The organism is Rhodoligotrophos defluvii, assembly GCF_005281615.1.
Taxonomy (GTDB): domain Bacteria; phylum Pseudomonadota; class Alphaproteobacteria; order Rhizobiales; family Im1; genus Rhodoligotrophos; species Rhodoligotrophos defluvii.
The window spans coordinates 340,371-398,041 of sequence record NZ_SZZM01000003.1 but is presented as its reverse complement, the minus strand read 5'-3'; the positions used below and the strand labels follow the sequence as shown (position 1 = coordinate 398,041).

50 protein-coding genes and 2 tRNA genes (2 of these 52 cut by a window edge) are annotated in these 57,671 nt (G+C 64.9%); 36 read left to right on the top strand and 16 right to left on the bottom strand.

Features of this window, described 5'->3' with window-relative positions:
- From E4P09_RS16170 to E4P09_RS16115, 12 genes are all read left to right on the top strand, one after another.
- On the top strand, window positions 1-705 hold the final stretch of the coding sequence (locus E4P09_RS16170) for a response regulator (RefSeq protein ID WP_137390635.1). The gene continues 1,077 nt to the left of window position 1, outside the view; only the last 705 of its 1,782 coding nucleotides appear in the window; its start codon lies off the left edge, out of view; its stop codon occupies window positions 703-705.
- Window positions 702-2,579: a response regulator gene (locus E4P09_RS16165; RefSeq protein ID WP_137390634.1), complete on the top strand. Its 1,878-nt coding sequence runs from the start codon at window positions 702-704 to the stop codon at window positions 2,577-2,579. Before E4P09_RS16170 ends, E4P09_RS16165 begins: the two co-directional genes overlap by 4 nt.
- Window positions 2,580-2,751: 172 nt before the next feature.
- Entirely contained in the window at window positions 2,752-3,588 is an 837-nt protein-coding gene (locus E4P09_RS16160; protein WP_137390633.1) for an IclR family transcriptional regulator, read from the top strand.
- Window positions 3,585-5,648 carry a hydantoinase/oxoprolinase family protein gene (locus E4P09_RS16155; RefSeq protein ID WP_137390632.1) on the top strand — a complete coding sequence of 688 codons (2,064 nt, stop codon included), beginning with the start codon at window positions 3,585-3,587 and terminating at the stop codon, window positions 5,646-5,648. The genes E4P09_RS16160 and E4P09_RS16155 overlap by 4 nt, the downstream gene beginning before the upstream one ends.
- Window positions 5,649-5,651: 3 nt before the next feature.
- The gene (locus tag E4P09_RS16150) at window positions 5,652-7,205 is read left to right on the top strand and encodes a hydantoinase B/oxoprolinase family protein (protein ID WP_137390631.1); all 1,554 of its coding nucleotides are present in this window, start codon (window positions 5,652-5,654) and stop codon (window positions 7,203-7,205) included.
- 25 nt (window positions 7,206-7,230) lie between these two features.
- Window positions 7,231-8,376 carry an ABC transporter substrate-binding protein gene (locus E4P09_RS16145; protein WP_170984466.1) on the top strand — a complete coding sequence of 382 codons (1,146 nt, stop codon included), beginning with the start codon at window positions 7,231-7,233 and terminating at the stop codon, window positions 8,374-8,376.
- Window position 8,377: 1 nt separating this feature from the next.
- On the top strand, window positions 8,378-9,103 hold the full coding sequence (locus E4P09_RS16140; RefSeq protein WP_137390629.1) for an ABC transporter ATP-binding protein: 726 nt from the start codon (window positions 8,378-8,380) through the stop codon (window positions 9,101-9,103).
- Window positions 9,072-10,094 (top strand): branched-chain amino acid ABC transporter permease, encoded by a 1,023-nt coding sequence (locus E4P09_RS16135; protein ID WP_137390628.1) that lies wholly within the window; start codon window positions 9,072-9,074, stop codon window positions 10,092-10,094. The genes E4P09_RS16140 and E4P09_RS16135 overlap by 32 nt, the downstream gene beginning before the upstream one ends.
- A complete protein-coding gene (locus tag E4P09_RS16130; protein WP_137390627.1) occupies window positions 10,091-10,864 on the top strand; it encodes an ABC transporter ATP-binding protein in 774 nt (257 codons plus the stop codon). Before E4P09_RS16135 ends, E4P09_RS16130 begins: the two co-directional genes overlap by 4 nt.
- On the top strand, window positions 10,857-11,735 hold the full coding sequence (locus E4P09_RS16125; RefSeq protein WP_137390626.1) for a branched-chain amino acid ABC transporter permease: 879 nt from the start codon (window positions 10,857-10,859) through the stop codon (window positions 11,733-11,735). Before E4P09_RS16130 ends, E4P09_RS16125 begins: the two co-directional genes overlap by 8 nt.
- Window positions 11,736-11,749: 14 nt before the next feature.
- Window positions 11,750-12,082 (top strand): cupin domain-containing protein, encoded by a 333-nt coding sequence (locus E4P09_RS16120; protein WP_137390625.1) that lies wholly within the window; start codon window positions 11,750-11,752, stop codon window positions 12,080-12,082.
- A 35-nt stretch (window positions 12,083-12,117) separates the two neighbouring features.
- Window positions 12,118-13,641, top strand: coding sequence for an AMP-binding protein (locus E4P09_RS16115; protein ID WP_137390624.1), 1,524 nt, complete (start codon window positions 12,118-12,120; stop codon window positions 13,639-13,641).
- A gap of 21 nt (window positions 13,642-13,662) precedes the next feature.
- Here E4P09_RS16115 and E4P09_RS16110 read toward each other — a convergent pair whose 3' ends face one another.
- From E4P09_RS16110 to E4P09_RS16090, 5 genes are all read right to left on the bottom strand, one after another.
- Complete coding sequence (locus E4P09_RS16110; protein WP_170984465.1) at window positions 13,663-14,724, bottom strand: alcohol dehydrogenase; 1,062 nt, start codon at window positions 14,722-14,724, stop codon at window positions 13,663-13,665.
- A gap of 66 nt (window positions 14,725-14,790) precedes the next feature.
- Window positions 14,791-15,654, bottom strand: a complete 864-nt coding sequence (gene rsmA, locus E4P09_RS16105) for a 16S rRNA (adenine(1518)-N(6)/adenine(1519)-N(6))-dimethyltransferase RsmA (protein ID WP_137390622.1) — start codon at window positions 15,652-15,654, stop codon at window positions 14,791-14,793.
- Window positions 15,651-16,742 (bottom strand): 4-hydroxythreonine-4-phosphate dehydrogenase PdxA, encoded by a 1,092-nt coding sequence (gene pdxA, locus E4P09_RS16100; RefSeq protein ID WP_137390621.1) that lies wholly within the window; start codon window positions 16,740-16,742, stop codon window positions 15,651-15,653. Before pdxA ends, rsmA begins: the two co-directional genes overlap by 4 nt.
- Window positions 16,739-17,737 carry a SurA N-terminal domain-containing protein gene (locus E4P09_RS16095; protein WP_170984464.1) on the bottom strand — a complete coding sequence of 333 codons (999 nt, stop codon included), beginning with the start codon at window positions 17,735-17,737 and terminating at the stop codon, window positions 16,739-16,741. The genes pdxA and E4P09_RS16095 overlap by 4 nt, the downstream gene beginning before the upstream one ends.
- A 54-nt stretch (window positions 17,738-17,791) precedes the next feature.
- Complete coding sequence (locus E4P09_RS16090; RefSeq protein ID WP_137390619.1) at window positions 17,792-20,227, bottom strand: LPS-assembly protein LptD; 2,436 nt, start codon at window positions 20,225-20,227, stop codon at window positions 17,792-17,794.
- 430 nt (window positions 20,228-20,657) lie between these two features.
- Between E4P09_RS16090 and E4P09_RS16085 the strand changes: the two genes are divergently transcribed.
- The 10 genes from E4P09_RS16085 to E4P09_RS16040 all read left to right on the top strand — a co-directional run bounded on the left by E4P09_RS16085 (window position 20,658) and on the right by E4P09_RS16040 (window position 30,311).
- Complete coding sequence (locus E4P09_RS16085; RefSeq protein WP_137390618.1) at window positions 20,658-21,752, top strand: ABC transporter ATP-binding protein; 1,095 nt, start codon at window positions 20,658-20,660, stop codon at window positions 21,750-21,752.
- A 69-nt stretch (window positions 21,753-21,821) separates the two neighbouring features.
- Window positions 21,822-22,934, top strand: coding sequence for an ABC transporter substrate-binding protein (locus E4P09_RS16080; protein ID WP_137390617.1), 1,113 nt, complete (start codon window positions 21,822-21,824; stop codon window positions 22,932-22,934).
- Between the two features lie 136 nt (window positions 22,935-23,070).
- A complete protein-coding gene (locus E4P09_RS16075; protein ID WP_239025230.1) occupies window positions 23,071-23,901 on the top strand; it encodes an ABC transporter permease in 831 nt (276 codons plus the stop codon).
- Between the two features lie 2 nt (window positions 23,902-23,903).
- Entirely contained in the window at window positions 23,904-24,707 is an 804-nt protein-coding gene (locus E4P09_RS16070; RefSeq protein ID WP_137390615.1) for an ABC transporter permease, read from the top strand.
- Window positions 24,704-25,948, top strand: coding sequence for a Zn-dependent hydrolase (locus E4P09_RS16065; RefSeq protein ID WP_137390614.1), 1,245 nt, complete (start codon window positions 24,704-24,706; stop codon window positions 25,946-25,948). The genes E4P09_RS16070 and E4P09_RS16065 overlap by 4 nt, the downstream gene beginning before the upstream one ends.
- Entirely contained in the window at window positions 25,945-27,363 is a 1,419-nt protein-coding gene (locus tag E4P09_RS16060; protein ID WP_137390613.1) for an FAD-binding oxidoreductase, read from the top strand. Before E4P09_RS16065 ends, E4P09_RS16060 begins: the two co-directional genes overlap by 4 nt.
- 74 nt (window positions 27,364-27,437) lie before the next feature.
- A complete protein-coding gene (locus E4P09_RS16055) occupies window positions 27,438-28,937 on the top strand; it encodes a leucyl aminopeptidase (protein ID WP_137390612.1) in 1,500 nt (499 codons plus the stop codon).
- A 14-nt stretch (window positions 28,938-28,951) separates the two neighbouring features.
- A complete protein-coding gene (locus E4P09_RS16050; RefSeq protein ID WP_137390611.1) occupies window positions 28,952-29,401 on the top strand; it encodes a DNA polymerase III subunit chi in 450 nt (149 codons plus the stop codon).
- 27 nt (window positions 29,402-29,428) lie between these two features.
- Window positions 29,429-29,614, top strand: a complete 186-nt coding sequence (locus E4P09_RS16045) for a DUF1737 domain-containing protein (RefSeq protein ID WP_137390610.1) — start codon at window positions 29,429-29,431, stop codon at window positions 29,612-29,614.
- A 4-nt stretch (window positions 29,615-29,618) separates the two neighbouring features.
- Complete coding sequence (locus E4P09_RS16040; protein ID WP_137390609.1) at window positions 29,619-30,311, top strand: glutathione S-transferase N-terminal domain-containing protein; 693 nt, start codon at window positions 29,619-29,621, stop codon at window positions 30,309-30,311.
- 11 nt (window positions 30,312-30,322) lie between these two features.
- Here E4P09_RS16040 and E4P09_RS16035 read toward each other — a convergent pair whose 3' ends face one another.
- Window positions 30,323-31,501, bottom strand: a complete 1,179-nt coding sequence (locus E4P09_RS16035; RefSeq protein ID WP_137390608.1) for a hypothetical protein — start codon at window positions 31,499-31,501, stop codon at window positions 30,323-30,325.
- A 241-nt stretch (window positions 31,502-31,742) separates the two neighbouring features.
- Window positions 31,743-33,737, bottom strand: a complete 1,995-nt coding sequence (locus E4P09_RS16030) for an ABC-F family ATP-binding cassette domain-containing protein (protein WP_137390607.1) — start codon at window positions 33,735-33,737, stop codon at window positions 31,743-31,745.
- A 347-nt stretch (window positions 33,738-34,084) separates the two neighbouring features.
- Between E4P09_RS16030 and speD the strand changes: the two genes are divergently transcribed.
- From speD to E4P09_RS16010, 4 genes are all read left to right on the top strand, one after another.
- Window positions 34,085-34,471: an adenosylmethionine decarboxylase gene (gene speD, locus E4P09_RS16025; RefSeq protein ID WP_338049007.1), complete on the top strand. Its 387-nt coding sequence runs from the start codon at window positions 34,085-34,087 to the stop codon at window positions 34,469-34,471.
- Between the two features lie 139 nt (window positions 34,472-34,610).
- Complete coding sequence (speE, locus tag E4P09_RS16020; RefSeq protein ID WP_137390605.1) at window positions 34,611-35,510, top strand: polyamine aminopropyltransferase; 900 nt, start codon at window positions 34,611-34,613, stop codon at window positions 35,508-35,510.
- A gap of 377 nt (window positions 35,511-35,887) precedes the next feature.
- Window positions 35,888-36,454 carry a L,D-transpeptidase family protein gene (locus E4P09_RS16015; protein ID WP_170984463.1) on the top strand — a complete coding sequence of 189 codons (567 nt, stop codon included), beginning with the start codon at window positions 35,888-35,890 and terminating at the stop codon, window positions 36,452-36,454.
- Window positions 36,455-36,473: 19 nt separating this feature from the next.
- Window positions 36,474-37,142 carry a hypothetical protein gene (locus E4P09_RS16010; protein WP_137390604.1) on the top strand — a complete coding sequence of 223 codons (669 nt, stop codon included), beginning with the start codon at window positions 36,474-36,476 and terminating at the stop codon, window positions 37,140-37,142.
- A 49-nt stretch (window positions 37,143-37,191) separates the two neighbouring features.
- Here E4P09_RS16010 and E4P09_RS16005 read toward each other — a convergent pair whose 3' ends face one another.
- Window positions 37,192-40,914, bottom strand: a complete 3,723-nt coding sequence (locus E4P09_RS16005; RefSeq protein ID WP_137390603.1) for a vitamin B12-dependent ribonucleotide reductase — start codon at window positions 40,912-40,914, stop codon at window positions 37,192-37,194.
- A 563-nt stretch (window positions 40,915-41,477) separates the two neighbouring features.
- On the opposite strand from E4P09_RS16005, the gene E4P09_RS16000 reads away from it, so the two are divergent.
- The 5 genes from E4P09_RS16000 (at window position 41,478) to parE (ending at window position 45,940) form a co-directional block, all read left to right on the top strand.
- Complete coding sequence (locus E4P09_RS16000; protein WP_137390602.1) at window positions 41,478-41,867, top strand: NADH:ubiquinone oxidoreductase subunit NDUFA12; 390 nt, start codon at window positions 41,478-41,480, stop codon at window positions 41,865-41,867.
- Window positions 41,868-41,972: 105 nt separating this feature from the next.
- Window positions 41,973-42,518 (top strand): outer membrane lipid asymmetry maintenance protein MlaD, encoded by a 546-nt coding sequence (gene mlaD, locus E4P09_RS15995; RefSeq protein ID WP_137390601.1) that lies wholly within the window; start codon window positions 41,973-41,975, stop codon window positions 42,516-42,518.
- Window positions 42,515-43,279 carry a class I SAM-dependent methyltransferase gene (locus E4P09_RS15990; RefSeq protein ID WP_137390600.1) on the top strand — a complete coding sequence of 255 codons (765 nt, stop codon included), beginning with the start codon at window positions 42,515-42,517 and terminating at the stop codon, window positions 43,277-43,279. The genes mlaD and E4P09_RS15990 overlap by 4 nt, the downstream gene beginning before the upstream one ends.
- Window positions 43,279-43,758, top strand: coding sequence for a DUF2155 domain-containing protein (locus E4P09_RS15985; protein WP_137390821.1), 480 nt, complete (start codon window positions 43,279-43,281; stop codon window positions 43,756-43,758). Before E4P09_RS15990 ends, E4P09_RS15985 begins: the two co-directional genes overlap by 1 nt.
- A gap of 40 nt (window positions 43,759-43,798) precedes the next feature.
- On the top strand, window positions 43,799-45,940 hold the full coding sequence (gene parE / locus E4P09_RS15980; protein WP_137390599.1) for a DNA topoisomerase IV subunit B: 2,142 nt from the start codon (window positions 43,799-43,801) through the stop codon (window positions 45,938-45,940).
- A 51-nt stretch (window positions 45,941-45,991) separates the two neighbouring features.
- On the opposite strand, the gene E4P09_RS15975 is transcribed toward parE, so the two are convergent.
- From E4P09_RS15975 to E4P09_RS15965, 3 genes are all read right to left on the bottom strand, one after another.
- Window positions 45,992-47,371, bottom strand: coding sequence for a PepSY-associated TM helix domain-containing protein (locus E4P09_RS15975; RefSeq protein WP_137390598.1), 1,380 nt, complete (start codon window positions 47,369-47,371; stop codon window positions 45,992-45,994).
- A 55-nt stretch (window positions 47,372-47,426) separates the two neighbouring features.
- Window positions 47,427-47,813: a hypothetical protein gene (locus E4P09_RS15970; RefSeq protein WP_137390597.1), complete on the bottom strand. Its 387-nt coding sequence runs from the start codon at window positions 47,811-47,813 to the stop codon at window positions 47,427-47,429.
- Between the two features lie 113 nt (window positions 47,814-47,926).
- Window positions 47,927-48,151 carry a DUF3606 domain-containing protein gene (locus tag E4P09_RS15965; RefSeq protein ID WP_137390596.1) on the bottom strand — a complete coding sequence of 75 codons (225 nt, stop codon included), beginning with the start codon at window positions 48,149-48,151 and terminating at the stop codon, window positions 47,927-47,929.
- A gap of 211 nt (window positions 48,152-48,362) precedes the next feature.
- On the opposite strand from E4P09_RS15965, the gene E4P09_RS15960 reads away from it, so the two are divergent.
- Window positions 48,363-48,839 carry a GNAT family N-acetyltransferase gene (locus E4P09_RS15960; protein ID WP_137390595.1) on the top strand — a complete coding sequence of 159 codons (477 nt, stop codon included), beginning with the start codon at window positions 48,363-48,365 and terminating at the stop codon, window positions 48,837-48,839.
- Between the two features lie 32 nt (window positions 48,840-48,871).
- On the opposite strand, the gene E4P09_RS15955 is transcribed toward E4P09_RS15960, so the two are convergent.
- The 3 genes from E4P09_RS15955 to E4P09_RS15945 form a co-directional block, all read right to left on the bottom strand.
- Entirely contained in the window at window positions 48,872-50,596 is a 1,725-nt protein-coding gene (locus tag E4P09_RS15955) for a catalase (RefSeq protein WP_137390594.1), read from the bottom strand.
- A gap of 299 nt (window positions 50,597-50,895) precedes the next feature.
- A complete protein-coding gene (locus E4P09_RS15950; RefSeq protein WP_137390593.1) occupies window positions 50,896-51,528 on the bottom strand; it encodes an exopolysaccharide biosynthesis protein in 633 nt (210 codons plus the stop codon).
- A gap of 89 nt (window positions 51,529-51,617) precedes the next feature.
- Window positions 51,618-53,855, bottom strand: a complete 2,238-nt coding sequence (locus E4P09_RS15945; RefSeq protein ID WP_170984461.1) for a putative bifunctional diguanylate cyclase/phosphodiesterase — start codon at window positions 53,853-53,855, stop codon at window positions 51,618-51,620.
- 375 nt (window positions 53,856-54,230) lie between these two features.
- Here E4P09_RS15945 and E4P09_RS15940 point away from each other — a divergent pair.
- From E4P09_RS15940 to E4P09_RS15930, 3 genes are all read left to right on the top strand, one after another.
- A tRNA-Pro gene (locus tag E4P09_RS15940) sits at window positions 54,231-54,307 on the top strand.
- A gap of 96 nt (window positions 54,308-54,403) precedes the next feature.
- Window positions 54,404-54,709 (top strand): ETC complex I subunit, encoded by a 306-nt coding sequence (locus E4P09_RS15935; RefSeq protein ID WP_137390591.1) that lies wholly within the window; start codon window positions 54,404-54,406, stop codon window positions 54,707-54,709.
- Window positions 54,710-54,736: 27 nt separating this feature from the next.
- A tRNA-Arg gene (locus E4P09_RS15930) sits at window positions 54,737-54,813 on the top strand.
- A 59-nt stretch (window positions 54,814-54,872) separates the two neighbouring features.
- Here E4P09_RS15930 and E4P09_RS15925 read toward each other — a convergent pair.
- The gene (locus E4P09_RS15925; protein ID WP_137390590.1) at window positions 54,873-56,027 is read right to left on the bottom strand and encodes an AAA family ATPase; all 1,155 of its coding nucleotides are present in this window, start codon (window positions 56,025-56,027) and stop codon (window positions 54,873-54,875) included.
- Window positions 56,028-56,219: 192 nt separating this feature from the next.
- On the opposite strand from E4P09_RS15925, the gene E4P09_RS15920 reads away from it, so the two are divergent.
- On the top strand, window positions 56,220-57,008 hold the full coding sequence (locus E4P09_RS15920) for an IclR family transcriptional regulator (protein ID WP_170984460.1): 789 nt from the start codon (window positions 56,220-56,222) through the stop codon (window positions 57,006-57,008).
- Window positions 57,009-57,054: 46 nt separating this feature from the next.
- Here the strand turns inward: E4P09_RS15920 and E4P09_RS15915 are convergent, their stop codons facing one another.
- Window positions 57,055-57,671: the end of an aspartate aminotransferase family protein gene (locus E4P09_RS15915; RefSeq protein WP_137390588.1), read on the bottom strand. Its footprint extends 724 nt past the window's final position; 617 of the gene's 1,341 nt are visible here — the last part of the coding sequence; the start codon falls outside the window, past its right edge; the stop codon is at window positions 57,055-57,057.

Genomic DNA, 57,671 nt, shown 5'->3' with positions numbered 1-57,671 from the left:
GAGATCAACAATCCCCTCGCGTTCATCCTCGCCCATCAGGACACGATCGAGCGCCTCTGCGGCGAAATCGAGGTCGGGCTGCAGGCGAACCGGAGCGAGGGCCTGGAGCACAAAGCCGTCAAGGTGAAGGAGCGGCTTGGCGCCGTGCGCGAGGGGCTGCGCCGCATCCAGGAGCTGGTGCTCAATCTGCGCAAGTTCTCTCGCCTGGAGGAAGGCAGCTTCGAACGGGTGAACGTGCGCGAAGCGATCGAGACGGTACTGTCGCTGCTGGCACCGAAATTCGGCACCCGCATTACGGTCGAGCGCCGGTTCGCCGCGCCGGACATGCTCTATTGCGCGCCTTCGCTGCTCAATCAGGCAGTGATGAATATCGTCAGCAATGCGGCGGACGCGATTGATGGGACCGGCACCATCACCATAACCAGCTCGTGCGATCAGAACACCTATCGCCTCGAGATCAAAGATACCGGTCCGGGCGTGCCTGCCGAGCTGCGCGACCGCATTTTCGAGCCATTCTTCACCACGAAGCCGGTCGGAAACGGCACGGGGCTCGGGCTTGCCATCGCCTATCGTGTCGCTCAGGCGCACGGCGGCGCGATCGAGGTGCTGCCAAATCCCGGCGGCGGCGCATGTTTCGTGCTCACGGTGCCGTGGCATGCGGACGAACGACCCGACCGGGAAGCAAAGATCAACAGCGTGCAATGACAACAGCAGAAGAAAAGAGCACGATCCTTATCCTCGACGACGAGGCGGAGATCCTGACCGCCCTGGAAGACCTGTTCGAGGACGCCTACCACGTGCTGTCGACGACGTCGGCCGAGCATGCGCTGGAACTCCTGGCGCGCGTGCCCGACGTGGCGGTGATCATCTCCGACCAGCGGATGCCCGATCTCACCGGCGACCAATTTCTCGCGCGTGCCCGGGCGCTGAGCGATGCCCAGGCGGTGCTGCTCACCGGCTATGCCGACATCAACGCGGTGATCGCGGCCATCAATACCGGCCGGGTCTCCGGCTATGTCCACAAGCCGTGGGACCCGGAGATGCTGCGCGCCATGGTGGCCAATGCGCGCGAACGCTTCCTCCTGGGGCGCGAGCTGGCGTTGGAGCGGGCCCTGCTGGCCGGCTTGCTGGACAATTCCGGTATTGCGGTTTCCTTCAAGGATCGGGATGGACGCTTCGTCCGGGTGAACGAGTTCAAGGCCCGCAAGCTCGGCGCCGCGCCCGACACCTGTATCGGCCGGCTGGAGCAGGACTTCGTCGAGCCGGCCCGCGCCAAGGAGCTGGCGGAGCTCGAAGCCTATGTCATCGAGCGCAAGCGCGCCCGCGAGACGATCGAGGAGCGGCCGCAGCCCGAGGGACCGTCGCGCTGGTATTCGGTCAGCCGGTTTCCGATTCTCGATCATGCCGGCAATGTCACCCATATCGGCACCATCCAGCGGGACATAACCGAGCAGCGGCAGATGGAGGAGCGGCTGCGCCAAGCCGACAAGATGCAGGCGCTCGGGACTTTGGCCGGCGGCGTCGCTCACGACTTCAACAATCTGCTCATGGCCATGCTCGGCAATCTCGAGCTCGCCGCCAAGCGGGTGCCGGACGAGAGGGTCGGGCGCTATCTCCGCAACGCCATCGCTGCCGGCAAGCGCGGCGCCGCCTTGACCGAGCGCCTCCTGAGCTTCAGCCGCCGCAAGGACATGCGGGTGAGCTCGCTCGATCTCAACGATCTCATACGGAACATGGACAACATGCTCGAGCGCACGCTGGGCGGGCTGATCGAAATCGAGGCGCAGCTGGCCCCGGACCTGTGGCCGACGCGCGCCGATCCCGAGCAGATCGAGCTTGCCATTCTCAATCTTTGCATCAATGCGCGTGATGCCATGCCCGACGGCGGCACCATCGTGATCCGCACCGCAAACGAGGTGGTGGTGGAGGCCGCGCCGGATCTCAAGCCCGGCGCCTATATCCGCCTGGCGGTCTCGGATGCGGGGGTTGGCATGTCCGCCGAGGTGCAGCGACGTGCCCTGGAGCCGTTCTTCACCACGAAGGCGGGGAAGGGCACCGGGCTTGGGCTGTCGATGGTCTACGGCATGGCTATGCAGCTCGGCGGCGCCGTTCGTATCGTCAGCCGGGAAGGGCAGGGTACCACCGTCGACCTCTATCTGCCCAGCGGTGGCCCGGCCCAGCGTAGGGTCTTGCCGGAAGCGGCGGAGGTCAGGGCGCCACGGATCGATCCGGTTCGGGTTCTGCTGGTCGACGACGATGACGATGTGCGCGAGGTCACAGCGGCTCATCTCGCGGAATTGGGCCATGCACTCGTCTCCGCCAGAGATGGCGCAGCCGCTCTCGACATTATCGCTGGCGGCGGGAGTTTCGATCTGATGATCGCCGATTTTGCCATGCCCGGAATGACCGGGCTTGAGCTCGCGCTGAGAGCCCGCAAGTTCTGTCCGGACCTGCCGGTGCTGCTGGTGACAGGGCACGCGGACGTCGCGGAGACGCCGGAAAACATGCGGCTGCTGGTGAAGCCGTTCCAGCAGGACGAGCTGGGCCTGCACATCGCCGAGCTGCTGAACAAGGGCTAGGCTGTCCGCCGAGCTGGGCAATCCGGGCCACACGGCGGATGTTGCCGGTCCAGGCCCCCGCATTCTCACTCCGCTCGTTCCGTACCTGCCGTCTTGACAGGGCGGGGTTGCCCCTCTATCGTTTTTAATATTGAAATACTGTTTTGAATAACAAAACAAACTCGGAAACGCCGTGCAGGACGACCCCGCAATCGATATTCGAGCGCTTGAGACGCCTGCTGCCGATGAGGTCCGCAGCGATCCCGGCACCGGCACGCTCGACCTCGCGTTGCGCATCGTCGAATTCCTCGCGCAGCAGCCACAGCCTACGCCGCTGACCGTCATTGCCCGCCACTTCGCGGCCTCGAAGGCGACGGTCTACCGGCATCTGCACACGCTGGTGCGGCACGGGTTTGCCCGGCGCGACCCGGATACCGGCCGCTACGAGGTGGGAGTGAAGCTGATGGTGCTGGGCGAATCCGCCCGCAACCGGCTCGACCTGGTGAAGGCCTCGCGCGATGAACTGATCCGGCTGCGCGACGTCTCGCGGCAGGCGGTGACCATCTGCAAGGCCATCGATGACGAGGTGGTTGTGCTGGAGCTGATCCAGGGCCAGACGGTCATCGAGTTCGGCACCCGGCCGGGCACCCGCCTCAGGCCCCATGCCAGCGCCCATGGCAAGATATGGCTCGCCTTCGGGCCGAAATCGCTCATGGACAATACGCTCAACGCCCGGCGCGAGGCGTTCACGCCGCAGACCTTGGTTGACCCGGCGGCGCTCATGGCGGAGATCGACCTCGTGCGCGAGCGCGGCTGGTCCACCGCGCCGGACGAGGTGGTGACCGGCGTCAATGCGCTGGCCGCGCCGATTTTCGACCATCGCGGCGAGCTGGCCGGCTCCGTGGCCATGGTCGGCTTTACGCAATTCATTCCCGCACAACCCGACCCGCGCCAGGTGGAGCAGGTGGTGGAGACCGCCCGTCGCATCTCGCGCAGCCTGGGCTGCACGCTCGGCTGGAGACCACAATGACCTATTCCCTTGCCGTCGATATCGGCGGCACCTTCACCGATATCGTGTTGCGCCATTCCGACGGGCGGCTGGTGGTGGACAAGACACTCACCACCCATGGCGACCTCCTGGAAGGTTTCTTTCGCGGTATCGGCGCGGTGCTTGGCAAGGCGGGCCTCGACCCCAATGCCGTGAATGGCGTGGTCGTCCATGCGACCACGGTGGTCACCAACGCGCTGATCGAGCGCAAGGGCCTGCCGACCGCGCTGGTGACCACGGAAGGCTTTCGCGACGTGCTCTTCATCCGCAACGAGCACCGTTACGAAATGTATGATCCACAGATCGAGTTTCCGGACCCGTTGGTGCCGCGGGCGCTGACCTTCACGCTTGCCGAGCGCATCGCCGCCGACGGCCGCGTACTGAAGGCGCCGGATGAGGCCGCGATCAAGGCTCTGGGCGATGCGCTGGAGCAGGCCGGGGCGGCGGCGGTGGCGATCTGCTTTCTCAACAGCTTCGCCAACCCTGAGAACGAGCAGAAAGTGGCCGAGGCCCTGAGCCGGCGCTTCCCAGCCATGTTCATCTGCACCTCGTCGGACGTGGCGCCGCAGATCCGCGAATATCACCGGGCATCCACCGCGGCGGTGAACGCCTATGCCATGCCGATCTCCCAGCCCTACCTGCAGCGGTTGAGCGCGCGGCTGAAGAGCGAGGGCTTCGGCAATTCACCGCTGATCATGCTGTCGTCCGGCGGCGTGGTCGGGGCCGAGACCGCCGGCCGCAACCCGGTGCGCATGATCGAGAGCGGCCCTGCGGCCGGAGCGCTCGCCGCCTGCCATTATGCTGACATGCTGGGCATCGACCGGCTCATGTCCTTCGACATGGGCGGCACCACCGCCAAGGCCTGCCTGATCGAGAACCGGCAACCGCTGGTGACCGGCCTGTTCGAGGTCGACCGGCGCTATCGCTTCAAGGAGGGTTCAGGTCTGCCGGTGATCGTGCCGTCGATCGACATGATCGAGATCGGCGCCGGCGGCGGCTCGATTGCCCATGTGGACAGCCTCGGCCTGCTCAAGGTGGGGCCGGAAAGTGCCGGCTCCGACCCCGGGCCCGCCTGCTACGGCCGCGGCGGCTTGAGCCCCACGGTGACGGATGCGGACCTGCTGCTCGGCCTGCTCGATCCCGACAACTTCCTGGGTGGCGACATGGCGCTGGATCTTGCCGCCGCCAGATCCGCCGTGGAGGACTTAGCCCGCAAGCTCGGCCTATCGCAGACCGAAGCGGCCCGCGGCATCTTCCGGGTGGTGACCGAGGCCATGGCGGCGGCCACGCGCACCCACGCTACGGACCGCGGAGTCGATTATCGCGGGCTGCCGCTGTTCGCCTTTGGCGGTGCCGGGCCCGTACATGCCTGCGAGGTGGCGAGCCTGTTGCAAAGCACCTCCGTCATCGTGCCGCCGCAGTCGAGCGTGCTCTCCGCCTTCGGGACGCTGGTGACGCCGGTGCGGCTGGATCTGGTGCGCAGCGACGTGTGCAAGCTCGACGACATGGACTGGGCGCGCGCCGACCGGGTGCTGAGCGAGATGATGGAGGAAGCGGCTGCCGCCTTGGCCGAGGCCGGCTGCAAGCGCGAGGATATCACCGCCGTATTCGGCGCGGACCTGCGCTATTTCGGCCAGCAGAACGAAGTGACGGTGAGCTTTGCCGATGACCCGCGGACCGCCCGCGATGCGAGGGCGATCGCCCGGGCGTTCGAGGCGGCCTATTACGGGCTTTATGGCGTCAATCCCAGCCACGTGCCGATCGAGCTGGTGACGTGGCGGCTTACCGCTCGCGGGCCCGTGGTGCCGTTCCACCCAGCCAGCCAGCTGCCGGCAAGCGAGGGCAGGCCGAAGGGTGAACGGCTGGTGGAGGCGTGGAGCGACGGGGCGCGCGCCCCGGTTTACGACCGGGCAGGCCTTGGCGCCGGTCAGACCATTGCCGGCCCCGCGATCATCGAAGAGCGCGAGACCACCACCGTCATTCCCCCGAACTGGACCGCGACCATCGACAGCTATGGCTGCATCGTCGCGAGGAGAGCGTAAGCCATGGACGGCGTCGAGCTGGAAATCCTCTGGTCGAACCTGATCGGCATCGTCACCGAGCGGGCCAAGGCGCTGCAACGCATCGCCTTCAGCCCGATCGTGCGTGAGGCGGGCGACCTGGCCTGCGCGCTGTTCGACCGGCGCGGCCGGATGGTGGCCCAGGCCAATACCGGCACCCCCGGCCATATCAATTCGCTGGCCTTTGCGGGGGCGCATCTCGCCCGCATCTTCGGCAACAATATCGCGCCGGGCGACGTGCTGATCACCAACGACCCCTGGCTGTCGGCCGGCCATTTCTTCGACATCACCACGCTCACCCCGATCTTCGAGGGCGACCGGCTGCTCGCCTATATCGGCTCGACCATCCACCATACCGATATCGGCGGCTATGGCATCGGCGCCGGGGCGCGGGACGTGCACGAGGAAGGCCTGTGGATCCCGCCGCTCAAGCTCTATGAGGGCGGCAAGCCCAACGACGTGCTGCATGCCATGATCCGGCGCAATGTGCGCACGCCCGATGCGGTGTTCGGCGACTTGTCGGCGCAGGTCTCGTCCGGCCAGTCCGCGGCCGAGCATCTCAGCGCCATGTGCGCGCGCTACGGTCTCACCGATATCGAGGCGCTGGCGGACGAGATCATCCGCCGCTCGGAAGAGGCAACCCGCGATGCCATCCGCAAGCTCAAGCCCGGCACCTATCACGGCGAGAGCCAGTTCGACGTGCCGGGCGGCGAGATCATCACCCTCAAGACGGCGGTGACGGTGGATGCAGACCAGGGCGAGATCACCGTGGACTTCACGGGGTCCTCGCCCCAGACCACCACCGGCATCAACGTGGTGCTCAACTATACCCATGCCTATTCCACCTTCGCGGTGCGCAGCTGCCTCAACCCGGACCTGCCCAACAACACCGGCTCGCTTGCGCCGATCAAAGTGGTGGCGCCGGAAGGCTCGATCGTGAACTGCAAATATCCCGCGCCGGTGAATGCCCGGCACGTGGTCGGGATGTATGTGCCGATGCCGATCCTGAAGGCGCTCTATCACGTCATGCCGGATCGCGTGCTGGCGGAGGGCTCGGGTGCGGTGTGGACCATGCAGATCCAAGGCAAGCGGGCCGATGGCGAGGCTTTCACCTCGTCCATGTTCAACTATTCCGGCGGCATGGGCGCCCGGGCGAACAAGCCCGGCCCGAGCGCCACGTGCTACCCGACGGGCGTTGCCGCGGTGCCGGTCGAGATTCTGGAGGCAGCGATGCCGATCCTGTTCGACCGCAAGGAACTGCGCGACGGCTCCGGCGGGGCGGGCCGCTCGCGCGGGGGCGACGGGCAGGTCATTCAGTTCCGTATGATGACCAGGGACCAGTGGCTGCTGAACGCGGTGCCGAGCCGGCTCAATGCCGGACCGGATGGCATCGGCGGCGGCAAGCCCGGCGCGCCGGGCCGGTTCCGGGTGAACGGCAAGGACGTGAGCGCGGCGCGCAAGCTCACCATGAATCCGGACGACGTGGTGGTGCTGGAGACGCCCGGTGGCGGCGGCTATGGCGCGGCACCCACGGGCTGATGACAAAAAAGGGAGGAAAATGGACATGAAGACGCGACTTTCGAGCCTGGTGGTGGCTGCCGGCCTCATTGCGGGTGGCCTCGGCGGCGCGCCCGTCCAGGCGCAGGAGACATACAAGATCGGCATCTCGGCGGGCCTTACCGGCTATGCGGCAACCGTGGACCGCGCCTGGTCCGACGGCGTGAAGGTTGCCGCCGACGTGGTCAACGCCAATGGCGGCGTGCTCGGCCGCAAGATCGAGGTGATCGTCGAGGACAACCGCTCGGAGCCGCAGGATGCGGTCACCGTCTACCGAAAGATGATCAGCTCGGACGAGGTGAATGTCTTTAACTCCGGCTGTGTCTCGGCCGGGAACATGGCGGCGGCACCGCTCGTGGTGCGAGCGCAGATCCCCATGGTCTTGTGCTCGATTCTGCCCAAGACCGAGAGCGACGTGAAATGGGCGTTCTCCACCCTGCCGCCGGCGCGGTTCGAGATCGAGACGCGCCTGCAGTATCTGAAGGACAAGACCGACATCCGTAAAGTGGGCGTGATGCACGACCCCTCGCCCTACGCCAACCTGCAGAAGGACGTGGCGGTGAAGATTGCCAAGGATTATGGCATCGAGCTGGTCGGGGTCGAGCAGTACAAGACCGATGACGCCGACCTCAGCGTTATCATTTCGAAGATGGCATCCGCCGGCGCCGGCGCGATCCTCAAGATCGGGCTGGGCGGCACCACGCTCACCGCCGCCAAGAACATCAAGCAGCTGGGCCTCGACATGCTGCTGCTCACCAGCCTGGAGGACCTCGAGGTGTTCCGGCCGGTGGCGGAGGTTTTGGGTGACAAGTTCTTCTTCGTGGCCTCGCCCGCACAGGTCTATGACGCCCTACCGGATGGTCCGCTGAAGAGCGAGATCAACGAGTTCCTCGGTCCTTGGAAGAAGCAATATGGCGACCGCGATCCGAACTGGGCCGGACGGGGCTGGGATGCGGTGATGCTGACGGTCGCGGCGATCGAGAAGGGCAACTCGATCGAAGGGCCGGACGTGCGCGACAACCTGGAGAAGATCACCGGCTATCAGGGCACCACCGGCATCTACAACTTCTCGCCGGACAATCACCAGGGCATCACCGAGAACCCGTTCGTGCTTGGCCAGATCATCGATGGCCAGGTCAAGATCGTGAACTGAAATGACGCCCGAGCTCGCCCGCGACCGGATCATCGAGACCGAGGCGCTTGCGGCCCGCTACGGTCACGTGCAGGCGCTGCAGCCCACCGACATGCATGTCGGCGAAGGTGAGCTGGTGGCGGTGCTCGGCCCCAATGGCGCGGGGAAGTCCACGCTGCTGCGCGCCCTGGTCGGGCTGACCGTCAGCACCGGCATGGTGCGGTTCCGGGGCGCGCCTCTGCCCCGCGGCAACGCGGTCGCGGTGGCGGCGCGGGGCGTCGTGCTGGTCCCGGAGGGGCGCGGCGTGTTCGGCCCCATGACGGTGGCGGAAAACCTGGAGCTCGGCGCCTATCGGTTGAACGACAGAAGCGAATTCGAGCGGCGGCTCGACAGGGTGCTTGGCCTGTTTCCCCGTCTCAAGGAGCGCATGAGCCAGACGGCCGGCTCCCTTTCCGGCGGTGAGCAGCAGATGCTGGCGGTTGGGCGCGCTCTGATGGCCGAGCCGAAGGTTCTGCTGCTGGACGAGCCGTCGCTCGGCCTTGCGCCGCGGGTGGTATCGGGAATTCTGGAAACCCTGGGGTCGCTCAACCGCGCCGGCCTTTCGGTTCTGCTGGTGGAGCAGAAGGCGCCCCTGGCGCTCGAGCTTGCGAACCGCGCCTATCTCTTGTCCACTGGCCGGGTCGTGGCGGAAGTCGATCCCCGAGAGATCAAGTCCCATGACGACCTCGCCCAGTACTACTTCGCGTGAGAGCTGGCGCAAGGCGGCCGGCGGCGTGCCCTTGAGCACGCGGATCTTGGCCATCGTGCCTTGGGTGATCGGGCTGGCGCTGCTCGCCTATGCCTATAACGCGGGCGGCTATGTCATCTCGATCGTGAATTTCGCGCTGATTTACGCGATCTTCGTCACCGGCCTCAATTTGTTCATGGGCTATGCGGGCCAGGTCTCGTTCGGCCAGAACGCCTTTGCCGGGATCAGCGGCTATACCTCGGCGATCCTCACGGCCACCTATGGCTGGCCGCCCCTGGCGGCGCTCGTGGCCGGGGTGGTTGGCGCGCTCGTCGCGGCGGCGGTGATCGGCTATCCGACCCTACGTCTCAAGGGGCATTACCTCGCCATGGCAACGCTGGCCGTCGGCCTGATCGTCTATGAGGTGGCGGTCGAATGGGATTCGGTCACGGCCGGCTATATGGGCATTTCGGGCATTCCGCCCATGGGGATCGGCGGCTTCGAGGCCTATTCCGACCAAGCGATGCTGATCATGCTGGCGGTGGTGGCGGTGCTTGCCGTGCTGGCCGCCGCCGGCATCCGCCATTCCCGGCTCGGCCGCGCGCTGGTGGCGATTGCCGGCAGCGAGGAGGCGGCCCGGGCGCTCGGCATCAATGTCGCGCGCTACAAGCTCATCGCTTTCCTGATCTCTGCGGCTTACGCGGCGATCGCCGGATCGCTGTTCGTGCATGTGGTTGGCTTCGTCAGCCCCGAGGTGTTCGGGCTGCACATGGTGATCCTGGCCTTCACCATGCTCTATATCGGCGGCATCGGCACGATTCTCGGGCCACTCATCGGTGCGGTCATCATCAACGTGCTGCCGGAGACGTTCCGCGAATTCAAGGACTACCAGGATCTCGCCTATGGTGCTGCGCTGATCCTCATCCTGATCTACATGCCGCGCGGCATTGCGGGTCTTGCCGAATCGTGGCGCGAGCGCCGGCAGGCAGCGCTTGAGGAGCAGCACTCATGATCCGCCTGCGCCTCGAAAACGTGTCGCGCGCCTTCGGCGGGCTCCGCGCCGTGGATGAGGTGAGCCTCGCGGTGCCGAGCGATGGGGTCACCGCCATCATAGGTCCCAATGGCGCGGGCAAGACCACCCTGTTCAACCTGATCTCCGGGGTGCTCGAGCCCACGGAGGGCCGGATCTACTTCGATGACGCGGAGATCACCGGGCTTGCCCCGGAGAAGATCGCGGCGCGCGGGCTGGTGCGCACCTTTCAACTGGTGCAGCTGTTCAAGGACCTGACCGTGCTGGAGAATGTGAAGGTGGGCCGGCATCTCCACACGAAGGGCGGGCTGATCGCCGCCCTGTTCCGCACGCCAGGCGCGCGGCGCGAGGAGCGGGAGGTGGAGGCGCAGGCACGTGCGCTGCTCGAGTTCGTGGGCCTGTCCGGCCAAGCCGAGATGCGGGCCTCGGTCTTGCCCTATGGCCAGCAGCGGCTGCTCGAAATCGCGCGTGCCTTGGCCGCCGAGCCCAAGCTCATCGCGCTGGACGAGCCGGCGGCGGGGCTCAACACCGACGAGAGCAAGCGGCTGAGCCAGATGATCCGGCGCATCGCCGATCAGGGCACCACTGTGCTGCTCATCGAGCACGACATGAACCTGGTGATGAACACGGCGGACCGCATCGCAGTGCTCGACTTCGGGCGGCTTATCGCGCAAGGCGTGCCGGAAGAGATCCGCACCGATCCGGCGGTGCTCAGGGCCTATCTCGGCGAGAAGGAGCCCGCCCATGCCTGACTGGACCTTCCTTGCCCAGGCGCTGGTCAGCGGCGTTTCCACCGGCTGCATCTATGGGCTCGTCGGCATCGGCTTCTGCGTCATCTACAACGCCAGCGGCATCGTGAACTTCGCCCAGGGCGCCTTCGTGATGCTAGGCGGCATCGTCACCTACACGCTATTTGCCTCGGCGGGGGTGCCGATGCTGCTCGCCGCCATTCTCGCCACCCTGTCTGTCGCGGCGGCCGGCGTGGTTTTGGAGCGGGTGGTGGTGCGGCCGCTCTGGGACCGCAACGCCACCATTTTCGTCATGATCCTGGCGACGCTCGCGGCGCAGATCGTGGTCGAGCGCGCAACCCTGATCCTGGTGGGCGATCAGCCGAAGACGCTGCCGGTGTTCACCGACCTGGCCCCCCTGCGCATCGGGACGGTGGCGATCGGCTACCAGATCCTCTGGATCGTGGGGGCCTCGCTGGTGATCATCGCCCTGCTCGGCGCCTTCTTCAAATCGACCAAGGTGGGCAAGGCCATGCGCGCCTGCGCCATCAATCGGGAGGCGGCCATGCTGCAGGGCATTCCGGTGTCGCGCATGCTGGCCCTGTCCTTTGCACTGAGCGCGGCGCTCGGTGCCATTGCCGGCATCCTGATCACGCCGACCCAATACACCGCCTTCAACGTGGGCGTGCCCTTCGCTATTTCCGGCTTCATCGCCGCGATCGTCGGCGGTTTCGGCCGTCCGTTCGGCGCCTTTCTCGGCGGCATCATGCTGGGGCTGGCGCAGGCCATAGCCGTGGTGTTCCTGGATGCGGGGCTCAAGAATGTGGCGGCGCTGACGGTGCTGCTGCTGTTCCTGTTCGTCCGGCCCAGCGGGCTCTTGGGCGCCGCCAAATAAAGGAGCTTTGTCCCATGGATCTCCACACGATCGACTGGAATGCCATTCCCTGGACGCCGGTTCGCGATGGGGTGGAGCGCAAGGTGTTCCACGGGGAGGGCGCAACGGTGACCCTGCACAAGCTGATGCCGGGGCACGAGCCGAAGCCGCACAGCCATCCCAACGAGCAGATCGCTTATATCCTGCAGGGCCGCATCAAGTTCTTCGTGGGCGAGAAGGCGCATGTGATGGGGCCGGGCTGCCTCCTGGTCGTTCCGCCGAATGTGACCCATTGGGGCGAGGTGATCGGCGACGAGCCGGTGTTGAACCTCGATGTCTTTACGCCGAAGCGCCCGGAATATACTTGATCTTCCGGACAGAAGATCAGGACGAGGGAACGCTCATGAATATCGCGCTGTGGCTTGAACGCATGGGCCGGGCCGATCCGAACCGCACCGCAGTCGGCTTCGGCACGCGGGCGCATTTCACCTATGGCGAGTTGGCCGGGCGCGCAGCAGGGATCGCCGGAGCGCTGCGGAAGGACTGCGGCTTCGCCGAGGGCGACCGGGTGGCGGTGGTCGCCAAGAACTGTCCGGAATATGTCGAAATCCTCTATGGCATCTGGGCGGCCGGGCTCGTCGCGGTTCCTTGCAATGCCAAGCTTCATGGCAGCGAATTCGGCTATATCCTGGAACAGTCAGGCGCCCGCTCGGCTTTCGTGTCCGATGGCTTACGCGACACGGTAGCGCCTTACGCGCCGGCGGGCATCGAGCGGCTGGTGACGATCGGCGGCGCCGATTACGCGAAGCTGCTCAGTGCCGAGCCGATCAGCACCATCTACCGCCGCGATAATGACCTCGCCTGGCTGTTCTACACCTCCGGTACCACCGGGCGGCCGAAGGGCGCGATGCTGACCCATGGCAATCTTTCGATCATGGCCCATTCCTATCTTGCGGAGGTGGATCCGACCGCGCCGGGCGATACCATTCTCCATGCAGCGCCCATGAGCCATGGCTCGGGCATGTATATCCTGCCCCATGTCATGCGCGGCGGGGTGAATGTGGTGCCGGAAAGCGGCGCGTTCGAGCCGGACGAGATCTTCGCCCTGGCGCAGCACTGGCGGCGCATGTCGATGTTCGCCGCCCCCACCATGGTGAAGCGCCTGGTGGCGCACAAGGCCGATTGCGATGCGGCCGCGCTGCGCACCATAACCTATGGTGGCGGGCCGATGTATGTGGCCGATGCCAAAGCCGCCTTCGAGCGGTTCGGTCCGCGCCTTGCCCAGATCTTCGGCCAGGGCGAATGCCCGATGACCATCACCACCTTGTCGAAGCAGGTGATCGCTGACAGCGCGCATCCGCGCTGGCTCGAGCGCCTGGCCTCGGTGGGCGTGCCCTTCGCCTGCCTGGAGGTGCGCACAGTCGACGGGGACGGGCGCCCTTGCGTGGTGGGCGAGACCGGCGAGATCGCCTGCCGCGGGGCGATCGTCATGGCCGGCTACTGGGACAACCCGGAAGCGACCGCCAAAACGATCCGTGACGGCTGGCTGATGACCGGCGATATGGGCTCTTACGACGCGGACGGCTATCTCACGCTCAAGGACCGCTCCAAGGACCTGATCATCTCCGGCGGCACCAATATCTATCCGCGCGAGGTGGAGGAGGTGCTGCTCCGACATCCGGCCGTGCGCGAGGTATCCGTCATCGGCCGGCCGGACACGGAATGGGGCGAGGTCGTGGTGGCCTATGTGGTGGGGGACGCCGCGCCAGAGGCGCTCGATGCGTTCTGCATCGCGCACATGGCGCGGTTCAAGCGGCCCAAGCACTATGTGTTCGTGGACGCGCTGCCGAAGAACAACTACGGCAAGATCCTCAAGACCGAGCTGCGCGAGCAGGACCGCCGGGTGCTCTCCACGGCGGCGCAATAGGCTGGCGCTGCGTGGGTCCGGTCAAGGGGTGAGCACCACGCGTCCGGTGACGCGGCCGTCGCGCAGGTCCTCCAGAGCCTGATTGGCTGCCGCAAGCGGCCGCGGGTCTACCGGGATCTTGGCGATGCGGCCGTTGCGGACCATCTCAATCATGTCCCGCGCCTCGGTCAGCGAGCCCGCATAGGTGCCCATCAGGCTCATGGCCTTGATGCCGAACATGGCCGATGACATGGAGAACCGCCCGCCCATCAGCCCGGCCACCACGATCACCGAGCCGCGCGTCACCACGCTCTGGGCGAAATTGATGGTCTCGGGCGTGCCCACATAATCGGTCACCGCCGAGATCTTGCCCACTTGCGCGAAAATGGCCTTGCGCGCTTCCTTGTCGGTGGGGTCGACCGCCATCGTCGCCCCGAGGTCGAGCGCCGCCTGCCGCTTCTGCGGCGAGATATCCGCAGCCACGATGGGCTGGTCCGTCATGGCGCGGGCGAATTGCAGGCCCATCATGCCGAGCCCGCCCATGCCGAGGATGAGCAGGGGCCCGTCATTGAGATAGGCGCCCGTCTTTTTTAGCGCCGAATAGGTGGTGAGGCCCGAGCACATGTAGCTGCCCGCCAGCATCGGATCGATGCCGGTGATGTCGATGAGGTAGCGCGGGTGCGGCACCATCACATGGGTGGCATAGCCGCCATCCACATAGATGCCGATATGCCGCTGCACCTCGCACAAATGCTCGTCGCCACGGTGGCAGCGGCTGCAATTGCCGCAGCCGATCCACGGATAGACCGCATAGCGCGAGCCGATCTCGACGCCGGTCGCCGCCTCCGGCCCGGCCTCGGGGCCAAGCGCCACCACCTCGCCGGCAATTTCGTGCCCGAAGGTGAAGGGCAGGCTGCGCGTTGCCCGTACATCCAGCTGCTTGCCGTCGCCCAGGTCGAAATAACCCTCGTGCAGGTGCAGGTCGCTGTGACAGACGCCACAATGGGTGACCCGCACCAGCACCTCGGTTCCGGTCGGCTCGGGGGTTTCGATCTCGGTTGATTGCAACGGTTCGCCATAGGCGACGAGCGACTGCCGCTTCATAGGGTCCTCCATGGTTTCCGCCTATTCCTATACGGCCAGCCCGCCGCGGCGAAGCCCCAAATGCAGTCATGCCCGATCGTCGGTGAGGGTCCGCGCCAAGGCGCAGAACTGCGCGACCGAAAGCTGCTCCGCCCGGCGTGTCGGCTCGATCCCGACCGCCGCGAGCAGGGGCAGGGGGTCGAGCGAAAGCGCCTGAAGGCTCGACCGCAGCATCTTCCGGCGTTGGCCGAAGGCTGCGGCCACCACTTGCTCCAGCAGATGCACATCACAGGGATCGGGCCGAGCCCGCGGCGTAAACTGCACCACGCTGGAGGTGACCTTGGGCGGCGGCGTGAAAGCGCGCGGCGAGATGTCGAACAGGATGCGCGGCTCCGTGCGCCACTGGGCCAGCACCGCCAGGCGGCCGTAAGCCTTGGTGGCAGGCCGGGCCACGATCCGCTCGGCCACCTCGCGCTGGAACATCAGAGTCATGGATGAATACCAGGGCGGCCACGGGTCCGCCTGCAGCCAGCCCACCAGCAGGGGTGTTGCCACATTATAGGGCAGGTTGGCCACGATCTTGGCGGGCCGGCCCGCTAGATAAGCGGTCAAGTCGACCGCCAGCGCATCGCCGTGAACGATGACGAGCCGGCCGCCGGCCGCGGATGCGATCTCTTCGAGGGCGGGCAGGCAGCGCTCGTCCCGCTCGATCGCGATCACCTCGTCCGCCCCCTCCAGCAGCAGCGCGCGGGTAAGCCCGCCAGGGCCGGGGCCCACCTCGATGATCACATGCCCGGGAAGCGGGCCCGCCGCCCGGGCGATCCGCCGTGTCAGGTTGAGGTCGAGCAGGAAGTTCTGTCCGAGGCTCTTGCGTGCCGCAAGCCCATAGCGGGCGATCACCTCGCGCAAAGGCGGCAACCGGTCGAGCGAAGTTGCGCCGGCGAGGGTCACGCGGTTGCAGAGCTCTTGTCGTGACCCGCCGCATCGGGCCGAGCATCCTGGCTTGCCATCTGCGTGGCCAGCGACAGCGCCGCAATCAGGCTCGCCGGATTGGCCCGGCCGCTGCCGGCCAAGGAGAAGGCGGTGCCATGGTCGGGCGACGTGCGGATGAAAGGCAGGCCGAACGTGCAGTTCACGCCTTCATGGAAGCCCAGCATCTTCACCGGGATCAGCGCCTGATCGTGATACATGCCGAGCACCACGTCATATCCCGCCCGCGCCTCCTCGTGAAACAGGGTGTCGGCGGAAAGCGGACCCTTCACGTCCAGCCCCTCGCTACGCAGCGCTTCGACAGCCGGTGCGATGGTTTCCATCTCTTCCGACCCGATGGTGCCGTGCTCGCCCGCATGGGGATTGAGCCCGCAGACCGCGATGCGCGGATGCTCGAGCCCGAACCAGCGCTGGAGATCCCGGGCGACGATCCGCGCCTGTTCGACGATCAGGCTCTGCGACAGGCGCTGCGGCACGTCCCTCAGCGGAATGTGAATGGTCAGCGGAACCGTGCGCAGGCTGCCCGCCGTGAGCATCATCACGCTGCGCGCCTCATAGCCATGCTCGCGGGCAAGCGCCTCCAGAAACTCCGTGTGTCCGGGATGGGCGAAACCCGCTTCATAGAGCACATGTTTGGCGATCGGGTTGGTCACCACCGCGGCGGTCTCGCCGGCAAGCGTCAGGTCCACCGCCTGACGGATGGCCGCGATGACCAAGTCGGCCGCACTGGCCGCGGGCTGGCCGGGAATGACGCCGACCTCCGTCCCCACCGGCAGCACGGGCAGCGCTTCCGCGAAAATCTCGGCAGCATCGCCCGGGTTTGCCACCTCCTGCAGCGGCACGTCGATGCCCAGCGCCGCAGCGCGATCGGCAAGAATGGCGCTCTGGCCCAACAGGACGAATGGTGCGAAACGGCCGAGCACGCGCCGCTGCCACGCCATGAGGGCAATGTCCGGACCAATGCCAGCCGGCTCGCCGATGGTCAGTGCCAGAACGGAAGGGCGTAGGGACCTGATTGCGCTTGCCGTCTCGTCCGTGCTCGCGTTCATTGACTATAGGCTGGGTCCTTGTAGTCGATGAAGGCGGTCCGCCTCAGCTCGCGAATATACCGCTCGGTGTAGAGGCCGACGCGCTCGCTGAGCAGCATGTTCTCGACCTGCTCGCGGGTGACCTCGGGCGGCGCGACCGTCTGCTTTCCGCAGAAGCCGATCAGCTGGATGCCTTCCTTCGCGCGGCTCGGGCCGAGGATCTTGTTCACGCCCACTTTGTCCAACGCTTCCTTGAGCTGGGGCGGCAGACTCTCAGGCGGCACCGGCACGGTGGGGCGGACCTGGACGTTGAACACGCCGCGCGTCGCTTCCCGCACGCTGTCGCACCCCTTGTATCGCTGGACCACCTGCTGGGCCTCAAGGAAACGGGCATAGAGCAGCTGCTCCTCACCTGCACCACCCATGGCGTCGATGGGCATCCGGATCTCCTGCAGGAGATAGATGGTGCGCGGCTTGCGGGCCGGGTCCGACCTGATTGCCTTCAGCCGCTGCTCGACCAGGGCGGATTCGATATTGGTGTTGATGTTGTAACGGGCTGCGATGAGCCGGTTCCAGGCCAGATTGGCCTCGATCCGCCGCTTCAGGGTGCTGAGATCGATGCGGTGCTTCTTGAGCTGAGCGGCCCACGCGTCGACCGATGACCCCGCGCGGCTCGCCATGCCCTTGAGCGTCTCTTCCACGTCCTGCGGGCTAACATTGACCTTGAGGCGCTTGGCCTCCTGCACCTTCAGCACTTCGTCGATCAGCTCTTCCAGAACCTCCCGGCGCGCGGTCTGCCCGGACGCCTTCGACTGGAAGCCGATGATCTCGTTCATGCGCATCCGCTGCTCGATATCATAGTTGGTGATCGGGCGATCATTCACCGTCACCACCACCGCCTGCTGCGCGTATCCGTCAACGGACAGCAGGGCGAGGCTGAACAGAACCATCAGAATCGCCGCGGCAGCCCGGAGGGCTCGGGCAATCACCCGGGTGCTGAAAATGCGATCGTGCATACCACTCTTCATTACTGATCCAGACTGGCCTTCGCCTGCAATTCGGGGACGGCCCTAGTCAACCCCAAAGCTCGCTCTCGCCGCCCCCAGGGTGCGGAACGATACCGACAAGATGATCGATCGCTCCTGATCGACATCGCGGTCGCGGGTGAAGTCTTCCGCATAAGCGAGGCTCACCGACATGCAATCGCAATCCCACCCGATGCCGATGACGTTGCGAATCTGCCGGTCCACGGCAAGATCATAGCGGAAACCGCCGAAAATGCGCCAGTTTTCCCACAGCCTCAGCGATCCTGCCGTCCAGATCTGCTCCACATCGTCCGGCCGGCCATAGATAGGGGCTGCGGCAACATCGGAATAGTTTACGGCGGCAGTGAGGCGATCGATGGTTGCGGCGATACCGATCTCCTGCGCGTTCAGTTCCATGCTCTCGTCGTCGAACCGTGCCAGATAGGTACCGGTGAGATACTGGTTGGGCTGAACCTGCAGGGCGGCGATCACGTCGGAGGACGAGCCTTCGAGCCCCGAGCCATGCTGAAAACTGTTGCGGCCGGCGAGATGAAAGCTCTGGCCGAGCGTCGCCTTCACAAAGCCGCCAGTGGGGAACAGCAGCGAATAGGTGAAGCCGACATTGGCGCGGGTGCCACCCTCGAACCGGTCATAGCCGGTGAAGCGGTCGCTCAGGAAGATGTTGGTCTGGTCGAGATTGAGCGTGATGGCATCTTCGTTGGAAATCTCGTCCACGTCCGTCTCGTTCGGCGCGGTGATGATCTGCGCGATGGGCGTGAACACGTGCTGAACCCAGCGGTCCGTCCGCACGAAGGGCATGCGCAGATCCAATCCCGCGGTCGGCAACAGGCGCGCGGTGGTGTCGTCCTTGATCAGGCCGGACGGTACCGCGGGGCTCGGTAAGTCGCGCACCCGGAAGACATCGGCGCGCATCGTTGCGAAGGGGGTGGTCACCAGACCGAAATTGGAGACCATCCGCCGCTTCCATTCCAGCTCGCTCACCAGGCGGGTGGCGTCCTCCGCCTGGTCCACCGTCGGGAACGGGATGGTCGGATCCTTCCGGTGCAGGCTGTAGAAATTGTTGTCGAGGCTGAGCTGACCGCCGAATACCGGTCGATCAAACGTGTAGTCGTGCAGGATCTGCGGCACGAGATAGGGCGTGAACCGCTTCTTGTCGGTCTTGAGCAGCCCCTGGAAGTTGTAGGTGGTGGCCCGGAAGAAGTTGCGGTCGTCCAGCCCCTCTATGTAGATCTGGCTGATGAGGTCCGTCCGGTTGTCGATGTCGTAGCGCCGCATGAAGGTCTGGTCGCTGACGGCGGTGCCATCCCAGCCCCAGTGCCAGTTGCGGTTCAGCTGAAAGCGCCCGGCCGAGCGGATGAAGCCACGGAAATGGCGGTCGCCGGGGGAGGGTATGTCGGTGTCCAGCTGATAGATGCCGGCGCCATCGATATAATACTCGCCATTGGCCAGCCGGTGGCGCCACTGGGCGCGGGCGAGTGGCCCCTGCTTGGTGGTGAGAACCGGCAGGAAGGTGACGTCGTAATTCGGCGCCAGCGCCCAATAATAGGGAATCTCGATGCCGATGCCGACGTCGGACGACGAAACGAACCGCGGCGTGAGGAACCCCGACTTGCGGTCGAGCGTCGGGTCGGCCATGGAGATGTCGAAGGGCAGGGGTCCGATCTCGAAGCCGAACAGCTCGAAGGACGCGCCCTTGTGGGTAATCGTCCGCTCTTCCTGGTCGTGGATCGATTCGGCCGCCTTGATCTGCCACACCGGCTTGCCGTCGCGCATCACACAGGTCTGGCACGCGGTGTAGGTGGTGCGCTCGTAGATGGTGATGTTGCCTTCGCGGCGGGTGGCATATTCCGCCGTGATTGTTGCGTTGTTGGTTAACAGGAGCTTGAGATAGCGGGCAAAGCCCTCGCGGAGCCGGTTGCGCAGCTCGATCGTGTCGGCGATCAGCACGTTCCCGCCGGGCTCGCGGAACACCACGTTGCCATTGGCCTCCAGCCGGTCGCGGCGGGGGTCGTAGACGACGCGTGAAGCGTTCAGCACATAGGGGCCGTAAACCAGGCGCACATTGCCCAGGGCGGTCGCGATGCCCGTTCTGCTGTCATAGAGGATACGGTCCGGAAACACTTCCACCGGCGTGCCCTCGGGCAGCGCATGCAGTTGGGGGCGCACCGGGCGGCCCACGCGGCGCGACATTGTGCCAAGGAAAATCTGATTCTCGCGCCCGAACAGGTTGCGCACATCGGTGACGTCGTTGGACAGGATCGGAGGCTCGCCGACGACCTGGCCATTGAGGGACACATCCGTGGCATCACTGGAGAGAACCGAGGACTCGCCGACGACCTGGGCATGACCAATGGAAGACATGGCTGTCAGCGCGGCGAGGCCGCAGGACAGGCAAAGGCCACGGCGCCATACCGGCAGCCGGCGCACGCTCCCGAGCCTATCCTCGGCGCGACGGATCAAGGCCTTTCCCCACGGTTGTCCATCCCCCTCACGTACTCACTCACCCGGCAACGCCACCCCGTTCGGCGCCTCCGCTGGACGCCCACATCAGATCGAACTTGAGAACAGGTAAATAAGTGTCCTATTTCAAAAGATATTTATCCCATCACCATCCTTGATGGAGCGCCGGACCCACACCTTTGTAGCTCGTCATTCAGGGCAAAGACCAGAAAAAACCGCCACACATCAAGGGGACAGAGCGCTCCGCGCGAAAAGCCGAGCTTTGCAGGCGGACCACAACAAAGCGTTACCGGAATGGACGGCTGAATTGTGGATAGATGCATGCGGCCAAGGCCGAATTTCCGTTGTGACGCCGTTCGCTCCGGGCTAGCCTGCGCCGCGGTTTCAATCCGTTGTGAAGAGCGAGAGAGGGCAAGGCAGGGTACAGGCGATGGCGGATGTCCAGGTCCAGGCAATCGACATCACGAAGCGCTTCGGGCAGTTCACGGCGCTGGCTCACATCAATATCGGAATCGAGAAAGGCGAGTTCTTGACGCTACTCGGGCCCTCCGGGTCGGGCAAGACCACGTTCCTCAACATCCTGGCCGGCTTCGAGGCGCCCAGCTCCGGCAAGCTCATGCAAGGTGCCACCGACGTGACGGCACGGCCGGCGGAGGACCGCAATTTCGGCATGGTCTTCCAGGGCTATGCATTGTTTCCGCACATGACCGTCGAGCGCAACGTCGCCTTTCCCTTACGGGTTCGCAAGGTGCCTGCAGCCGAGCAGAAAGCAAAGGTGGCGAAGGCTCTGGAGATCGTCGGCCTCAGCGCTCATGCCCACAAGCGCCCCGCTCAGCTTTCCGGCGGACAGCAGCAACGGGTGGCGCTGGCTCGTGCCCTGGTGTTCTCGCCCGACCTCCTGCTGCTGGACGAGCCCTTGTCGGCGCTCGACAAGAACTTGCGCGAGCAGCTGCAGGTCGAGCTGCAGCGAATCCATCGCGAGGTGCGCACCACCTTCGTTTTCGTGACGCACGACCAGTCCGAGGCGCTCGCCATGTCGAGCCGCATTGCCATCTTCAACCACGGCCGGCTGCAGCAGATCGGCGCGCCGGAGGAGGTCTATACCCGCCCCGGTTCGCTGTTCGTGGCCGAGTTTCTAGGCCAGATCAATCTGTTCCCCTTGACGTCGCCGTCAACGTCGGCTGGGATGGTGTCGGGTGGCTTCGGCACGCGCGTGCTGAAGGCGCCCGGCGCGATTTCGGGAGGCGACGTCGTCCTTGGCGTACGGCCCGAGCACGTCATGCTCGCCAGGTCGAAGGATGGCCTGGCTGAGGGAGCCAATGCGGTCGAGGCCAGGGTGACCGGGATCGCATACCACGGGGCAACCGTGGCGCTCACGCTCGAATCTGCCGAGGCACCAGCGGTGCGGCAGCTGTCGCTGACCGTGCCGGCCGAACTCTGGTCGCGCGAGAGCTACGGCCAGGGAGAGCAGGTTTGGCTCACCTGGCCCCCAGAAAAGGGGATGATCCTGCCGCAGCAAGCGTGAGCCAGCCGGCGGATGTGAACCGACCACAAGACCAAGACAAGGGACCGATGTCCCAGGGGAGATGCAGATATGAACGGAAACTTCCAGAAAGACTGCTTCGAGATCCTCAAGCTGCGCCTCGAGCGCGGCGAGATCGGCCGCCGCGACTTCCTCAAGGGCTTGGCCATGATTGGCGCGCTCCCGCTCGCCCTGCGGTCCGGCGCGCTCACCGCGCAGGAGAAGCAGTTCGTGCTGGTGAACTGGGGCGGCGATGCCATCAAGGCTTTCGACGAAGCCTTCGCCAAGCCTTTCGCCGCCGAATCCGGCTATAACGTGAAGATCGACGGGGCCGGCCCGACGGAAGGCGCGATCCAGGCGCAGGTGGAAAGCGGCAAGGTCTCGTGGGACGTGGTCGATGCTGACATTTTCTCGGCCGAGACCCTGGGCCGCAAAGGATTTCTCCAGAAGATCGACTTCAATACCGTGAAGAAGGAGAACATCCTCGAGGGCGGCTGGAACGATTACGCGGTAGCCGCCTATTACCTCAGCTATGTGCTGGTCTATGACAAGAAGAAGTATGGCGACAATCCGCCGAAGACATGGGCGGACTTCTTCGATGTGGAGAAGTTCCCCGGCAAGCGCACCATGTATAAGTGGATGGTGGGCAATCTTGAGGCTGCCCTGCTGGCCGATGGCGTCGCGCCGGACAAGCTCTATCCGCTGGACGTCGACCGCGCCTTCGCCAAGATCAAAGCCTTCATGCCGAATATCGTCTCCTTCTGGGGCTCGGGCGCGGAGAGCCAGCAGCTCATGCTCGACGGCGAGGCGTCCATGGGGCTGTTGTGGAACACCCGGGCGAAGCTCATCGACCAGGATACGGACGGGGACATCACCTACAGCTTCAACGAAGGCTTCCTCGGCCCATCGTGCTGGGCGATCATGGCCAAGAACCCGGCAGGTCCCGAGGCCGCCAATGCCTTCATCGCCAGCGCGCAGGATCCGCAGCGCCAGATCAAGCTGCTCGAGCTGCTCGGCAACAGCCCGGCCAACCCGAAGGCGGCGCCGCTCGTTCCCGAAGAGCTGAAGCGCTTCGACTGCACCCAGCCGGAATTCGTCAAGGTGCAGCACCAGCTCGATCAGACGTGGTATGTGGACCACTATTCCGCCACGCTGGACAAGTTCCTGACCCTGATCTCGACCTGACGCGGCCTGTGCTCGCGTCCTCGTGAGGGCAGGGGCGGTATGACACCGCCCCCGCTCCTTCGCTTGAGCCCTTCACGGCTCCATCCTCTCAGCCCGGCGGGACCGAGACCGAATGGTTCCAAGAAAAATGGCAGGCGTGAGTAAGCGACGGATCATCGAATGGTGCGTGTTCATCGCACCGCTGCCGCTCTTGCTGGTGGCGGCCTATCTCCTGCCTTTGCTCGGCATCTTCCGCTGGAGCTTCACCAGTCCAACGCCCGGCTTCGGCAACTACACCCAGATTTTCACCGACCCCGCCATTCACGGCATCCTGCTGCGCAGCTTGCGCATCTGCCTGGTGGTCACGGTCATCTCCGTGATGCTGGCCTATCTCATCGCCTATCACTGGGTGTTCGGCCCGCCCTGGCGACAGCGCATCATCGAGATCTGCGTGCTCATCCCGTTCTGGATCTCGGTTCTGATCCGGGCCTTTGGCTGGCTGATCATCCTGCGTCCGCGCGGGCTGATGAACGAATGGCTCATGAGCGCGGGTCTGATTGGCGAGCCGCTGGCCCTGGTGCGCAATGAAGTGGGCGTGGTCATCGGGATGGTGCATTTCATGGTGCCTTTCGCCATCTTCCCGCTGGTCGCGGTGATGCGGCAGATCGATCCCCGTGTGATGGCGGCAGCACGCGGGCTGGGCGCCGGGCCCATACGCCGGTTCTTCGAGGTGTTCCTGCCCCTGTCCATGCCCGGCGTGGTCGGCGCCTTCTTCATCGTCTTCATCTTCGCCCTGGGATTCTTCATCACGCCCGCCATCCTGGGCGGCGGCCGTGTGGTGATGATCGCGGAATACGTATTCCTGCAGATGTCGCAGACCGCGAACTGGGGCCTGGGCGCGGCTTTGTCGGTGGTGCTCCTGATCTTCGTGTCCATCATGATGTGGGTGCTGTTGAAGGTGATCCGCGTCGAGCGTCTGGTGCGCTGACCATGCAAGGGCAGTCTCCCGGCAGAACCAGCGCCACCTTTGCCTATCTGGCGATGCTGTTTCTGCTGTTGCCCTTGGCAGCCGTGGTGCCGGTTTCCTTCACGGGCAGACGGTTCCTGTCTATGCCGGAAGGCGACTGGTCGCTGCGCCACTACCAGGCGTTGGCGACAAGCCCGGAATGGCTCGGCAGCATCGGCACCAGCTTCACAATCGCCGTGGCCTGCGCCATCGTCTCCACCATCCTGGCGACCCTGTTCAGTCTCGGCATCTGGTACCGCCGGCCCGGCCTGACGCCCGTGCTCGTCGGCTTCGTGCTGTTGCCCATGGCGGTGCCGCCGATCATCTCCGCCCTGGTGCTCTATTTCTTCGCAACCAGCATCGATCTCTACGATACGGTACCGGGGGTCGTGATCGCCCATGTGGTGGTCGCCGTGCCCTATGCGGTGGTCACCATCCTGGTGGCGCTCACCCAGGTCGACCGGCGCATCGAGCTTGCCGCCCGCAATCTCGGCGCCTCCATCTGGCAGACCACCTTCCTCGTGCTTCTGCCGAACATCAAGCTGGGCATAGCCTCGGCCGCGTTCCTGTCCTTCATTCTGTCGTGGGAGGAGATCGCCGTCACTTTGTTCGTCACCAGCTTCGAGATCATCACGCTGCCGCGGCGCATCTGGTCCGGCCTGCGCGACAATATCGACCCGGTCATCGCCGCGGTTTCGGTTTTTTTGATCGCGATCACCGTGACGGCGATCGTCATCCGTATGATTGTGCAAGCGCGCCAAGGCCGGGCGGGTGGAGGACAGACATGACCAGGCGGAATCTGAGGGTGAACGGGGAGCGGCTGTGGAGCCGGCTCATGGAAATGGCCGAAATCGGGGCGACGCCGAAAGGCGGCGTGTGCCGCCTGACCTTATCGGACGAGGACAAGCAGGCGCGCGACCTCTTTGCCGCGTGGTGCCGGCAGGCCGGCCTGACCGTCGAGGTCGACGCCATGGGCAACATGTTCGCCCGCCGCAAGGGACGGCGCCCGGGCCCCGCCGTGATGGCCGGCTCCCATCTCGACAGCCAGCCGACCGGCGGCAAGTTCGACGGCGCTCTCGGCGTGTTGGCGGCGCTCGAAGCCATCGAGACCATGAACGATGCCGGCATCGAGACCGAGTATCCCATCGAGATCGTCAATTGGACCAATGAGGAGGGCGCCCGCTTCGCTCCGGCCATGGTGTCGTCCGGTGTCTATGCCGGCGTGTTCCCGCTGGAAAACGCCTATGGCTTCACCGACAAAAGGGGCGCGACCCTCGGCGGCGAGCTGGAGCGCATCGGCTACAAGGGCAGCCTGCCCGTCGGCGGCCGCGACTGGAAGGCCAGCTTCGAGGTGCATATCGAGCAGGGGCCCATCCTGGAAGAACAGGATCTGCCGGTCGGTGTCGTCACTTCGGTGCAGGGTATCCGCTGGTTCGACGTGGTGATCACCGGCGATGAGGTGCATGCGGGACCAACCCCCATGGACCGCCGGCGCGACCCGGTGCGCGGCCTCTATACGATACTGGCGGGCTGCTATGCGGCGGCAGCCGACCACGGGGAATGGATGCGGTTCACGGTGGGTGACCTCAAGGTTGCGCCGGGCTCGCGCAATACGGTGCCGGGGATGGTCACGTTCACCGTCGACCTGCGGCATCCGCAGGACGAGATGCTCGACAGCATGGAGCAGGCGATGCGGGATATCGCGGCCGAGGCGGGGGCGCAGCACAAGGTCGACGTCAAGGTCGAGCGCATCTGGAAGTCGCCGCCCGTCGCCTTCGACGAGGGTTGCGTAAACTCGATCAGGCGCGCGGCCGAGGCCTGCGGCTATGCCACGCGCGACATGGTCTCCGGCGCCGGACACGACGCGGTCTATGTGGCGCGGGTGACGCCCACAGCGATGATCTTCGTACCCTCGCGCGACGGCATCAGCCACAACGAGGCGGAATATTCATCGCCGGAAGCCTGCAAGGCAGGCGCCGACGTGCTGCTGCACGCGCTGCTGGACCAGGCGGGCGTCGCGGACCAATGACGAGCGAACTGGCCGGGCCGCCCGGGAGCGGCGCCAGGGCCGACCTGCTGGCGCGGATCGCCGCGATCGTCGGTCCGACCAACGTGCTATCGGGGCCTCAGCTCTCTGGCCGGGCCGTCGATGCCTGGTGCCTTGAGGATACTGCCGCGGCAGCCCTGGTACGGCCAGGCTCGACCGCCGAAGTCTCCGCCGTCATGGAACTGTGCCATGCGGCAGGACAGGTGGTGATTGCCGAGGGCGGTCGCACCAATCTCGTGCGCGGCACCAAGGCGGGCCTCGGCGAAATCCTGCTGTCGCTCGAACGCATGAACCATATCGGCCCGGTCGACGTGGCGTCGGCCTCGATAATGGTGGAAGCGGGCGCCATCGTGCAGCGCGTGCAGGAAGCAGCCCAGGCGGAAGACCTCCGCTTCGGCGTCGATTTCGGCGCGCGCGGCAGCGCCACCATCGGCGGCACCCTGGCCATGAATGCCGGCGGCATTCAGGTGCTGCGCTATGGCTCGGCGCGCGCTCAGGTCCTCGGCCTCGAAGTGGTGCTCGCCGACGGCACTGTGATCGAGCACCTCGTTCCCTATGCGAAGGACAATACCGGCTACGACCTGAAGCAGCTGTTCATCGGGTCCGAGGGCACCCTCGGCATCATTACCCGCGCGAGCCTAAAGCTGGTACCGCACCCCACGAGCGTGAGCACGGCGTTCCTCGCCTTCAGTGCCTTCGCCGGCATTCCGCACCTGCTGCGCCGCCTCTCCCGTGGACTGGCCGGCACTCTGTCCTCGTTCGAGGTGCTGTGGGGCAGCTTCTATGATCTCAATACCGGCGAGGGCGGGATGCGCGCGCCCGTCCAGCGCGGATTGCCTTATTACGTGCTGTGCGAGGCGGAAGGGTTCGATGTGACCGCCGACCAGGAACGGTTTGAACGGCTGATCGCGGAAGCGCTCGAAGGTCCGCATGCGGCGGTCGATGCAGCGATCGCCCAGTCCGGGCGCGAGCGCCTGGATTTCTGGCGCATCCGCGAGGACTTCGAGGCGGAGATTCGCCTTTGTCCCGTGCTCGCGGATTTCGACGTCTCCCTCGGTGTCGATGCGATGGAGGCCTTCGGGGAGGCGCTTGCCGCGGCCCTGAAGCGGGAGGTGCCCGAGCACCACGCTCTGCACATCTTCGGGCATATGGGCGACGGCAATCTCCACATCGGCATCGGCCTGCCGGATGCGCGCATCAAGCCCAAGGCCGAGGCGGTCGTCTATGGCCTCGTCAGCCAGATGGGCGGCGCCATTTCCGCCGAACACGGCATCGGCCTCACCAAGCGGGCGTGGCTCGGCTTTTCGCGCAAGCCCGAGGAGATCGCCCTGATGCGGCGGCTCAAGGCGGCGCTCGACCCCAAGGGCATCCTCAACCCCGGCAAGGTCTTGGGCTGACCTGCGTTGAATCTCGCGGACTAAGGCGATACACGTGAAGAGATCACCGACCTCCCCAACAGGACCATTCCGGGATGAAGATCAAATTCGCCAAGCCTCAACGGCCCAAGACGGGCACGCTTGTCATTCTGGCCGGAGAAGGAGCCGGTCTTTCAGGCTTCGGCGCATCGCTGGACGAGGCGAGCGGCGGCGCGATCGCGCGAGCGATGAAGGCGTCGGGCTTCACCGGAAAGCGCGAGAAGCTGCTGGACATCCTCGCACCGGCCGGGCTCGAACTCGACCGCGTTCTGGTGGCGGGGCTGGGCAAGCTGGCTGAGCTCAAGTCCCGGGATCTCGAACTGGTGGGCGGCGCCATTGCCGGTGCCGTGAGTTCGGGCAAGTCCAAGGACGTGGCGGTCGTTGTCGAGCTGGGCGAGGGGGCGAAGGTCGCGACCGCGGATGCCGCCGCCGCGATCGCGGCTGGCGTGAAGCTCCGGGACTATACCTTCGACAAGTACAAGACCAAGAAGAAGGACGACGAGAACGGCAACAAGAAGCCGCTGCGCAACCTTACCATCATGTCCGCCGACGCGGATGCGGCAAAGGCCGCGGCAGCGCCGCTGCTGGCGGTGGCGGAGGGCGTGCATCTCGCCCGCGACCTGGTGAACGAGCCGCCGAACGTGCTCTATCCCGCGTCCTACGCCAAGCGGGCCGAGGAGCTCACCAGGCTCGGGGTCAAGGTCGAGGTGCTCGGCGAGAAGGAAATGACGGCGCTCGGCATGGGGGCGCTGCTCGCGGTGGGGCAAGGGTCGAGCCGCGAGAGCCGGCTGGTGGTCATGACCTGGCAGGGCGGCCGCAAGGATGCACCGCCCATCGCCATTATCGGCAAGGGCGTCGTGTTCGATACCGGCGGCATCTCGATCAAGCCCGGCGCCGGCATGCAGGACATGAAGGGCGACATGGCGGGGTCCGCCTGCGTGGTCGGGCTGATGCACGCGCTCGCCGCCCGCAAAGCACGCGCCAACGTGGTTGGCGTCATCGGGCTGGTTGAGAACATGCCCGATGGCAGCGCCTATCGCCCGGGCGACATTCTGACCTCCATGTCCGGCCAGACCATCGAAGTGCAGAACACCGACGCCGAAGGCCGCCTGGTCCTGGCGGACGCGCTCTGGTACACTCAGGAGCGGTTCAAACCCCGCTTCATGATCGATCTCGCCACCTTGACGGGCGCCATCCTGATCGCCCTCGGCAAGGAGCATGCGGGGCTGTTCTCGAATAATGACGAGCTGGCGGCACACATCACCGCTGCGGGTGTAGAAACCGGCGAGAAGGTCTGGCGTCTGCCGCTCGGGCCCGAATATGACAAGCTCATCGACAGCGATGTGGCCGACATGAAGAATGTGGGCGGCCGCAATGCCGGCTCGATCACCGCGGCGCAGTTCCTGCAGCGTTTCGTCAACGGCGTGCCTTGGGCCCATCTCGACATCGCCGGCACTGGCATGGACGCAAACAAGACGGCGTTAAGCCAACATTTCGGCTCCGGCTGGGGCGTGCAGCTGCTCAACCGGCTGATCGCCGATCATTATGAGACCTAGCGCGCACAGGCAGCATGACCGAGGTCTTGTTCTATCATCTGGAGCGGCAGAGCCTGGAGCAGATGCTGCCGGTGCTGCTCTCGAAGACGTTGGAGCGGGGCTGGCGGGCGGTGGTGCAGGCCGGCAGTCCGGAGCGAGTGGAGGCGCTCAACACTCAGCTCTGGACCTATGCGGAGGGCAGCTTCCTGCCCCATGGCAGCGCGCGCGACGGCTTTGCGGCGCAGCAGCCGATCTGGCTCACCGACGGCGAGGATTGTCCGAACGGTGCGGCCGTGCGCTTTCTCGTCGACGGAGCGGCGGCGGCGGATGTGAGCGCCTATGTCCGGGTGGTGCATCTGTTCGATGGCCGCGACCCTGAGGCGCTGGCGCATGCTCGCGCGCAGTGGAAGGCGATGAAGGCGGCCGGCCACGAGGTGACCTATTGGCAGCAGAACGAGCAGGGCCGCTGGGAACGTAAGGCATAACCTGCGCGAGACCTTCATGAGGGCCACATGACAGAAAAGCTTGCATACCGGCTGCTCACCGGACCCGATGATCGATCCTTCTGTGAGAAGGTGAGCAAGGCCCTCGACGAGGGTTACATTCTTTATGGCTCGCCTTCGGTCACCTTCAACGGCGAGCGGGTGATCTGCGCGCAAGCCGTGGTGCTGCCACACACGCCCAGTGTCGGAGACTGATCCCATGACCATCGTGCTTTATGAGCTGGCAGGTGCCAAGGACGAGCGCTTCAGCCCCTATTGCTGGCGGGTGCGCTTCGCGCTGGCCCACAAGGGTCTCTCATATGAGACCCGCGGCCTCGCTTTTACCGAGATCCCGCGCGCGGTCGGCGCCCCGCACCGCACAGTGCCGATCATCGACGACGACGGGGTGATCCTGTCCGACAGCTGGACGATTGCCGACCATCTCGATCGCACCTATCCCGAGAGGCCTCTGTTCGGCCCAGACGGCCGCGAGAAGGCGGCCTATAAGTTCATCGAGGCCTGGACAAACCAGATGCTGACACCCGCCATGGTGCCGCTGCTGGTCTTCGACATCTATGGCCGCATCAAAGAGAAGGACAAAGCCTATTTCCGCGAGACCCGGGAGAAGCGGGTCGGTCCATTGGAGCAGGCTGCGAACGATGCCGACGCCAAGGTCGCCGCGCTGCCCAAGCTTCTGGCCCCGTTCCACTATGCCCTGGAGCAGCGGCCATGGCTGGGGGGCGAAGCGCCGGACTATGCCGACTATATCCTGGCGGGCACGCTGCAATGGGCACGTATCGTCAGCCCGGTCCAGCTCATCGCGCCTGAGGATCCGCTCACCGAATGGTTCGAGCGCTGCCTTGACCTGTTCGACGGCTCAGCCCGGGCCATGCCGGCTGCCCGGGCCGCCTGATCGTCATCGGCTCACTGCCCGAATTCGTAAGTCAGCTCGACCCCGGCATTGACGAAGATGAAGTCATCCCAAACGGTGCGGACCGGCGGCTTGAAGTAGTCCTCCGTGAGCCGCGCCGTCGGCAACCTGCTCCAATAGTCGAGACCAGCCACCGCGGCGACGCTCAATCCAGGGAAGAACTCCTTCACCAGTTTCATCTCGCCGCCGACCCGGGCGCCGAAGCCTGAGCGATCGTCCTTCTTGGAAAACCGAAACTCCTCCGTGTTCCCGGTGTGAACGTGGACCGAGTGCCAGGTGAAATGCCCGTCGGCCGCGATGCCGTATGCCCCGGCACTTGTCCGGAATTGCAGATAGGCAGCTTGGGCCACCGGCAACCTATATTCGATGGCGATGTTGACACCGCCAAGCCAACCATCGATCTCGGATGTTCGCAGGGCCGAACGCGGTAGACCAGGGTCGCTAGCCTGCCCGAAGCCGGAAACACCCCTCAACCGGGCTTTCGTTTGCTCGTTAAAATTCCCGCCGAAAGGCTCCAAGCTCAAGGCCGCATCAGGGTTGTCTGCCAGTGACGTCCCTTTCAGCCTCAAACCGAACTCCATGAACTGACGCTCCTGCTTCAGGAACGGCTCCCCGTTTATTGCCTCGGCAACCACCTGGCTCGACGGAGGGCCTTCGCTATACCAAACGGCATAGGCAGCCCTTGAATCCAGTTGTAGCTCGTTCGCGGCGCCCATCATGCGTCCATAGAGCTCGATGGCGGCAAGACCGCTGCCGTCATTGGGCTTGTAACCGGCAGCAATATTGCCGAACCACCCGTGCTGTTCCGGCGAAAAATTGTGCTGCCGCACGAAAGTAACATGAGGGTCCGCTTCGAAAGATTGATCCCACGTGTATTCGGTTACCCCGTAGGTCGCCGGGCCGCGAAGATGCGCCCATCCTCCGCCGACCGTCAGATAGAGGCTGGACGTCGGCAGGATGCTCGGTTCGCTCGGATATGCAATGACCTTGCCGAGATCAGCGGCCGGCGTGGGTTGAACCGGGTCGGACTCTGCAATCTGTGTGTAGTCAGCGGCTGGTTCATATCTGACGATCTGCTCGAGATTCGTGGCCGGAGGAAGATCTTGAGCCTGCGCAAGAGCAGAAGCAGAAATAAGCAATGTTGCCGAAAGCGGCACAGAATAAATGTTCATGAGACAACCCGTGTTCAGTTAATGATTAAAACTGACGCAACGGATTACATTCCGATTTTATCCATCGGTGAGAGATGTAAACAGAAAACTTCTGATCTAACAGGTTAAATTTATTTGTCATTTAGTTGCCAACGGATTAATTTTGGCGGCCGGACGGATCGCACCCTCCGTGGGGGCGGCTATTCTCTCCAACTGTTGCAAGAAATCCGCAAACCAGCTTCGGATGAAATCTGCGGCGTTGTCAGCTCGACCGCAGCAGGGCTTCTGCCTCTTCGAGCGCGGCAGAGGCGTCCAGCCACTCCGCTTCGGCCTGCTTCAGCTGCTTGAGCAGCCCTGCACGATCGAGCACCAGGCGGTTGGCGGCAACGCTGTCCTGGGCATAGAGCTTTGGGTTCGCGAGATCGGCCTCGACCGCAGCGATGCGCTTCTGCAGCAGATCGACCCGCTTCTCGGCGGCTTCGATGCGCCGCCGATAGGGGCTGAGCTGGTGTCTGAGCTGGGCCGCCATCCGCCGCCGCTCCTGGGCCGTGACCTGCGCCTCTGCCGCCGGAGTGGTCTGCACCGGCTCGGAACGGCTCTCCGCCGCTCCAGACTCACGTACTGAGGGGGCGGCCTCATCCCCCTGGGACTGCTGCTGCTTCTCCAGCCGTGCGGCACGCGCCCGCTCGCGGGCGCTCTCCAGCACCAGCCGGGTATAGTCGTCGAGGTCGCCGTCAAACGGCCTCACCGTCCCATTCGCCACCAGCCACAGCCGGTCGGCGCAGGCCTCGATCAGGTGGCGATCATGGCTGATCAGGATGACGGCGCCCTCATATTCATTGAGGGCATTGGCGAGCGCTGCCCGGCTGTCGATGTCGAGATGGTTGGTCGGCTCGTCGAGCAGCAGGATCTGCGGCCGATGGAACGTGGCCAGCATGAGGGTAAGCCGCGCCTTCTCGCCGCCCGAAAGCGTGCCGATGCGATTGTCGGCGAGCTCCGCACCGAAGCCAAACGAACCCAGCCGCGCGCGCCGCTGGGCCACTGTCGCTTCGGGCATCAGCTTCAGCATGTAATCGTAAGGGGTTGCCTCGAGGTCCAGCGCCTCGACCTGATGCTGTGCGAAATAGCCGACGCTCATCCGATTGTGATAGCGCATCTCGCCGGCATCCAGCTTCAGCTTGCCGGCAATAAGCTTGACAAAGGTCGACTTGCCGTTGCCGTTCGCGCCGAGCAGGGCGATGCGATCGTCCGGATCGATGCGCAAGTCGAGGCCGCGCAGCACCGGCTTTCCCGGTTCATAGCCGACCACGCCGTGCTCGATCCGGATCAGCGGCGGATCCAGCGGCTTTGCGATGGGCGGGAAGTGAAACGGGGTGACATGCTGCTCGATGACCGCCGCCACCGGGTCCATGCGCTCCAGCATCTTGAGCCGGCTCTGCGCCTGGCGCGCCTTCGACGCCTTGTAGCGGAACCGGTCCACGAAAGCCTGGATGCGCCGGCGCTCCTCGTCCTGCCGTTTCTTGAGCTTGAGCTGGCGCGCCTGCTCCTCCTGGCGCATGCGCTCGAACCGGTCGTAATTCCCGGTATAGAGCGTCAGTCTGCGGCCCTCGAGCAGCAGGATGTGGTTGGGAATCGCATTGAGCAGGTCGCGGTCGTGGCTGACGATCACCACGGTGGCTGGATAGGTCTTGAGGAAGTTCTGCAGCCACAAGGTGCCTTCGAGGTCGAGATAATTGGTCGGCTCGTCCAGCAGCAGGATATCGGGCCGGGAGAACAGTACCGCGGCAAGGGCCACGCGCATGCGCCAGCCGCCCGAGAAATCCGAGCAGGGTCGCTGCTGGTCCTCTTCGGGAAAACCCAGCCCGGCGAGAATCGTGGCGGCTCGCGCCGGCGCCGCATGGGCATCGATGTCGGCGAGCCGCAGCTGGATCTCGGCGATGCGCGCTGGATCCGTCGCATGCTCGGCCTCAGCCAGCAACGCGGCGCGCTCTGCATCCGCCGCCAGAACCACCGAAATGAGGCTCTCCGGGCCGCCCGGCGCCTCCTGTGCCACTTCGCCGATACGCACGTCGCGCGGCACGCTCACTGCGCCTGTTTCGGGCTGCAGCGCGCCGGTCAGCAGCTTGAGAAGGGTGGACTTGCCCGTGCCATTGCGGCCGATCAGGCCGACCTTGTGGCCTGCCGGAATGGCTGCGGTCGCATTCTCCAGAAGGAGCCGTCCGTTGATGCGGTAGGTGAGGCCGTTGATATGCAGCATGGCCGCTCTCTTAGGCCATCGCGGCCCGTGGTCAAGATGCCGTTCACCTCGCCTCGCGCATACTGTCGCGCCAGCGGAACCCGGCTCGGGCAACTCCGTTGCCGGAGGAAGCTGTCAACGGAAATAAATCGTGGCGATTGAGCCACCTGGTCTTGATATTGACAGTGTGGAACGGTATATGCCCGGCACGATCCAGATCCCCTGGGTTTCATCTGCTGGTTGGGGAGGGCCCTATGACTCATGATACCCTCTTCCAAGTGGGGATGGACTTGGAGGCTCCAAGCACCGCCCAAAAGGAAGACTTGTCCGACCGCCGTCACGTCGCGGCCCGGGCTTCGGCCCAGACCGTGCGCGACGACCGCAAGGACCATTTTATCAGCAAGAACGGCGTGGATTGCGCCGGCACGCATCTCATTATCGATCTTTTGGGTGCTGAAGGCATCGACGATATCGATCTGATTGATGAGACGCTGCGCAAGTGCGTGTCCGAGGCCGGAGCGACCTTGCTGCACATGCACCTGCACCATTTCACGCCGAATAGCGGCGTGAGCGGGGTGGCGGTGCTCGCCGAAAGCCACATTTCAATCCACACGTGGCCGGAGCGGGCCTATGCGGCGCTGGATGTGTTCATGTGCGGCGATTCCGAGCCGGAGCGCTGTGTCGAGGTTCTGCGCGCCGCGTTCAAGCCGCGGCAGCTCAACGTGACGGAAATCCTGCGCGGCGAAGGGGCCTGAGCGCGAAACTGCCCCGCATCGGGCATGGGAGGCTGCGTAACAGGCGCAGCCTTTTTCATTTTGGCGAACGGACTTGCCGTGCTTCACCGGCCTGCCTATACCCGGGGCGGCATCATGAACAGCAAGGGAGTTTCGGCCCATGTCTTCCAACAAGACCGCACGCCCGGCTGACCAGACGGAAACGTGGTACACGGAAACCCTTCACGCGGACCTGAGGAGCTCCTATCGCTGCCGCAAGGTGCTGTTCGATGCGCGAATCGACCATCAGCATCTGGTGATCTTCGACGGCGGTCGCTTCGGCAAGGTGATGATGCTGGACGGCGTGACCCAGCTCACCACGTCGGACGAGTTCATCTATCACGAGATGCTGACCCATGTGCCGATCCTGGCCCACGGGGATGTCCGCGAGGTTCTGGTGATCGGTGGCGGCGACGGCGGGGTCGCGGCGGAAGCCCTGAAGCACCGCGGTGTGCAGCGGCTGACCCTCGTCGAGATCGATGCAGGGGTGGTGGATTTTTCCAAGGCGCACCTGCCGGAGGTGAGCCGGGGGGCGTTCGATGATCCGCGCTTCGAGCTCGTGATCCAGGATGGGCGCGATTTCGTCGCCGACACGGATCGCATCTACGACCTGATCGTGGTTGATTCGACCGATCCCATCGGCCCCGGCGAGGTTCTGTTCACGGAAGGCTTCTATCGCGATTGCCGGCGCATCCTGCGGCCGGGCGGCGTGGTGGTCACCCAGAACGGCGTCCCCTTCTTCCAGGCCGCCGAGCTCGAGCAGACCATCCGCTTCTTCTCCGCCCTCTTCGCGGACGCCACGTGCTTCCTCGCGGCCGTGCCCACCTATACCGGCGGCTTCATGGCGCTGGGCTGGGGAAGCGACGATCCCGGCCTTCGCAAGGTGGAGCCTGCGGTGATCGCGCGCCGGTTTGCCGATGCCGGGATCGAGACCCGCTATTACACGCCGGAGCTGCACCACGCCGCATTCGCCTTGCCAAAGTTCATTGGCGATATCGTTGCGCGGGGACGCCGCCGCTGAGCAAGGCTCAAACGGCCGATCAGCACATAATAAGCCACCTGGCTCGAGGGTAGGCCACCGTATCCGGCTGCAACCATGCAACAGTGCCGGTCAAAGTTTCCTTTGCCATAAAAACAAAAGCGGTGCGGTCACCCTTCCGCATCCTTGAGCTGTATAAAGGAACTGTTTTCAATTTTCCTATTGGATGTCATCCTGTGTGGATAGGCCTTGCTATAGGATCGATTTGGTGGGGCGTCCAAAATTCATCAGCAAGGCGGCGCAACTGCCGAACGGTGGGACTTGCGGTCTCATTCCGGGGGGCGTCGCCGGGGCAAGATGGGGTAGCCATGAATCGCATATCGCTCAGTGGCGCGACGCTTTCAATTATGATTTTGGGCATGGCGGCACTTCCTCCTCAGGCGGAAGCCCGGCAGCTCAATGATGGATATGTCACATTAAGCCAGCTGTTTCAGGGCGGCGTCACCCGGCCGGAAGCGCGGCAGCGTGTGGCCAGCCGTTCGACCAGCACCACCCGACGGATCGTCGCCTACAGGACCAACAAGAAGCCCGGATCGATCGTGATCGATACGAGCGAGCGGGCGCTCTACTACGTGATGCCGGGCGGCAAAGCCATGCGCTATGCGGTCGGGGTCGGGCGCGAGGGCTTCCAGTGGTCCGGCGTGCACAGGGTCTCGCGCAAAGCGGAATGGCCGCGCTGGACTCCGCCCCCGGAGATGCGCAAGCGCCAGCCCGGCCTGCCGGTGACCATGGCCGGCGGCCCAGGCAACCCGCTCGGCGCGCGGGCGATCTATATCGGATCGACCCTCTACCGCATCCACGGCACCAATGATCCGCGCAGCATCGGGCGGGCCATGTCCTCGGGCTGCATCCGCCTGATGAACAACGACGTCATCGACCTGTATGACCGGGTCAGGGTCGGTGCCCGGGTCTATGTCTATCATTGACGGCGATCCGTTGACCTGAATGGACTGGTTCGCGCCGGTCGATCTCTACTGCGAGCGGCTCGCGCCCGGGTTATGGGCCGAGCCGCTCAACGTGCTCTCGAACCTCGCCTTCTTCATTGCCGCAGTCCTGGCCGCTCGCCACGCCTGGCAAGGCGTGAACGCGCGCAATGACGGCTTTCTCTGGCTGCTCATTATCCTGGTGGCGGTGATCGGCGCGGGCTCGACTGCCTTCCATCTCGTCGGCACCCGCTGGGCGATGCTGGCCGACGTGGTGCCGATCACGCTGTTCATCTACATGTTCTTCCTGTTCGCGATGCGACGGTTCCTGGGGCTCGACTGGCCGGCCGCATTGCTCACCACGGCCCTGTTCTTCGGCGCATCGTGGATTTTCGGCGAAAGCCTGCCGCGCGGTTTCATGAACGGCTCCGGCAGCTATCTGCCGGCGTTCTTCGCCATGGCCGGCGTCGGCGCTCTGCTGATCCACCGTGACCATCCAGCCGGTCACTGGTTCGCCGGGGCAGGGGGCGTGTTCCTGATCTCGCTCACCTTCCGTACTATCGACCAGGCGATCTGCCCGATCCTGCCGATCGGCGTGCATTATATGTGGCACATCCTCAACAGCCTCGTGCTGTACCTGCTCCTGGAGGCCGGGGTGCGGTGGGGTAGGGCGAAAGCCTCGGCCAGTTAAGCAAAAAGGCCCGAGCAGTGCCCGGGCCTTTCCCATCATCTCGTCCCGATCAACTGCAGCCGCTGGTCGAGCCGCAGGTGTCGCATTTGAGGCAGGTGCCATTGCGCACCATGGTGAAGTTGCCGCATTCGCCGCAGGCCTCGCCCTCATAGCCCTTCATGCGCGCTTCCGCCCGCCGCGAGAGATCATCCACGATTGGCTGCGCCGCGCTGTCGGCAAAGCCGTGCAAGGTGGCTTCCGTGCGGGCCTCGTAAGCGAGCGTGCCGATCGCTGATGGACCGCTTGCATAAGCCTGCTCCAGCTGGTGCTGCAGAGCTGTCGCCGATGCGGAGGAAGCCATCGCGTTCTTGGCCATCACCACCACGTTGCCGGAGACCTTCTGCCGGATATAGCCGGTCGACAGATATTTGGCGGCGGGCAGGGCGGCCGGCACACGCGGTCCGTGCAGCTCATCCTCCCCATCGGGCGCCTTGCCTTCGACGTCGCCCTTGCCCAAGGCATCGAAGCCGATGTCGGCCGGATCCACATGGGCGAGATCGTTGCGGCCGAGATAGGATACCGCAAGCTCGCGGAACACATAGTCGAGGATGGAGGTGGCGTTCTTGATCGCCTCATTGCCCTGCACCAGGCCGGCCGGCTCGAAGCGGGTGAAGGTGAAGGCCTCCACATATTCCTCCAGCGGCACGCCGTATTGCAGGCCCAGGGACACGGCGATGGCGAAGTTGTTCATCATCGCCCGAAAGGCCGCGCCCTCCTTGTGCATGTCGATGAAGATCTCACCCAGCCGGCCGTCTTCGTATTCGCCGGTGCGCAGATACACCTTGTGGCCGCCCACCAGCGCCTTCTGGGTGTAACCCTTGCGGCGATGCGGCAGCTTCTGCCGCTTCTGCACCTCGATGACTTTCTCGACGATGCGCTCGACCACCCGTTCCACCCGCTGTGCCTGCGGCTGCTCCAGGAAGTCGTCCAGCTCGTCCTCGTCATCGGCGATCAGCTGCGAGGAGAGCGGCTGCGACAGCTTGGAGCCGTCGCGGTAAAGCGCATTGGCCTTCAGGGCCAGCCGCCAGGAGAGCATGTAAGCCTCCTTGGCGTCCTCGACGGTTGCCTCGTGCGGCATGTTGATGGTCTTGGAAATGGCGCCGGAGATGAAGGGCTGGGCGGCCGCCATCATGCGGATGTGGCTCTCGACCGAGAGGCAGCGCTTGCCGATGCGGCCGCAAGGGTTGGCGCAATCGAACACCGGCAGGTGCTCGGGCAGAAGATGCGGGGCGCCCTCGAGGGTCATGGCCCCGCAGCAGAAAGTGTTGGCCGACTCGATCTCCTTCCTGGAGAAGCCGAGCGCTGCGAGCATGTCGAAATTCATGTCGGCGAGCTGCTCGTCCGAGAGGTTCAGCACCTCGCGGCAGAACGCCTCGCCCAGGCTCCACTTGTTGAAGGCGAACTTGATGTCGAAGGCGGTGGTGAGACTCTGCTCGATCTTCTCGATCACCGCGTCGGTGAAGCCCTTGGCCTTGAGCGTCTCGTGATTGATGCCGGGCGCGCCCTTGAGCGTGCCGTGCCCCACTGCGTAGTCGACCATGTCCTTGATCTGCTCGGGCCTGTAGCCCAGGGAGCGCAGCGCCTCCGGCACCGCCTGGTTGATGATCTTGAAATAGCCGCCGCCAGCCAGCTTCTTGAACTTCACCAGGGCAAAATCGGGCTCGATGCCGGTGGTGTCGCAGTCCATCACGAGGCCGATGGTGCCGGTCGGCGCGATCACCGTGGCCTGGGCGTTGCGATAGCCAAAGCGCTCGCCCAGCTCGACCGCCCGGTCCCAGGCCGCCTTGGCATGAGCGATCAATGCCGTGTCGCGGCAGGATTCCTGGTCGAGCGGCACCGGCGCGATGCTCAAGGCCTCATAGCCCTGGTGCCGGCCGTAAGCGGCAGTGCGGTGATTGCGCATCACCCGGAGCATGGCGTCCCGGTTCTTGGCAAAGCCGGGGAACGCGCCGAGCTCGGCGGCCATTTCGGCCGACGTGGCGTAGGCAACTCCCGTCATGACGGCGCTGATCGCCCCGCACAGTGCGCGCGCCTCATCAGAATCATAGGCGATGCCCGAGGTCATGAGCAGCCCGCCGATATTGGCGAAGCCTAAGCCCAGGGTGCGGTACTCGTAGGAGAGCCTGGCGATCTCCCGCGACGGGAACTGGGCCATAAGCACCGAGATCTCCAGAACGATGGTCCAGAGCCGGGTGGCATGCTCGAACAGCTCCACCTCGAACGCGCCCGTCTCGCGGTTGCGGAACTGCAGCAGGTTGAGCGACGCCAGATTGCACGCCGTATCGTCGAGGAACATGTATTCCGAGCACGGGTTGGACGCGCGGATGGGGCCGCTCTCTGGGCAGGTGTGCCAGTCGTTGATGGTGGTGTGGAACTGGATGCCGGGATCGGCGCAGGCCCAGGCCGCGTAGGCGATCTTGTCCCAGAGATGGCGGGCCTTGACCGTCTTGGCGACGCCCTGCTTCGTGCGCCAGTAGAGCGGCCAGTCTCCACCCTTCAGGACGGCATCGAGAAACTCATCCGTCACCCGTACCGAGTTGTTCGAGTTCTGGCCGGAAACCGTGCGATAGGCCTCCGAATCCCAGTCGGTGTCATAGGTGTCGAAATCGACCTTGTCCTCGCCCTGGCGCGCTCTCTCGATGACCCGACGGACATAAGCTTCCGGCACGTGGGCCCGCCGCGCCGCCTTGACCGCGCGCTTCAGCGCCGGGTTCTTGGCGACATCGAAGCAGTCATCGCCGGAGCCCTCGCAGTTGAGGCAGGCCTTGAGCACCGCCGTGAGGTGCTGCTTGACCGTGCGCGAGCCCGCAACCAGCGCGGCGACCTTCTGCTCCTCCTTCACCTTCCAGTCGATATAGTCCTCGATGTCGGGGTGATCGATGTCGACCACCACCATCTTCGCGGCGCGCCGGGTGGTGCCGCCTGACTTGATCGCCCCCGCGGCCCGGTCGCCGATCTTGAGGAAGCTCATCAGGCCCGATGACTTGCCGCCGCCGGACAAGGGCTCGTTCTCGCCGCGGATGCGCGAGAAATTGGAGCCGGTGCCGGAGCCATATTTGAACAGGCGCGCCTCGCGCACCCACAGGTCCATGATGCCGCCTTCATTCACCAGGTCGTCCTCGACCGACTGGATGAAGCAGGCATGGGGCTGCGGGTGCTCATAGGCCGATTTCGACTTCGTGAGCTTGCCGGTGGCCGGGTCCACGTAGAAGTGGCCCTGCGACGGGCCGTCGATCCCATAGGCCCAGTGCAGGCCCGTATTGAACCATTGCGGGCTGTTGGGCGCGCATTTCTGGGTGACGAGCATGAAGCACAGCTCGTCATAGAAGGCGCGCGCATCCTCCTCCCCGTCGAAATAGCCGCCCTTCCAGCCCCAATAGGTCCAGGTGCCGGCCAACCGGTGGCAGACCTGCTTGACGGAGGTTTCGGTCGTATAGCGCTCCTTCTCCGGCAGCGCGGCGAGCGCCGCTTCATCCGGAACCGAGCGCCACAGCCATGACGGGACGGTCTCTTCCTCCACACGCTTCAGGCGCGCAGGCACACCGGCCTTGCGGAAGTATTTCTGGGCGAGAATGTCGCAGGCCACCTGGCTCCAGAACGCGGGAACCTCGATGTTCTCGAGCTTGAACACGGTCGATCCGTCGGGATTGCGGATCTCGCTCGTGGCGCGCCGGAACGTCAGTCCGTCAAAAGGCGTCGTTCCGGCGACAGTGTATCGGCGCTCGATGCGCATCGGTCAGCTCCCCAATGGTACAAAGACAATCACGGATCGAGGAGCGCCTCCTGTTCGACTGTGTTATCCCGGCGGAGGGGGCCAGGGTTAACCGAAGCAGTAGGCGTGATTCAGGACAAAAAACATGCGTCGCAGCCCAAACTCCGGCTGCCGACAACCTGCCGAATCTGCCCCGAAAAGCTCCTGCGTGCCCCTCCGCCGCACATGCCGCAACGGGCAAAGGCGACTCTCTCGAAGTCTCCCGATGATGCCAATGCGCAGATCAGGCGTCAACTGAACATAACTGCAAAAAGACAACAGATTGTGTGCAGGTAGCCTGTCCACACCATATCTGGCACCATTAACGGTTTGTTAACAGCTTTTCCTCCAGGTTGTCGGCAGGGCGATTCTGCGGCGAAGCGCATGCCCGGCAAGGCTCCGGCGCCCCCACGGCCAGGTCGCAGTGGACGGATCACGCCTGTTGCGTCATAAGACGGTCCTGACATGGACGCGGCACGGCCCGTGGCACAGCTCGAGACGCTACGGCCAACGCCGCTCGCGGGGACCCCGGAGCCAGACGCATCATGGGCGTTAAGTCATTTCTGCTGCAATTCTTCACCTGGTGGCACAGCCAGACCTTGGGCACGAGGCTGCTGATCGCGCGCCAGGGGGAATTCGTGGGCGAGGACCAGTTCGGCAACAAATACTACCGGCAGCGCAACGGCGAGCGCCGGTGGGTGGTCTATAGCGGTGTGGTCGAAGCCTCCATGGTGCCCCCGGGCTGGCATGGCTGGCTTGCCCATCGGGTGGACATACCCCCGAGCCAGGAGAATTATCAGCCGCACCCCTGGGAGAAGCCTTATATGCCCAATATGACAGGGGTAGCGCCGCGCTATCTGCCCCATGGCAGCCTCGCGAATCCCGAACCTCGCGTGGTGGCACGGCCAGACTATGAGCCATGGACGCCGGAGTGACGGTAAGGCGGGGTGATCGCCGCTGCCGCCCGGACCTTTCGCGCTCATGAGCTTACGTCGATAAGCGTCGTGCAGGGCCTAAAGTAAGGATCGAGGTTTTCCCCCATGAAGCAGAACGTCGTGGAAACCGTTACCGGCGCGATCGTCATCGCGGTCGCGGCTGCTTTCCTTTTCTTCGTCTATACGACGACTGGCGTCGGCGGGATATCCGGCGCCTATCACGTGAAGGCCTCATTCAACAACCTCGGCGGCGTCAGCACCGGATCGGACGTCCGCATTTCCGGGGTCAAGGTGGGCAGCGTCACCAGCCAGGCTCTCGACGACGTCTATGAAGCGGTTCTTACGCTCGCCATCGACAACGGCGTGAAGATCCCCGAGGACTCGACCGCCAAGATCACCTCGGAAGGGCTGCTGGGCGCGAGCTACGTGGCCATCGAGCCGGGGGGCTCGGAGGCGGCGATGAAGGAGGGAGACCAGTTCCAGTACACCCAGTCGGCGCTCGATCTGTGGAGCATCGTGAGCTCCTTCGCCAGTTCCGGCAGCGGGTCGAAGTCCAGCGCGCCCGCAAGCGGTGCGACACCGGAGCCGGCACCGCAACCCGCCCCGGGGGCTGGCGCAGGGGAAGGCACGCAATCCGGGGCGGAGCAATGACGGCAGAAGCCCCGGCCCGCACCCAGACATGGGCGCCCGACACCTATGCGGCTCACGGCCGCTTCGTGGCCGACCTCGCCGGGGCGGTACTCGAATGGCTTGCAGCGCAGCCGGGCGAGCGCATTCTCGATCTCGGCTGCGGCGACGGGGTGCTGACAGCGGCCTTGAAAGCCGCTGGCGCCGACGTGGTGGGCGTGGACTCGAGTCCCGAGATGGTGGCGGCTGCCCGCGCCCGCGGGGTCGACGCGCGGGTCATGGACGGCGAGGGGCTGACCTTCGTCAGCGCGTTCGACGCGGTGTTCTCGAACGCCGCCCTGCACTGGATGACCCGGCCCGAAAGGGTTCTCGATGGAATAGCGCGGGCGCTGAAGCCCGGCGGACGCTTTGTCGCCGAATTTGGGGGCCATACCAATGTGGCTGCGATCATCACCGCCATGCGGGCCGTTGCCCGCCGGCGCGGCGGGGACGAGACGCTAGCCGGTCCTTGGTTCTTTCCCACCCCGGAGGAATATGGCGCGATGCTCGACGCGCACGGCTTCGACGTCAAGCGGATCGGGTTGTTCGCGCGGCCCACGCCGCTCAAGACCGGCATGGCCAGCTGGCTCGTGGTGTTCCGCAAGCCGTTCTTCGAGCAGTTCGGATCAGAGGCCGAGTCGGTTGTCGCGGAAGTGGAGGACCTGCTGGCGCCCACACTGCGTGATCGCGCAGGCAATTGGACCGCCGACTACATGCGCATCAGAGTCGAGGCCAAGCTTCGGTGATGCCTAGCCTGCGCTTCAGCTCAACCCGTGTCTTGGCTGCCGTTTTCGGCCTCGGCGCCGTGCTTGGCTCATCTCCGGCGGCACGTGCGGAGGCGATCGCCAATCCGGTCGCCGTGTTTTCGGGGCTTGATAAGATCACCGCGACCATTACCTCCTTCCATGTGCCCATCAACAGCACCAAGCGCTTCGGCCAGATCGAGGTCACGCCGCGGGTCTGCTATTCCAGGCCTCCCACCGAGGAGCCCAAGACCTCCACTTTCGTCGAGATCGATGAGCTGGAGGAGGATGGCTCCAAGAAGCGGATCTTCTCGGGCTGGATGTTCGCGGAAAGCCCCGGGCTCAACGCCTTGGAGCATCCGGTGTTCGATGTCTGGCTCACCGGGTGCACCGACCCCAGCAAGGCGCCGGAGGCGGCGCCGGACGGCGGCACGACCACGCCCGAGATGGCGCCGGACGAAATTCCCAAGGATACTGATTAGGGCGAATCAGCATCGAGCAAGGATCAGGACACCGTCAGGCATGTCTGAAATTGATGACCTGTTCGGGCGGCTCGACGCCCATCTCCAGGAAAATCGCGCCCGCAAGCGGGCGGAGAAGCCGATCAGCCCCAAGGTGACACTGGTGCCGGTGCCGCCGCCCTCGTCTGGAGCGCCGGCCAAAGGCACGGCCGCGGCCAAAGCGGCTGGTGCGGCCAAGGCTGCCCCGTCGAGCGTTCCGGCCGTCGAGCCTACCTATACGGCTGCCGATATCGAGGTGCTCGAAGGCCTGGAGCCGGTGCGGCGCCGGCCCGGCATGTATATCGGCGGCACCGACGAGAAGGCGCTGCATCACCTCTTCGCCGAGGTGATCGACAACGCCATGGACGAGGCGATCGCCGGGCACGCCACCTTCATCGAGGTGGATTACGACGCGGACGGCTTCCTCACCGTCAACGACAACGGCCGCGGCATCCCGGTCGACCCCCATCCCAAGTTCCCGGACAAGTCGGCGCTGGAGATCATTCTCACCACCCTTCATGCGGGCGGCAAGTTCGACAGCAAGGTCTATGCGACCTCCGGTGGCCTGCACGGGGTGGGCGTCTCCGTGGTGAATGCGCTGTCGGACCGGCTCGAGGTCGAGGTGGCGCGTGGCCAGATGCTGTATCGGCAGGCCTATGCCCGCGGCACGCCCTTGGGTCCGCTGGAGCAGGTGGGCCGAACCGCCAACCGCCGGGGCACCCGCGTGCGCTTCCACCCGGACCCGGAGATCTTCGGCAGGGACGTCCGCTTCAAGCCCGCTCGCCTGTTCCGCATGGCCCGCGCGAAGGCCTATCTGTTCGGCGGGGTCGAGGTGCGCTGGTCCTGCGCGGATGTTCATATCGGCCCCAATGACGAGACGCCGCAGAAGGCCGTGCTGCGCTTTCCCGGCGGCCTCAAGGATTTCCTGGAAGCGCAGCTCGAGGGCCGCGAAAGGGTGACCGACGAGATCTTCGCCGGCAAGGTGACGAAGCCCGAGGGCCATGGCTCGGTGGAATGGGCCATCGGCTGGTTCGCCGGCGACGGCTTCGTCAGCTCCTATTGCAACACGGTGCCTACCAGCGAGGGCGGCACCCACGAGAACGGCATGAAGTCGGCGCTCACCCGGTCGCTCAAGGCCTATGCCGAGCTCACCGGCAACCGGCGCGCCAAGGACATCATGTCGGAAGACGTGCTGGCCTCTGCCGGCGTGCTCCTGTCGGTGTTCATTCGCGAGCCGGAGTTCCAGGGACAGACGAAGGAGAAGCTCGCCTCCATCGAGGCCGGCCGCATCGTCGACCAGACGCTGAAGGATCATTTCGATCACTGGCTGACCGGCCATCCCGCCCAGGCCAACCGGCTGCTCGACTGGGTGGTGGACCGCGCCGAGGAGCGCATGCGCCGCCGCCAGGAGCGCGAGGTGCAGCGCAAGACGGCGGTGCGCAAGCTACGCCTGCCCGGCAAGCTCGCCGATTGCCAGCAGAATGCCGCGCAGGGCGCGGAGCTGTTCATCGTCGAAGGGGATTCGGCCGGCGGCTCCGCCAAACAGGCCCGCGACCGGCGCACTCAGGCCGTGCTGCCCTTGCGGGGCAAGATCCTGAACGTTGCCTCCGCCACCCGCGACAAGCTCGCGCAAAATCAGCAGCTCTCGGACTTGGTGCAGGCGCTGGGCTGCGGCACCGGCAGCCGCTACCGGGATGATGACCTGCGCTACGACAAGGTCATCATCATGACCGACGCGGACGTGGATGGCGCGCATATCGCCTCGCTGCTCATCACCTTCTTCTATCGCGAAATGCCGCGGCTGATCGAGAACGGCCACCTCTATCTCGCGGTGCCGCCGCTCTATCGCATCGCACAGGGCGCCAAGACCATTTACGCCCGCGACGATGCGCATAAGGACGCGCTCATCGCCACCGAGTTCAAGGGCCGCGGCAAAGTCGAGGTCTCGCGCTTCAAGGGCCTGGGCGAGATGATGCCGGCCCAGCTCAAGGAAACCACCATGGATCCCAAGAACCGCACCCTGCTCCAGGTGCGGCTGGTGGAGGACGAGGAAGGCGAGACCCGGCAGATCGTCGAGCAGCTCATGGGCAACAAGCCGGAGGAGCGCTTCCGCTTCATCACCGAGCACGCGGAATTCGTGGACGAGGAGGAGTTGGACGTCTGAGCGCCGGAAGACGGAGGAGGGCCGCGAGCAAGGCCCTCCCGATGCCGCGCCTCAAGCGAACCGCTGTTGACGTGAGCGGCGGAGCAGCCAGTCCAGTCCCGCGATCACCACCAGCGACAGCCCGACCAGCGGAAACAGCAGGCCGCCGAGCGCCAGAAGCGCCAGCAGCCCGCGCAGCACCCGCGGGTCCGCCGGCATTGGCGGAACACCGAGGCGTCCGCTCGGCCGCCGCTTCCACCACATGACGGCGGCGGAGAGGGAAAGCGCGATCATGGCCAGGCAGGCGGCGAGCAGGACCATCTGATTGGCCAGTCCGAATTCCTGGCCCATATGGACATTGATCCCCCACTCCAGCGCCTTGCCGAGCGGGCCGTAATCCGCATAGCTCATATCGAGCAGCGGCTTGCCCGTATATTGATCGAGATGCACCACCCGCTGCCGGCTGAGATCGTCGGGATAGACTGAGGCCGTATAGACCCCGCTCGGCGTGGTCGGCAGGCTTACTGCATAGCCGGGATGAAGGCCGAGCCGCTCGAAAACGGCCACCGCCGCATCAAGGCCGATAGGGGCGGCTGACGCGCCCTCGGGGGCCGACACCGGCATTCGGGCCTGCTCGAGCGACCAGCTCGTGGACCCATGCTCATGCAGGTGCTCACCCGACATAGGCACGTCCACCCGCAGGCCGGCGGGATAGCCGAAATTGCTGCCATTGGCCCATTCGTTGACCTTGGCCCCCCATACGCCCGACCACGGCATGCCGGTCACCGCCAGGAACACAATGAAGCCGCCGACGAACAAGCCGACAACCGCATGGACATCGCGCCAGAACAGGCGGTGCCGTGGCCGGCCCCGGATGGCGAGGCCACTCTGGTTTTGGCGTGGCCACCAGAGATAGAGACCGGTGCCAACCAGCAGGAGCGACCATCCCGCGGCAATCTCGATCAGCGCCCGGGCGACCGGGCCGAAATAGCGCAGGCTGTGCAGGTGGCGGATGGTCCACATGACCGTGCCGCGATCGGGCAGGCTGCCGAGTACCCTGCCGTCATAAGGATCGACATAGACGGCCAGCTTCTCGCCGCTGCTGGTCGAGACCGTAACCTCGGCCGAAGCGTCCCGTCTGGCTGGATCGGTGAACTTGGCCGCCTGCCCGGGATAGGCGGCCAGTGCCGCCTCGACCAGCATCGAGGGCGCCAAGGGCTGTTCCGCGTTGGGGCCGGGTTGCGGCACCGCCACCTGCTTCAACTCTGCATGCACGATGGCATCGATCTCGTCACGGAACAGATAGAGCGCACCGGTGACGGCGAGGGTGATGAGGAAGGGCAGCACTAGCAGGCCGCCGTAGAAATGCCAGCGCCAGACGGCGCGATAGAGGTCGGCCGCGCGCGACGCCGAGGCCGGGCGCAGCGCGTCATCCGCAGGATCGTGCGGCATGAGCTTTCTCCACAAGCATGATGAGGGACGCCCGGCCACGGCGCGGGCGGATGGATCACGTCAGGTGGAGAAACCTGGGCGGGCCGCGTGCATCCGGAGGTCCGCCGATCATGCCTGCGGGGCCTGGATCCGACCTCGGCCGCACGGCGCCTCGGTCGGGTTCCGGTGTAAGCTGTGCCAGGATCTGCAGGGATGGCGCCAATACCGGCTGGACGAAGCCGGCCAGCTTGCAATGAAGAATGCAGGTGGCGTCGGTAACCGGGCTCTGTTCGGCCGGTCCCTGCTGCGGCGCGCCCGCAGCGGCTACCGCGCAAATACCCCCGGCGTCCTGGCGCGCGTGGACCAACTGGCCGAGGCCCAAGGCCGCAACGATGCTCTGGACGAGCAGCAGGTAGGCGAGGGCGACCTTCAGCGGGCCACCCAACCCTCGACGGTTCAACATCCCCCGCAAGCGTTGCATGAGACGTTGATGGCGCAGTCCGCCCACGGTGTCACTGCGACAGCTTGCGCTGGGCGTGCAGCATAGCGACGGCTCAGCGCGGTCCCGAACGGTCGTTAGACGGACCGCGGGCGGTTGGCTTGGCCCTCTTCCGCCTCGATCTTGAGCTTCCGCGCGGCCTCCTCCAGCCGTCGCGGATCATCGCCCAGCGTGTCCACGAGTTGCCGCACCTGTTCCAGGGGCAGTCCGAATCGTTCCGCAAGGTCCCTGACCTCGTAGGGCTGGTGGTCCGTGACCCCGCTGAGATCGCGGGGGCCTCGCCTGGGCCTGTGGTCCTCCATGGGAACTCCTCAGGTTGACCTGTCGCGCAAATGGCGACGGGCTCCGGTCGTCAACGGCATGGGAGCATATGTGCAGCACTGATGGCGGCCGAACGCCCGTCATGCAGAGCAATGACGTCAGTCCATCTTGGTTCCGGAATACCCATCGGGTTGCGGCGGCGGTCCTGCTTGGTATGCTGTTGCGGACAGACGGAGGAGGAACAGGCGAGTCGTGGCCATCAGGCACACCATCGCTCCGGATGACGATGTGCGCGCATTGCTCGCGGAACTTGATGCGCATCTGCAGCGGTTCTATGCGCCGGACCAGCGACACGCCGTCTCCCTGGCCGAGCTCTTTCAGCCGAATATCGCCTTTTTTCTCGCCTATGCCGGAGGTGAGCCGGTCGCCTGCGGCGGCGTCGGCTTCTATGACGGCTATGCCGAACTCAAGCGCCTCTATTCGCGACCCTCGGCGCGGGGCCGCGGCTATGCCAGGTCCATCCTCACGCATCTCGAAGAGGAGGCGTGTGCGCGCGGCGAGAGGCTGCTGCGGCTGGAGACCGGCGTCCATCAGCCAGAAGCGATCCGCTTCTACGAGCGGGCCGGCTTCCGCCCGTGCCGCCCGTTCGGCCCCTATGCCGCCATGCCGGCGAAAGCCATCGCGCTGAGCCTGTTCTTCGAAAAGCCCCTTGCCGCCGGCGAGGCCTGAGCCTCGCCAGCCATGTCTTGGAGGCACGCCGCCTATTCGGCGGCCTGTTCGCGCATTGCGGAGCTGCCCCTCATGCCGCCCAGCACCTCCTCGGCCGTGGCCCTGTGGTTCTTCACCGAGCTGGTCCACTGGCCCCACACGGTCGGGTCGATCTTGTCGCCGTTGCGGCCCAGGTTCTGCAGCCGGCGCTGATCTTCGTCCGTCAGCACCTGCTTCGGCAGCGGCGGCAGGTGGCGCACGTCGTCCGCGCTCATGCCGATCATCTGGCCGACCCGGTTGCCGTAATCGTCGTGGATCAGCAGCAGGTGCCACAGCATGCGTTCCTGTACGTCGCGCTCGCACTGCTTGAGATTGGTGGCCATGTTCAGCACGAGATCATCCCGCTCCCAGTCCATCATCGTGCAATAGCGGCCACGCGCCTGCACGTAATCGTTGCGCCGCTCGATGACGCTGCGGGTGAGCCGCCCCCGGATCTCCGGCGGGTTGTTGGGCGCTTCACGCTGCGATTCCATGAGCCCGTTATGGAGCGAGGGCTCATAGTTCACATGGGGGTTCTGCCCGGGGGCGAGATCGCGGTGATAGGACATCTGGCCGCCCGACTGGTTGGTCGCCACGCGCGCGTTCTTGGCCTGATTCACCGGCAGTTGCAGGTAGTTCGGGCCCACCCGGTACCGCTGCGTGTCGGAATAGGAGAAGGTGCGGCCCACCAGCATCTTGTCGTCGGAGAAGTCGAGCCCGTCCACCAGCACGCCGGTGCCCATGGCGATCTGCTCGTTCTCGTTGAAGAAGTCCTCCACATTGCGGTTGAGCGTCATCACGCCCGCATGGCGCAGCGGGAAGTCCTTCTCCGGCCAGATCTTGGTGTCATCCAGCGGGTCCCAGTCGAGTTCGGGATGGTCATGGTCCTCCATGATCTGGATATAGAGATCCCACTGCGGATACTCGCCCCGCTCGATCGCCTCATAGAGGTCCTTGGAGGCCGAGCCCAGATCCTGAGCCTGCACCTTGGCGGCTTCCTCGGCGGTCAGGCTGGCGATGCCGCAGCGCGGATGCCAGTGATACTTGACCAGCACGGTGTCGCCTTGGGCATTCACCATCTTGTAGGTGTTGACCCCGAACCCCTCCATGTGCCGGTAGCTCGCCGGAATGCCGCGCGGGCTGAACAGGTGGGTCAGCATGTGCATGGATTCCGGCGTCTGGCTCATGAAGTCGAAGATCCGGTTCGGCTCCTGGCGGAAGGTGACCGGGTCGGGCTTGAGCGAGTGGATGACGTCTGGGAACTTAATGGCGTCGCGGATGAAGAACACCGCGAGATTGTTGCCGACCAGATCCCAATTGCCGTCCTCCGTATAGAACTTCACCGCAAAGCCCCGAGGATCGCGGGCGACTTCCGAGGAATCGCGGCCCCCGATCACCGTGGAGAAGCGGATGGCGAGCGGCGTTTTCTTGCCGGGTTCCTGGAACAGCTTGGCGCGGGTGTATTTGGAGGCCGGCTCATCGCCGATCTTGCCGGTCGCCTCGAACTCGCCATAGCAGACAAAGCCACGCGCATGCACCACCCGCTCTGGGATCCTTTCGCGGTCGAAATGGGTGATCTTCTCCAGGAAATGATAGTTCTCCAGCGTGGCCGGCCCGCGGCTTCCCACGGTCCGCTGCGACTGGTTGTCGGTGATCGGATGACCTTGCCGGTCGGTGAGCACGCGTTCGGCGCTCTCCGGAGGGCGCTTGCTGCCTGGTCCGGTCGGATTGGTGGCCATGGCTCTCTCCCATATCTGTGGCCCGCTGATCCAGCGATGATCTCACGAGGAAAGCCCGCCAAGGCGCAGGCGCGCGCCACCCTCCCCGGAAAACCGCTGGTCTTTCTAAAGCGCGGAATCGGGGAACGGGTTCCCGGGTGGCGAAATGGATCGGGGAGGGGTGACGGGGGTTCAACCGCTCCGCCGGGGTTGGTAGGCGGATACATCCCATGCGAAGCATGCGATGCAGCCGTTGAACGCCCGTCGCGCACTGAACCATCTTCTATGGGCTTGGGTTCCACGGTCGCCGAGCTTCTCGTCTAAAAGGCTGAGACCAGCCAATCCACCGCCGTCGCTCCCGCGACGAGAAGAAAGACGCACCATGCCAGAGCCGCTATGCTGAGGATGATCGCGACGAGAACGGCGACCCCGTCGCGCACGATCCAGCCGAAGGCCAGGGCGGCGAGCGCCAGGGCCGGAACGGTGTTTCCGAGGGGAAGCAGGATGGCAATGGCCAGCAGCAGAACGGGCACGGCCTGCACCGCGCGGGCAGCGCGGCCGGTGAGCCACGAGAGCCGCTGCTCGCGGAGGTAGCGCTCCGTCCGCGCCATGCAAGGCAGGCTGCGCGCGAGAATGGAACGCAACAGCCGTCTCGATACGGGCCGCTTGCGGATGAACGCGGGAAGGGAAAGGCTGCTCGCGCCGCGCAGGGCCTGCATGGCGAGAATGACGATGAGGCATCCCAGCGGAAACCCTATCGGCCCCGGCGCAGGGATGATCATGGGTAGCGCCAGCAGCAGCAAGGCGATGCCGAAGCCGTCGGGCCCGAGCCGATCGAGTATGGACCCCACCGTCACCGTCTCACCGCGAGGAACATGCAGGGCTTGCAGCAATCGACGGGAAATCGGACCTCGCCCTTTCCGCAGCCTCTGCGTTGATCGCGTCAACTCCATCCTGTGCACCTAAGCGTGCCAGCCCAACCCAGGCACGCGCCGGGCAAACCTATCGCATTGGATCGAACGGGGAAAACCAAATCGAGCCTCTAGCTCTCCCACCGGAGCTCGGCCGATCCGGACGGGCGCAACGGCCTGTCTTGGCGGCCCAGTGCGTTGCTAGGTTCCTGACCGACCGACAAGGCCAATCGGGCCGCCGTCGCGGCAGATAGCGGCCCGCCGAGGAGAAATCCCTGGATCTGGTCGCATCCCTGCCGCACGAGGAAATCCTTCTGCGCTTCGGTCTCGACGCCTTCGCCCGTGATATCGATCCGCAGCGCCCGTGCCATGCGGATGATCGCGAGCACGATCTCGCGCGAGTCCTCGGAAAATTCGATCTGCCGGATGAAGGACTGATCGATCTTGATCCGGTCGACCACGTAATTGCGCAGATAGTCGAGCGAGGAATAGCCGCTGCCGAAATCGTCGAGCGCGATCTTGACGCCGGCCTTGCGCAGCGCCTCGAGATTGGCCTGGGAATGCCCGCCCCGGTGGATCAGGATGTTCTCGGTGATCTCGAGCTCGAGCCGCTGCGGATCGAAGCCCGTCCTCCCGATCGTGCCGAGGCATTTTTCGGCAAAATCGGCCCGGCGCAGCTGAGCCGGCGAAACGTTCACGGCCATCTTGTGCACGCCCCAGGCCTTGCCTGCGGCGCAGGCCTCGCCAAGGGTCCACATGCCGATTTCGTGGATGAGACCGGTTTCTTCGGCAATCCCGATGAAGCTCGACGGTGGAAGCAGCCCGCGAACAGGATGCTGCCAGCGCAGGAGGGCCTCGAAGCCGGCCATCACCTGCGCGCTGGACGAGAAGAGCGGCTGATAAACGAGGCACAGCTCGCGCCGGTCGATGGCGTTGCGAAGTTCCCGTTCGGTCGCGTTGCGAATCTGGACAGCTTCATCCATGGTCGGCGTGAACAGCCGGTATGATCCGCGCTCTTCCGCCTTCGCGCGATAGAGGGCGATATCGGCTTTCCGGAACAGCTCGCTCGCTTCGATGCCCGCGGCAGGAGCCAGGGCCATGCCGATGCTGACCGTGATCGACATCTGCTGCCCGATTTCCGTGAACGGCTCGCCGAAGGCTTTGAGCACCTGGTTGCAGACCCGGCGGCCGTTCTCCGCGTCGGTGTCGACGCAGAGTATGGCGAACTCGTCCCCGCCAAGCCGCGCGACCGTGTCGCTCTCGCGGCAGACAGAGAGCAGCCGACGCGCCACTTCGCGGATCAGCTCGTCGCCGGCCGGATGGCCCCAGGTGTCGTTGACGTTCTTGAAGTTGTCGATGTCCAGATAGAGAAGCGCCAGAGTGGTCTGGCCGGCTCTGACCCCGGCGAGATCCCGCTCCAGGCACTGGCTGAACATCAGACGGTTCGGCAGGCCGGTCAGTCCGTCCGTGAAGGCAAGGTGCTGAGCATGCGCCCGGCTTGCCTCAATCTTGGCTGCGGCCTGGCTGAGCCGCCGTCCAAAGAACCAGCATAGCGCAATCACGACCAGCAAGGCACAGCCTGCGAGCGGGATCACGCGCGTGAGGATACGCTTGCCCGGCCGTTCCGGGCTCCAGACCACAAAGCCCAGCGCCTCGCCGGTGCTGGACATCAGGGGGTAGGCTGCCCCTTCACCGGGCGCGCTGGATGCCACGAACCTCGCATCCGAGATGAGGCGTGTGTCCGTCAGCTTCTGAAAGACGTTACCGTCGAGGAAGCGAATGCTCACATGCAGAAAAGGGGCAGACCGCTGCACGATGCTCCCGTCATTCTCAGGTATGATCGGCATGGCGCTGACGATGGCGGCGCGGCCGTCGATCAGGCCGACCTCGGTGGTTCCGAGCCCATCGCCATGCGCATCGACCTCCATGTCCGGCGGCAGCGCGCTGAGCCGCTCGCGGGCCTTGGCCGCGACGCTCCTGACCAGATCCGGCAATGGCGCGGAGGCTTCCGGCACTCTGCCCCCCTCATAGGCGAATGCCTTCTCGTTGGCCGAATTGAGGATATAGACCACGTCGTGGCCGAAATAGTCGTGCATCCAGCGGGCGAGATTGACGTAAACCCACTCGGGATCGAAGTTGAGTGCCGTCTTCTCGACGGCATCATTCCAGATGGTGACGCTGGCCTGATCGCGCGGGATCTGCGCGATGATGCTTTGGACCACACTATCGACGACGGCGATCTCACGACCAAGGGCGATCTGGTCGCTTTCCTCGGCGGACCAGAGGAGCAGGGCAGACAGCAGTACCGCGCCGACGCCGCTGATCACACAAAGGGCAACCGCGATATACGAAGACGTGGCTCGAGCCACCACTGATCCCAGTTGGAGCATGCTTCCCCCCGACGCAACCCGAACCAGAACGTGAGCCCTATGGGAAACTGGCGCGTCTGAGCTAGTAGGATAATTCGACTGGGTAAAGAAATTTGTCATCTATTTGTCTAAATTAGCCCCGCTAAGCGCATATTTGCCGCGCTGAGCACGGGCGCGGGCGCGACCGGCAGCCTGCCGGTCTATGCCCGGGGTTCCCGGGCCAGACCATCCCATCGCCTGGCGTCAACACGGACACGGTGGTCGCCGCGGTGACCCATTGAAGGCATGCGGGGGTGTTCCGGTAGGGGCCCAAGAAAATCAGCCCTTGCGCCTGAGGCTGCAAATCCGTAAGGAAACGCGCGTATTTTGCGGCCACGGGGCATAGCGCAGTCTGGTAGCGCACCTGGTTTGGGACCAGGGGGTCGCAGGTTCAAATCCTGCTGCCCCGACCATCGCGACGAGAAGGCCCAGGAGGGTTTCCGCTTCGCCGCGCCATGGTCGAACGGCCGCGCATGGTTGAACGGTGGCGGCAAGCCCAAGGTGGAGAGATGAAGGTTTGCATCTATAAGCCTGCCAAGACGGCCATGCAGTCGGGTCTGGCCAATACCAGCCGGTGGTTCCTGGAGTTCGACCAGCAGCAGCCGCGTACGATCGACCCGCTGATGGGCTGGACGAGCTCAGGCGACATGCGCCAGCAGCTGCGTCTCAGGTTCGATACCAAGGAGGAGGCGATCGCCTATGCCGAGCGCCATGGGCTCGAATACCGGGTGATCGAGAATCAGCGGGCGCCCATTCGGCCGAAGGCCTATTCCGACAATTTCAAATGGGGCCGGATCGGCAACTGGACCCACTGATCACGCTTTTGGAGCGCTACCTCCCGCGGCCCCGTAGCTCAGCTGGATAGAGCAGCAGCCTTCTAAGCTGAAGGTCGAAGGTTCGAATCCTTCCGGGGTCGCCAATCATGAAAACCTGAGCACAATCAGGTGCTTACGTGGCAGTGCTGCCGCGGGTGCCGAGCTACCGGCTCGGCCAGGCCCAGGAGACGGGCTTGAGGTCCTCGATCGCCGTTTCGCCGCAGGATTTGGCCAGCTCATAGGTCAGGGCGCCCGCGGCTTGAAGCTCCTCCACCAGGGCGCGCGCGTGCGTCACCACAACGATTTGGCACTTCGCCGATGCGTTCGCGATCAGCCGCGCCAATGGCCCGAGCAAGTCCGGGTGAAGGCTGGTTTCCGGCTCGTTCAGCACCATCAGGCCGGGGGGACGCGGGGTCAGCAGGGCTGCGAGCAGTAGCAGATAGCGCAGCGTGCCGTCGGACAGTTCGGCCGCATGAAGGCTGCGCAAGAGACCATGCTGGCTCATGAGCAGCTCGAGCTTGCCGCCTGTGTCGACAATGCGGACGGTGGCCTTGGGGAAGGCATCGTCGATGGCGCGGTTCAGGGCTTCCCGATCACCGATCTCTACAATGGTCTGCAGCGCCGCCGCGAGATCGGCTCCATCGGCGCTCAACACCGGCGTCCGCGTTCCCACGCGAGACATGCGGGCAGGGGCTTCGACATCGGTCCGGAAATGATCATAGAACCGCCAGCCCCGCATGCGCTCGCGCAGCACGAGGAGTTCGGCCAGCTCTCTGGGATCCGCCGCATGGGTCATCATGCTCTCATAGGGCGGGAGGTTGGTGACCACCGTCTGCCGTCGGCCAGCAAGATCCAATGCCGTGACCGCTGGTCCCGATCGCTGAGCGAACACATTGCGCCGGCTCAGCACCTCTCCCGCCCAGACGGCCTCGGCCTTGATCTCGGGATCCAGGCTGAACATCGAGCCCGATGAGATGACGGGCAGGCCAAGATCGATCGCGTAGCCGTAGTCCTCCGATGCAAAGCCGAGCTTGAGGCTGACCCGGTTCTTGCGCATGGTGCCTTGGATCTCGCGGGTGCCGTCCCTCATCTCGCGCGAGATCTGTTCGGGTCCGGCCCACAGAGTGGACTGCAGACCACCCTCGGCCGCCAAGGACGAGATCACGCGGCCTTGCGCCACCTCGGCCAGCAGCCGCAATGCGCGATAGAAGCTGGATTTGCCGGTTCCGTTGCGGCCGGTGATGACGGTCAGCCGCTCCAGCGGCAAGGTGAGATGCCGGATCGAGCGGTAGCCGGAAATGGCGAGGGTGTGGATCAGGATGCCTGCCGCCTTGCGCCTCGGTTTGAGACCACCTTTGCGCGACCGACAGACCCGGCGTCAAGTTCACACAGGCGGCCGTGCGGGGCGCGCAGATTATCATTTATTGATCATTTCGCATTGACATGCGATTCTGGGATGGTGAAAAGAAGGCCCCTCGTTGCCTCAGCTGGGCCATGGAAAGAACCGCTTATGAGCGTCCTGCAACTGGGCACTCTGGAAAAAGCCTACAAGATCCTCGATCTCTACAACGAGAACGCCGAAAGCTTCACCTTTTCCGAGATCGTGGAGAAGACGGGGCTGGAAAAGGGCTCGGTGCAGCGGCTGCTGTTCACCTTGCAGCATCTCGGGCTGTTGCGCCGTCACCAGCGCTACAAGCGCTACAGCCTCTCGCCGCGTTTCATTTCCTATGCCGTGTCGTTTCTGCAGACCGACCCGCTGATGGTGCAGGCCATCAGGCATCTGGAGCCGTTGGCGCGACAGACCACCCAATCCGTCGGCCTGGCCTTGCTCGACGGCATCCACGTGTTCTATGTGAGCCGCATACCGAACCTGGTCAGCCATGACTTCGCCTTGCTGCCGGTCCGGCGCTATGCCTATTGCACCGCGGCCGGCCGGGCCATCATGTCGCGCCTGTCGGATGAGGATATCGACCGCATGCTCAAGCACTCGCCCCTGCGCAAGCTGACATCGTCCACGATCATCGACCCCGTGCAGATCAAGCGTATCATCGCGCTGGCGCGGGAGGAGGGGGTGGCCTGGCAGGATGGCGAGGTGCTGGAGATGGAGCTTGCGGTCGCTGCGCCGATTCTGGGTGATGGCGGCGTGCCGGTCGCGGCTGTCACCATCTCCATCGACAAGGCAAGATATGATATGGACACGGCGCGCGAACGCTTCGTGCCCATGGTGCTGGACGCGGCGCACAGCATGTCCAATCCCAGTCTGTCGGCCAGCCGGTTTCCGCCATCCTGGGGCGGCTAGCCAGCGGGAGGATCCTTACCCGTGTTGCCCTTAGGATCGCGTCGATCTAAGCGGCGATGCTGATCTCCGCCAGGGAGCGGGCCAGCGCCCGGTCGAGTTTCTCCACCAGCTCGTCCAGCTGAGGCTCCGTAACGATGTAGGGTGGCGCCAGCAGCACGTGATCGCCGCGGCGACCGTCGATCGTGCCGCCCATGGGATAGCACATCAGGCCTTCGGCCATGGCGTTGGCCTTGATGCGCGCGTTAAGCTTGAGGGCGGGGTCGAAGGGCTGCTTGGTTTCGCGGTCTTCGACCAGCTCGAGCGCCAGGAACAGGCCGCGGCCGCGGATGTCGCCGACATGGGGCTGCTGGCCGAAGCGGTCGTGCAGGCGCGCCATGAGCTTCGGCCCGAGGTCACCCACCCGGGCCAACAGACCGTCTTCCGCGATCACCTTCTGCACCGCGAGCGCCCCGGCACAGGCCGCCGCATGGCCGAGATAGGTGTGGCCATGCTGGAAGCCACCCGACCCTGCGGCGAGCGTCGCATAAATGGCGCGCGATGCAATGAGAGCGCCGATCGGCTGATAGCCAGCGCCAAGGCCCTTCGCCACCACCGCAATATCCGGGCTGATCCCCTCCTGCTCGCAGGCGAACATGGTGCCGGTGCGGCCCATGCCGCACATCA

Coding starts and splice junctions, on each gene's coding strand:
- E4P09_RS16165 (WP_137390634.1), top strand. CDS start 702: ATGACAACAGCAGAAGAAAAGAGCACGATCCTTATCCTCGACGACGAG.
- E4P09_RS16155 (WP_137390632.1), top strand. CDS start 3,585: ATGACCTATTCCCTTGCCGTCGATATCGGCGGCACCTTCACCGATATC.
- E4P09_RS16150 (WP_137390631.1), top strand. CDS start 5,652: ATGGACGGCGTCGAGCTGGAAATCCTCTGGTCGAACCTGATCGGCATC.
- E4P09_RS16145 (WP_170984466.1), top strand. CDS start 7,231: ATGAAGACGCGACTTTCGAGCCTGGTGGTGGCTGCCGGCCTCATTGCG.
- E4P09_RS16140 (WP_137390629.1), top strand. CDS start 8,378: ATGACGCCCGAGCTCGCCCGCGACCGGATCATCGAGACCGAGGCGCTT.
- E4P09_RS16135 (WP_137390628.1), top strand. CDS start 9,072: ATGACGACCTCGCCCAGTACTACTTCGCGTGAGAGCTGGCGCAAGGCG.
- E4P09_RS16130 (WP_137390627.1), top strand. CDS start 10,091: ATGATCCGCCTGCGCCTCGAAAACGTGTCGCGCGCCTTCGGCGGGCTC.
- E4P09_RS16125 (WP_137390626.1), top strand. CDS start 10,857: ATGCCTGACTGGACCTTCCTTGCCCAGGCGCTGGTCAGCGGCGTTTCC.
- E4P09_RS16120 (WP_137390625.1), top strand. CDS start 11,750: ATGGATCTCCACACGATCGACTGGAATGCCATTCCCTGGACGCCGGTT.
- E4P09_RS16115 (WP_137390624.1), top strand. CDS start 12,118: ATGAATATCGCGCTGTGGCTTGAACGCATGGGCCGGGCCGATCCGAAC.
- E4P09_RS16110 (WP_170984465.1), bottom strand. CDS start 14,724: ATGAAGCGGCAGTCGCTCGTCGCCTATGGCGAACCGTTGCAATCAACC.
- pdxA (WP_137390621.1), bottom strand. CDS start 16,742: ATGAACGCGAGCACGGACGAGACGGCAAGCGCAATCAGGTCCCTACGC.
- E4P09_RS16095 (WP_170984464.1), bottom strand. CDS start 17,737: ATGCACGATCGCATTTTCAGCACCCGGGTGATTGCCCGAGCCCTCCGG.
- E4P09_RS16085 (WP_137390618.1), top strand. CDS start 20,658: ATGGCGGATGTCCAGGTCCAGGCAATCGACATCACGAAGCGCTTCGGG.
- E4P09_RS16080 (WP_137390617.1), top strand. CDS start 21,822: ATGAACGGAAACTTCCAGAAAGACTGCTTCGAGATCCTCAAGCTGCGC.
- E4P09_RS16070 (WP_137390615.1), top strand. CDS start 23,904: ATGCAAGGGCAGTCTCCCGGCAGAACCAGCGCCACCTTTGCCTATCTG.
- E4P09_RS16065 (WP_137390614.1), top strand. CDS start 24,704: ATGACCAGGCGGAATCTGAGGGTGAACGGGGAGCGGCTGTGGAGCCGG.
- E4P09_RS16060 (WP_137390613.1), top strand. CDS start 25,945: ATGACGAGCGAACTGGCCGGGCCGCCCGGGAGCGGCGCCAGGGCCGAC.
- E4P09_RS16055 (WP_137390612.1), top strand. CDS start 27,438: ATGAAGATCAAATTCGCCAAGCCTCAACGGCCCAAGACGGGCACGCTT.
- E4P09_RS16050 (WP_137390611.1), top strand. CDS start 28,952: ATGACCGAGGTCTTGTTCTATCATCTGGAGCGGCAGAGCCTGGAGCAG.
- E4P09_RS16045 (WP_137390610.1), top strand. CDS start 29,429: ATGACAGAAAAGCTTGCATACCGGCTGCTCACCGGACCCGATGATCGA.
- E4P09_RS16040 (WP_137390609.1), top strand. CDS start 29,619: ATGACCATCGTGCTTTATGAGCTGGCAGGTGCCAAGGACGAGCGCTTC.
- E4P09_RS16035 (WP_137390608.1), bottom strand. CDS start 31,501: ATGAACATTTATTCTGTGCCGCTTTCGGCAACATTGCTTATTTCTGCT.
- E4P09_RS16030 (WP_137390607.1), bottom strand. CDS start 33,737: ATGCTGCATATCAACGGCCTCACCTACCGCATCAACGGACGGCTCCTT.
- speE (WP_137390605.1), top strand. CDS start 34,611: ATGTCTTCCAACAAGACCGCACGCCCGGCTGACCAGACGGAAACGTGG.
- E4P09_RS16015 (WP_170984463.1), top strand. CDS start 35,888: ATGGCGGCACTTCCTCCTCAGGCGGAAGCCCGGCAGCTCAATGATGGA.
- E4P09_RS16010 (WP_137390604.1), top strand. CDS start 36,474: ATGGACTGGTTCGCGCCGGTCGATCTCTACTGCGAGCGGCTCGCGCCC.
- E4P09_RS16005 (WP_137390603.1), bottom strand. CDS start 40,914: ATGCGCATCGAGCGCCGATACACTGTCGCCGGAACGACGCCTTTTGAC.
- E4P09_RS16000 (WP_137390602.1), top strand. CDS start 41,478: ATGGGCGTTAAGTCATTTCTGCTGCAATTCTTCACCTGGTGGCACAGC.
- mlaD (WP_137390601.1), top strand. CDS start 41,973: ATGAAGCAGAACGTCGTGGAAACCGTTACCGGCGCGATCGTCATCGCG.
- E4P09_RS15990 (WP_137390600.1), top strand. CDS start 42,515: ATGACGGCAGAAGCCCCGGCCCGCACCCAGACATGGGCGCCCGACACC.
- E4P09_RS15985 (WP_137390821.1), top strand. CDS start 43,279: ATGCCTAGCCTGCGCTTCAGCTCAACCCGTGTCTTGGCTGCCGTTTTC.
- parE (WP_137390599.1), top strand. CDS start 43,799: ATGTCTGAAATTGATGACCTGTTCGGGCGGCTCGACGCCCATCTCCAG.
- E4P09_RS15975 (WP_137390598.1), bottom strand. CDS start 47,371: ATGCCGCACGATCCTGCGGATGACGCGCTGCGCCCGGCCTCGGCGTCG.
- E4P09_RS15970 (WP_137390597.1), bottom strand. CDS start 47,813: ATGTTGAACCGTCGAGGGTTGGGTGGCCCGCTGAAGGTCGCCCTCGCC.
- E4P09_RS15965 (WP_137390596.1), bottom strand. CDS start 48,151: ATGGAGGACCACAGGCCCAGGCGAGGCCCCCGCGATCTCAGCGGGGTC.
- E4P09_RS15955 (WP_137390594.1), bottom strand. CDS start 50,596: ATGGCCACCAATCCGACCGGACCAGGCAGCAAGCGCCCTCCGGAGAGC.
- E4P09_RS15950 (WP_137390593.1), bottom strand. CDS start 51,528: ATGGAGTTGACGCGATCAACGCAGAGGCTGCGGAAAGGGCGAGGTCCG.
- E4P09_RS15935 (WP_137390591.1), top strand. CDS start 54,404: ATGAAGGTTTGCATCTATAAGCCTGCCAAGACGGCCATGCAGTCGGGT.
- E4P09_RS15920 (WP_170984460.1), top strand. CDS start 56,220: ATGAGCGTCCTGCAACTGGGCACTCTGGAAAAAGCCTACAAGATCCTC.